Origin of the sequence: Iamia sp. (assembly GCF_035575815.1) — a bacterium.
In the GTDB taxonomy this organism is placed as follows: Bacteria; Actinomycetota; Acidimicrobiia; order Acidimicrobiales; family Iamiaceae; genus Iamia.
On record NZ_DATLXO010000054.1, the window covers coordinates 1 to 42,953 of the forward strand.

Annotated in this window: 46 protein-coding genes and 1 pseudogene; 10 read left to right on the top strand and 37 right to left on the bottom strand. The window is 72.3% G+C overall.

The annotated features are described in order from the left end of the window. The 12 genes and pseudogenes from VNL12_RS05190 to VNL12_RS05245 all read right to left on the bottom strand — a co-directional run. Window positions 1-424, bottom strand: a 424-nt coding sequence (locus tag VNL12_RS05190) for a flavodoxin-dependent (E)-4-hydroxy-3-methylbut-2-enyl-diphosphate synthase (RefSeq protein WP_325592170.1), incomplete at its 3' end; no start/stop codon positions are given. A gap of 3 nt (window positions 425-427) precedes the next feature. After that, window positions 428-1,801 (bottom strand): site-2 protease family protein, encoded by a 1,374-nt coding sequence (locus VNL12_RS05195; RefSeq protein WP_325592172.1) that lies wholly within the window; start codon window positions 1,799-1,801, stop codon window positions 428-430. 28 nt (window positions 1,802-1,829) lie between these two features. Beyond that, complete coding sequence (gene dxr, locus VNL12_RS05200) at window positions 1,830-2,996, bottom strand: 1-deoxy-D-xylulose-5-phosphate reductoisomerase (protein ID WP_325592174.1); 1,167 nt, start codon at window positions 2,994-2,996, stop codon at window positions 1,830-1,832. Window positions 2,997-3,039: 43 nt separating this feature from the next. Next, entirely contained in the window at window positions 3,040-6,186 is a 3,147-nt protein-coding gene (locus VNL12_RS05205; protein ID WP_325592176.1) for a phosphatidate cytidylyltransferase, read from the bottom strand. A 64-nt stretch (window positions 6,187-6,250) separates the two neighbouring features. After that, window positions 6,251-6,820, bottom strand: coding sequence for a ribosome recycling factor (frr, locus tag VNL12_RS05210; protein WP_325592177.1), 570 nt, complete (start codon window positions 6,818-6,820; stop codon window positions 6,251-6,253). A gap of 13 nt (window positions 6,821-6,833) precedes the next feature. Further along, the gene (gene pyrH, locus VNL12_RS05215; protein WP_325592180.1) at window positions 6,834-7,562 is read right to left on the bottom strand and encodes a UMP kinase; all 729 of its coding nucleotides are present in this window, start codon (window positions 7,560-7,562) and stop codon (window positions 6,834-6,836) included. A 5-nt stretch (window positions 7,563-7,567) separates the two neighbouring features. Further along, window positions 7,568-8,362: a translation elongation factor Ts gene (gene tsf, locus VNL12_RS05220; protein ID WP_325592182.1), complete on the bottom strand. Its 795-nt coding sequence runs from the start codon at window positions 8,360-8,362 to the stop codon at window positions 7,568-7,570. Between the two features lie 275 nt (window positions 8,363-8,637). Further along, window positions 8,638-9,516 (bottom strand): annotated as a pseudogene (gene rpsB / locus VNL12_RS05225) (30S ribosomal protein S2); the annotation flags it as partial. A 260-nt stretch (window positions 9,517-9,776) separates the two neighbouring features. Beyond that, complete coding sequence (locus VNL12_RS05230) at window positions 9,777-10,376, bottom strand: M23 family metallopeptidase (protein ID WP_325592186.1); 600 nt, start codon at window positions 10,374-10,376, stop codon at window positions 9,777-9,779. A 350-nt stretch (window positions 10,377-10,726) separates the two neighbouring features. Beyond that, window positions 10,727-11,602: a tyrosine recombinase XerC gene (locus VNL12_RS05235; protein ID WP_325592189.1), complete on the bottom strand. Its 876-nt coding sequence runs from the start codon at window positions 11,600-11,602 to the stop codon at window positions 10,727-10,729. Window positions 11,603-11,713: 111 nt separating this feature from the next. Further along, window positions 11,714-13,027, bottom strand: a complete 1,314-nt coding sequence (locus tag VNL12_RS05240; RefSeq protein WP_325592191.1) for a DNA-processing protein DprA — start codon at window positions 13,025-13,027, stop codon at window positions 11,714-11,716. Next, the gene (locus VNL12_RS05245; RefSeq protein ID WP_325592194.1) at window positions 13,024-14,544 is read right to left on the bottom strand and encodes a YifB family Mg chelatase-like AAA ATPase; all 1,521 of its coding nucleotides are present in this window, start codon (window positions 14,542-14,544) and stop codon (window positions 13,024-13,026) included. Before VNL12_RS05245 ends, VNL12_RS05240 begins: the two co-directional genes overlap by 4 nt. 364 nt (window positions 14,545-14,908) lie before the next feature. Between VNL12_RS05245 and VNL12_RS05250 the strand changes: the two genes are divergently transcribed. Continuing rightward, window positions 14,909-15,184, top strand: a complete 276-nt coding sequence (locus VNL12_RS05250) for a type II toxin-antitoxin system Phd/YefM family antitoxin (RefSeq protein ID WP_325592196.1) — start codon at window positions 14,909-14,911, stop codon at window positions 15,182-15,184. 14 nt (window positions 15,185-15,198) lie between these two features. Continuing rightward, complete coding sequence (locus tag VNL12_RS05255) at window positions 15,199-15,450, top strand: type II toxin-antitoxin system RelE/ParE family toxin (RefSeq protein ID WP_325592198.1); 252 nt, start codon at window positions 15,199-15,201, stop codon at window positions 15,448-15,450. A gap of 272 nt (window positions 15,451-15,722) precedes the next feature. On the opposite strand, the gene VNL12_RS05260 is transcribed toward VNL12_RS05255, so the two are convergent. Further along, on the bottom strand, window positions 15,723-15,968 hold the full coding sequence (locus VNL12_RS05260) for a hypothetical protein (RefSeq protein ID WP_325592200.1): 246 nt from the start codon (window positions 15,966-15,968) through the stop codon (window positions 15,723-15,725). A gap of 28 nt (window positions 15,969-15,996) precedes the next feature. Then, complete coding sequence (locus tag VNL12_RS05265; RefSeq protein WP_325592202.1) at window positions 15,997-16,380, bottom strand: hypothetical protein; 384 nt, start codon at window positions 16,378-16,380, stop codon at window positions 15,997-15,999. Window positions 16,381-16,442: 62 nt separating this feature from the next. Between VNL12_RS05265 and VNL12_RS05270 the strand changes: the two genes are divergently transcribed. Then, window positions 16,443-17,012: an AAA family ATPase gene (locus tag VNL12_RS05270; protein WP_325592204.1), complete on the top strand. Its 570-nt coding sequence runs from the start codon at window positions 16,443-16,445 to the stop codon at window positions 17,010-17,012. A 59-nt stretch (window positions 17,013-17,071) separates the two neighbouring features. Here VNL12_RS05270 and VNL12_RS05275 read toward each other — a convergent pair whose 3' ends face one another. Next, window positions 17,072-17,674: a DUF4214 domain-containing protein gene (locus tag VNL12_RS05275; protein ID WP_325592268.1), complete on the bottom strand. Its 603-nt coding sequence runs from the start codon at window positions 17,672-17,674 to the stop codon at window positions 17,072-17,074. Further along, entirely contained in the window at window positions 17,671-18,459 is a 789-nt protein-coding gene (locus VNL12_RS05280; protein ID WP_325592206.1) for an enoyl-CoA hydratase, read from the bottom strand. The genes VNL12_RS05275 and VNL12_RS05280 overlap by 4 nt, the downstream gene beginning before the upstream one ends. Here VNL12_RS05280 and VNL12_RS05285 point away from each other — a divergent pair. From VNL12_RS05285 to VNL12_RS05295, 3 genes are all read left to right on the top strand, one after another. Beyond that, on the top strand, window positions 18,458-18,592 hold the full coding sequence (locus tag VNL12_RS05285; protein ID WP_325592208.1) for a hypothetical protein: 135 nt from the start codon (window positions 18,458-18,460) through the stop codon (window positions 18,590-18,592). The genes VNL12_RS05280 and VNL12_RS05285 overlap by 2 nt on opposite strands. A gap of 7 nt (window positions 18,593-18,599) precedes the next feature. Continuing rightward, complete coding sequence (locus VNL12_RS05290; protein WP_325592210.1) at window positions 18,600-18,890, top strand: hypothetical protein; 291 nt, start codon at window positions 18,600-18,602, stop codon at window positions 18,888-18,890. Between the two features lie 391 nt (window positions 18,891-19,281). Further along, the gene (locus VNL12_RS05295; protein WP_325592212.1) at window positions 19,282-19,764 is read left to right on the top strand and encodes a hypothetical protein; all 483 of its coding nucleotides are present in this window, start codon (window positions 19,282-19,284) and stop codon (window positions 19,762-19,764) included. 137 nt (window positions 19,765-19,901) lie between these two features. Here the strand turns inward: VNL12_RS05295 and VNL12_RS05300 are convergent, their stop codons facing one another. After that, on the bottom strand, window positions 19,902-20,945 hold the full coding sequence (locus VNL12_RS05300; RefSeq protein ID WP_325592214.1) for a glutathione S-transferase family protein: 1,044 nt from the start codon (window positions 20,943-20,945) through the stop codon (window positions 19,902-19,904). Between the two features lie 50 nt (window positions 20,946-20,995). After that, complete coding sequence (locus tag VNL12_RS05305) at window positions 20,996-21,865, bottom strand: hypothetical protein (RefSeq protein WP_325592216.1); 870 nt, start codon at window positions 21,863-21,865, stop codon at window positions 20,996-20,998. A gap of 53 nt (window positions 21,866-21,918) precedes the next feature. Between VNL12_RS05305 and VNL12_RS05310 the strand changes: the two genes are divergently transcribed. Further along, entirely contained in the window at window positions 21,919-22,617 is a 699-nt protein-coding gene (locus VNL12_RS05310; protein ID WP_325592219.1) for a CPBP family intramembrane glutamic endopeptidase, read from the top strand. Next, window positions 22,614-23,117 carry an SRPBCC family protein gene (locus VNL12_RS05315; RefSeq protein WP_325592221.1) on the top strand — a complete coding sequence of 168 codons (504 nt, stop codon included), beginning with the start codon at window positions 22,614-22,616 and terminating at the stop codon, window positions 23,115-23,117. The genes VNL12_RS05310 and VNL12_RS05315 overlap by 4 nt, the downstream gene beginning before the upstream one ends. A 30-nt stretch (window positions 23,118-23,147) precedes the next feature. On the opposite strand, the gene VNL12_RS05320 is transcribed toward VNL12_RS05315, so the two are convergent. From VNL12_RS05320 to VNL12_RS05395, 16 genes are all read right to left on the bottom strand, one after another. After that, complete coding sequence (locus tag VNL12_RS05320; RefSeq protein WP_325592222.1) at window positions 23,148-23,501, bottom strand: YraN family protein; 354 nt, start codon at window positions 23,499-23,501, stop codon at window positions 23,148-23,150. A 42-nt stretch (window positions 23,502-23,543) separates the two neighbouring features. Then, a complete protein-coding gene (gene rplS / locus VNL12_RS05325) occupies window positions 23,544-23,912 on the bottom strand; it encodes a 50S ribosomal protein L19 (RefSeq protein WP_325592223.1) in 369 nt (122 codons plus the stop codon). Window positions 23,913-23,995: 83 nt separating this feature from the next. Further along, a complete protein-coding gene (trmD, locus tag VNL12_RS05330) occupies window positions 23,996-24,784 on the bottom strand; it encodes a tRNA (guanosine(37)-N1)-methyltransferase TrmD (RefSeq protein ID WP_325592226.1) in 789 nt (262 codons plus the stop codon). A gap of 10 nt (window positions 24,785-24,794) precedes the next feature. Further along, a complete protein-coding gene (gene rimM / locus VNL12_RS05335) occupies window positions 24,795-25,292 on the bottom strand; it encodes a ribosome maturation factor RimM (protein ID WP_325592228.1) in 498 nt (165 codons plus the stop codon). Between the two features lie 4 nt (window positions 25,293-25,296). Next, window positions 25,297-25,623: a KH domain-containing protein gene (locus VNL12_RS05340; protein WP_325592230.1), complete on the bottom strand. Its 327-nt coding sequence runs from the start codon at window positions 25,621-25,623 to the stop codon at window positions 25,297-25,299. Between the two features lie 177 nt (window positions 25,624-25,800). Then, entirely contained in the window at window positions 25,801-26,127 is a 327-nt protein-coding gene (gene rpsP, locus VNL12_RS05345; protein ID WP_325592232.1) for a 30S ribosomal protein S16, read from the bottom strand. 445 nt (window positions 26,128-26,572) lie between these two features. After that, window positions 26,573-27,394 (bottom strand): Eco57I restriction-modification methylase domain-containing protein, encoded by an 822-nt coding sequence (locus VNL12_RS05350; protein ID WP_325592234.1) that lies wholly within the window; start codon window positions 27,392-27,394, stop codon window positions 26,573-26,575. A gap of 309 nt (window positions 27,395-27,703) precedes the next feature. After that, window positions 27,704-29,470: an aryl-sulfate sulfotransferase gene (locus VNL12_RS05355; RefSeq protein WP_325592236.1), complete on the bottom strand. Its 1,767-nt coding sequence runs from the start codon at window positions 29,468-29,470 to the stop codon at window positions 27,704-27,706. Between the two features lie 14 nt (window positions 29,471-29,484). After that, window positions 29,485-30,933, bottom strand: a complete 1,449-nt coding sequence (gene ffh / locus VNL12_RS05360) for a signal recognition particle protein (RefSeq protein WP_325592238.1) — start codon at window positions 30,931-30,933, stop codon at window positions 29,485-29,487. 31 nt (window positions 30,934-30,964) lie between these two features. Then, the gene (locus VNL12_RS05365) at window positions 30,965-31,201 is read right to left on the bottom strand and encodes a hypothetical protein (protein ID WP_325592241.1); all 237 of its coding nucleotides are present in this window, start codon (window positions 31,199-31,201) and stop codon (window positions 30,965-30,967) included. 82 nt (window positions 31,202-31,283) lie between these two features. After that, window positions 31,284-32,417 carry a signal recognition particle-docking protein FtsY gene (ftsY, locus tag VNL12_RS05370; protein WP_325592243.1) on the bottom strand — a complete coding sequence of 378 codons (1,134 nt, stop codon included), beginning with the start codon at window positions 32,415-32,417 and terminating at the stop codon, window positions 31,284-31,286. A gap of 227 nt (window positions 32,418-32,644) precedes the next feature. Next, the gene (locus VNL12_RS05375; protein WP_325592245.1) at window positions 32,645-33,568 is read right to left on the bottom strand and encodes a S1C family serine protease; all 924 of its coding nucleotides are present in this window, start codon (window positions 33,566-33,568) and stop codon (window positions 32,645-32,647) included. A 798-nt stretch (window positions 33,569-34,366) separates the two neighbouring features. Continuing rightward, window positions 34,367-35,731: a phosphatidylinositol-specific phospholipase C1-like protein gene (locus VNL12_RS05380; protein WP_325592248.1), complete on the bottom strand. Its 1,365-nt coding sequence runs from the start codon at window positions 35,729-35,731 to the stop codon at window positions 34,367-34,369. A 159-nt stretch (window positions 35,732-35,890) separates the two neighbouring features. Beyond that, window positions 35,891-36,709 carry a PIG-L family deacetylase gene (locus VNL12_RS05385; RefSeq protein WP_325592250.1) on the bottom strand — a complete coding sequence of 273 codons (819 nt, stop codon included), beginning with the start codon at window positions 36,707-36,709 and terminating at the stop codon, window positions 35,891-35,893. A gap of 163 nt (window positions 36,710-36,872) precedes the next feature. Further along, on the bottom strand, window positions 36,873-38,027 hold the full coding sequence (locus VNL12_RS05390) for a CaiB/BaiF CoA-transferase family protein (RefSeq protein WP_325592252.1): 1,155 nt from the start codon (window positions 38,025-38,027) through the stop codon (window positions 36,873-36,875). A 44-nt stretch (window positions 38,028-38,071) separates the two neighbouring features. After that, window positions 38,072-38,971: an alpha/beta fold hydrolase gene (locus VNL12_RS05395; RefSeq protein WP_325592255.1), complete on the bottom strand. Its 900-nt coding sequence runs from the start codon at window positions 38,969-38,971 to the stop codon at window positions 38,072-38,074. Between the two features lie 83 nt (window positions 38,972-39,054). On the opposite strand from VNL12_RS05395, the gene galK reads away from it, so the two are divergent. Together galK and VNL12_RS05405 are read left to right on the top strand one after the other, a co-directional pair. Next, entirely contained in the window at window positions 39,055-40,155 is a 1,101-nt protein-coding gene (gene galK / locus VNL12_RS05400; protein ID WP_325592257.1) for a galactokinase, read from the top strand. Window positions 40,156-40,201: 46 nt separating this feature from the next. Next, window positions 40,202-40,420, top strand: a complete 219-nt coding sequence (locus VNL12_RS05405) for a DUF6458 family protein (protein WP_325592259.1) — start codon at window positions 40,202-40,204, stop codon at window positions 40,418-40,420. Here the strand turns inward: VNL12_RS05405 and VNL12_RS05410 are convergent. The 3 genes from VNL12_RS05410 to VNL12_RS05420 all read right to left on the bottom strand — a co-directional run bounded on the left by VNL12_RS05410 (window position 40,390) and on the right by VNL12_RS05420 (window position 42,844). Continuing rightward, entirely contained in the window at window positions 40,390-41,136 is a 747-nt protein-coding gene (locus tag VNL12_RS05410) for a helical backbone metal receptor (protein ID WP_325592261.1), read from the bottom strand. The two genes, VNL12_RS05405 and VNL12_RS05410, sit on opposite strands and share 31 nt — an antisense overlap. A gap of 21 nt (window positions 41,137-41,157) precedes the next feature. Beyond that, the gene (locus tag VNL12_RS05415) at window positions 41,158-41,775 is read right to left on the bottom strand and encodes a PH domain-containing protein (protein WP_325592263.1); all 618 of its coding nucleotides are present in this window, start codon (window positions 41,773-41,775) and stop codon (window positions 41,158-41,160) included. 124 nt (window positions 41,776-41,899) lie between these two features. Beyond that, window positions 41,900-42,844 (bottom strand): hypothetical protein, encoded by a 945-nt coding sequence (locus tag VNL12_RS05420; RefSeq protein WP_325592266.1) that lies wholly within the window; start codon window positions 42,842-42,844, stop codon window positions 41,900-41,902. Between the last annotated feature and the right edge of the window lie 109 nt (window positions 42,845-42,953).

The window sequence follows — 42,953 nt, forward strand, 5'->3', positions numbered from 1 at the left end:
CGTTGACCCCGATGCGGATCGGGACGTTGCGGGCCTTGGCCTCCTCGGCCACCAGCTTGATCTGGGCCGGCTTGCGGATGTTGCCTGGGTTGAGGCGCAGACAGGCCACGCCGGCGTCGAGGGCGGCCAGGGCCAGCTTGTACTGGAAGTGGATGTCGGCCACGATCGGCACCGGCGAGCGGGGCACGATGCGGGCCAGGCCGGCGGCGGCATCGGCGTCGTTGCAGGTGCAGCGCACGATGTCGGCCCCCGCGGCGGCGAGGGAGTAGATCTGCTGCAGCGTGCCGTCGACATCGGCGGTCTTGGTCGTCGTCATCGACTGGATCGACACCGGCGCGCCGCCGCCGACGGTGACCGGGCTGGTGGAGTGGGCCAGGGTGACGGCGCGAGTGGCGCGGCGATCGGCGGTGGTGCGGACCTGCATGGGTCAGTTGATCTCCAGCTCGTTGAAGATGTCGAGGTACAGGGTCGAGACGAAGATCAGACCCAGGACGATCACCACCACGTAGGTGAGCGGTAGCAGCTTGGCCACATCGGCGAAGTACCGGCGGCTGAGGCCCTGGCGCTTCTCCTGGAACTTCTCGTACACCGCGATGGCGACGTGGCCGCCGTCGAAGGGCAGCAGCGGCACCAGGTTGAACAGGCCGATGAACACGTTGATGAGGGCGAAGAGCAGGATCAGGGCGGCGGGCCCTCCGCCCTCGCCGGCATCGACGCCGATGCGGAACACGCCCAGCAACGACAGCAGCCGGTTCTCACCCTCCTGCTCGGAGCTGGCCGAGGACGACGCCGAGGATCCGCTCCCGGACGAGCCCGGTTCGGTGTCGGGGCTCTCGGCCGGTTCGTCGCGGGCGTTCGCGACCTGGCCGCCGAAGTCTGCGATGCCGCTCGGGGTGAAGAGGCGCCCGAGGGCACCCACCGACTGGCGGGTGACGGTGCCGAACTCGCCGAACGCAGCGGGCACGCCCTCGATCGGGGACAGCTTCTCGACCGGGACCGCGCCGCCGACACCGAGGAAGCCGGCCCGGCTGTCCGTCGGGTTCGCGCCCAGGGTCACGTCGACCTCGCGGCGCTCGCCGCCCCGCTCGACGGTGAGGGTGACATCCTCGTTGGGCCGATCGGCGACCTGGGCGCGCAGGTCCTCGAAGGTCGCGGTGGACCGACCGTCGACGGCGACCAGGTCGTCGCCGTCCCGCAGCCCGGCCTCGGCCGCCGCGCTGTCGGCCGTGACCGACGACACGCGCCACTTACTCTCGTCGGGGGAGATGGCGCCACCGGGCAGGCCGAAGCCGACGAGCAGCACGTAGAGCAAGACGATGGCCAGGATGAAGTGCATCGTCGAGCCGGCCACGGCCACGCCGAAGCGCTGCCAGAACGGTTTCTGACGGTAGGTCTGGGCCTCGTCGGCGGGATCGACGTCTTCGATCTCGTGCATCCCGACGATCTTCACGTAGGCCCCGGCGGGGATGAGCTTGAAGCCGTACTCGGTCTCCCCCCGCTGGAACGACCAGATGCGGGGGCCGAAGCCGAGGAAGAACTCGGTGACCTTCATGCCCGCCCGCTTGGCCATCACGAAGTGGCCCAGCTCGTGCAGGAAGATCATCACCACCAGGCCGAGGACCATGGCCAGGCCGTAGATGCCGGTCGCGGTGGTGAGCCAGACGAGCAGGGCGAGCACCCCGGCGAGGCGGACCCACTGGCCCGCGGTCATGGCGCCGTCGGGCGGGGTCGGGGCGCCGGCGACCTCGTCGGCGATCTCGGCGGCCCGTTGGGGCGCAGCGGGCGGGTTGTCGGTGCTCAACGGACGCTCCTGGGGGGCGCGACGACGCTCAGGCCCGCTCGGAGATGATGCGGTGGGCGACCTCGCGGCCCCGCCGATCGATCTCGATCACGGCTTCGGCACTGTCGGGATGGGCTCCATCATGCCGTGAAAGGGCCTCGTCGAGGACGTCGGGGATGGTGATCCACCGGATCCGCCCGTCGAGGAAGGCGGCGACGGCCACCTCGTTGGCTGCGTTGAGCCACGCCGGGGCGCCCCCTCCGGCCCGGCCCGCGGCGTAGGCCAGGCCAAGGCAGGGAAACGCCTCGTGGTCGGGGGCCTCGAAGTCGAGCCGGGACAACGTCGCCCAGTCGATCGGTCCTGTGGCCACGGTGGAGCGGTCAGGGTAGGCCAGCGCGTAGGCGATCGGGAGTCGCATGTCGGGCATCGAGAGCTGGGCGAGGGTGGCGCCGTCGGTGAACTCGACCATGGAGTGCACGATCGACTGCGGGTGGACGACCACCTCGATGCGGTCATAGGGCACGGCGAAGAGCTCGTGGGCCTCGATGACCTCGAGCCCCTTGTTCATCAGCGTCGAGGAATCGACGGTGATCTTGGGGCCCATGGCCCACGTCGGGTGGGCCAAGGCATCGGTGACGGTGACCGCGGCCAGCTCGTCGCGGCGCCGGCCCCGGAACGGTCCGCCGCTGGCGGTGAGCACGACCCGCCCCACCCGGTCCGGCCCGTCGGGATCCGCGCTGCGGAGGCACATGTGCACCGCGCAGTGCTCGCTGTCGACCGGCACCAGCTCGGCCCCGGGTGTGGCGCGCACCTGGCGCACCACCGGTCCCCCGGCGATGAGCGACTCCTTGTTGGCCAGGGCCAGGCGCCGGCCGGCGGCGAGGGTGGCGAGGGTGACGTGGAGCCCGGCGAAGCCGACGACCCCGTTCACGCAGACATCGGCCTCGGCGCCCAGGCTGGCCAGGCCGTCGGTGCCGGCACGCACCTCGACCCCCGGCAGCTGGGCGCCGAGGGCGGAGGCCTGGGCCTCGTCGGCCACCGCCACCACCGGCGCGCCGGTGGCCCGCGCCTGGGCGACGAGGAGGTCGAGGTTGCCCCCGCCGGCGCCGAGGGCCACGACGCGGTAGCGGTCGGGCTCGGCCGCGACCACGTCGAGGGTCTGGGTGCCGATCGAGCCGGTGGAGCCGGCCAGGGCCACGGTGACCGGTGCGGTCATCGGCGCACCACCACGTCGTGGAGTGCCGTGATCGCAACGGCCGTCAGGAGAACGGGCCGAGGGAGAGGAGCACGGCGCCGTAGTACACCGCCGGCAGCACGAACAGCAGGGCGTCGAAGCGGTCGAGGATGCCGCCGTGCTCAGGCAGGATCGAACCCATGTCCTTGACCCCGAGGTCGCGCTTGATCAGCGATTCGCACAGATCGCCCAGCGGCGCCGCGAGGGCGGCCACGAGACCGATCTGCAGCGCTGCGGACAGACCGCTGAACGGCGCCACCTCGAGCAGACCGAAGACGACCATGGCGAACAGCGCGACCACGACCCCGCCCACCAGGCCCTCGATGGTCTTGTTGGGGCTGGCGTCGGAGAGCGTCCGGGTTCCGATCGTCCGCCCCACTGCATAGCCACCGATGTCGTAGCCGACGGCGGCGATCACCGCGGCCAGCAAGATGCCCACCCCGTCGGGCCGGCTCAACATCAGGGCGGCGACGGAGCCCAGGCCGGCGACCCAGCCGATGCCCAGCAGCGTCACCCCGGCGCTCTCGACCACCCGGGCGTCGCCGTCGGCCCCGACCAGGTGCCACGCGAGGATCGTGGCCACGGTCATCACCGCGAGCAGCGGGTAGGCCTCGATGCCCTTCCAGTAGACCGCCAACGGGTAGCAGACGGCCGCTGCGAGACCGATCAGGGTCGCGGGGCGGTAGCCGGCGCGACGGGCTGCGTTCTGGAACTCCACCACGCCCAGGAACAGGATCACCATGACCAGCACCAGGGCCGCGGCGGGACCGAGCCAGAAGGCCCCGAGGGCGATCGCCGCCGCGCCCACGCCGACGCCGACGGCCTTGCCGACGTTGCGCCCGGCACCCCTTCCCGCGGCCGGAGCCGCGTCGGGTGCGGGCCGGGCCGGGGCGATCCGCCGGCCGACCCGGGGTGGCGGGGCAGCGATGGGACCTTCCTCGACCGGTTCGGGGTCGATGTCGTAGGCGTAGACGTCGTCGTGGTGGGGCCGGTCGTCGTCGAGCGCCCCGACCCTTTCCTCGTCGTCGTCGATGAGGTCGTCGAAGCCCTCGTTGCCCCAACGGCCGTCGTGGCCCTGCCAGTGCACAGCGGGCGTCGAGCCCGAGGTGGCCGGCGCCGGGTCGTCCACGTCCTCGCCGACGAGCACGCGAGGCAGCTCACCGGTGGGTGGGTCGGTCCAGTGCGGCAGAGCCACCCGGCCCGACGGCTCGTCAGCGAAGTCGAACACCTTGCCGGGCGTGTCAGCCCATCCCCCGTCGTCGTCGAAGAGCGCGGCGCGCGCCGCAATCTCCTCCGCAGGCTCGACCGACTCGGGGTCGGGATCGTCGTTGATCACGACGACGGAGTCCTCCTCGTCGGGCGGGACCCAGGCGGCGGCGACAGGGAAGGTCTCGGCCACGGTGAGATCACCGGCGCCGGACTCGACGGGGTCGGCCTCGGGCTCGGCGGAGGGCGCATCGAGCCACTCGGGGACATCCTCGGGTTCGTCCACGGTCACGTCCGACCACTCAGGATCAAACCGGGGCCGATCGGGAGCCGCCCCCGACCACTCGCGAACGTCGTCAGGCTCATCCACGGTCACCTCCGACCCCTCAGGCACGTCTTCCGGTCCATCAACGGCAGCCCCGATCCACTCAGGGACATCCTCAGACTCGTCGATGGTTTCCTCGAGCCACCCAGGAACGTCCTCATCGCCATCGACGGCCACATCCCACCACTCGTGGAGGTCCTCGAGCCGGTCGGGAGCCACCCCAGACCACGCCGGAAGGTGCTCAGGCCCGTCGGCGGTCGCCCCCGACCGCTCAGGCACGTCCTCGTGCACATCCCCAGGCTCGTCGCCGATCGTCCCGAGCCACTCGGGAACGTACTCAGGCCCATCGGCGGTCAGCGCCGACCCGGCGACGCCGTCCGACCCGTCGAGGGGCTCCTCCGACCACCCGGGGGCGTCCTCAGGCTCGTCGCCGATCGTCTCGAGCCATTCGGAAACCTTCTCCTCAGGCCCATCAGCGGTCGCGTCTGGCGGTTCGGGGACATCCTCAGGCTCGTGTCGGGTCGCGGCGAGCCATCTGGGGAAGTCCTCGGGCCCGTTGGTCGCCTCTGTGGACTCGGGGGCGTCCTCGGGCCCGTCGAAGGTCACCTCCGACCACGCAGAAACGCCCTCCGCCTCATCAACGGTCACCTCCGACCGCTCAGGAGACGCCTCCGACCGGTCGAGGATCGCCTCGGACCACGCAGGGTCGGCCCCGGACCAGTCGGGGGTCGTCTGCGACCACTCCGGCGTCGCCTCGCGCCACTCGGAGGCCGCCTCGCCGACCCTCTCGATGCCCGCGTGCTCCCGATGGGCATCCTCGACGGGTGCATCCCCGACGGGTGCATCCTCGACGGGTGCATCCTCGACGGGGGCGTCCTCGGAGGGACCATCGTCGCGCCAGGGGAACAGGCGTCGGCCCAGCCAGCGGCGGGCGGGGGCTGGGACCTCCTGCGCGTCGGCGTCGCCGTCAGCCCGGTCGCCGGATCCGTCGGTCACGTCGATCACGGTCTCAGGCGTGACCACGTCGAGGGCTTCCACGGGTCCGGTCTGAACGGCCGCGCCGTCGAAGAGGATCGGGGCCTCGGGCTCCGGGGCGACGTCGGGCGCGGCAAGGTCGTCGTCAGCCCCCCGCATGGCGGCGGTGGGCTCGTCCCAGCTGCCGTCCCAGAGATCACCCTCGTCCTCACCGACGAAGCCGTCGGCCCAGGACAGCTCGGCCGGGGCGTCGACAGCGGGGGTGGCCCCCGTCGTCCACGCGACCACGTCGTCGTGGGGCGCGTCCCACCCCGCCGCGGCCTCGCCCCAGGTGCTCTCGGCCGGCCAGGGGTCATCGGCGGCGTCTTCGATGGCGGGCTCATCCCATGCCGGTGGTGGCCGGGGGTCGAAGCGGGTGCCCTTGGCCGGACGGACCGGTGGTGCGTCGGACGGATCCGCGCCGGCGTCGAGCGGGAACCGCAGGGCGGGCTTGGGCCCCATCGGGGGGCGCGCCGGTCGGTCGCCGTAGCGAGGAAGGTGCTCACCGCGGCGCTGAGCGACGTCGCCCCGCTCGATCGCCTCGGCGGCCTCCTCCGCACCGATGATGCGCACCCCTTCGGCCGGATCCCCTGGGAGGCGTACGTCACGCCTGCGGTCGTCGCCCATCGATCTCCTTCGGTCGTGCCCCGCAGGACAGGGTCGGTGCGGCGCCCAGAGGCGGCGCGCCGGCTCAGTCCTCGAGCAGCTCGGTCTCTTTCTGGCTCAGCGCATCGTCGATCTGCGCCTCGGTGCTGTGGGTCAGCGCGTCGATCTCCTTCTCGGCCCGGACGAGGTCGTCCTTGGACAGGTCCCCGTCCTTCTCGAGGGACTCCAGCTCGGAGCGTGCCGTGCGACGCGCGTTGCGCACCGAAACCCGGTTGTCCTCGGCCATCTTCTTCACGATACGCACCAGGTCCCGACGGCGGTCGCCGGTCAGGGGCGGGAAGCTCAGGCGGATCAGGTTGCCGTCGTTGCTGGGGTTGAGCCCCAGCTCAGAGCTGCGGATCGCCTTCTCGACCGCCGGCACGGATCCCTTGTCGTAGGGGGAGATCACCAGCTGGCGGGCCTCAGGCACCGAGATGTTGGCCATCTGCTGCAGCGGCACCTCGGACCCGTAGTACTCGACCATCAGCTTCTCGACGAGCGCCGGGGAGGCGCGGCCGGTGCGGATCGACGCGAACTCGTGGCGGGCATGGGACACCGCCTTGGTCATCTTGTCGCGGGTGTCCTCCAAGACCATCGTCACCAGCTCGTCGCTCATCGGCCCGCTTCGATCACTTGACCAGCGTACCGATCGCATGGTCGCCGTCGAGGACACGCCGGAGGTTGCCGGTCTGGGTCACGTCGAACACGACGATGGGCAGGGAGTTGTCCATGCAGAACGTGATCGACGTCGGGTCCATCACGTTCAGACCCCGGTTGAGCACGTCCATGTAGCTGACCTGGTCGAGCTTGGTGGCGGTGGGGTCGACCTTGGGATCTGCGGTGTACACGCCGTCGACGCCCGAGTGGGTGCCCTTCAGCACCGCTTGGGCCTCGATCTCGGCGGCCCGGAGGGCGGCCGGGGTGTCGGTGGTGAAGAACGGGCTACCGAGCCCGCCGGCCAGGATGACGACCCTCCCCTTCTCGAGGTGGCGGATGGCCCGGCGCCGGATGTAGGGCTCCGCGATCTGGGCCATGTGCACCGCGGACTGGACCCGCGTGGGCTGACCCAGCTGCTCGAGCACGTCTTGGAGGCCGAGGGCGTTGATCACCGTGGCCAGCATGCCCATCTGGTCGGCCTGGGCCCGGTCCATGCCCTCACCGGCGCCGATCTGGCCGCGCCAGATGTTGCCCCCGCCGACGACGACGGCGACATCGACCTGGTGGCTCTGGCGGACCTCGACGATCTCGTTGGCGAGCATCCGGAGGGTGCCTCCGTCGATGCCGTAGCCGATGTCGCCGGCGAAGGCCTCGCCCGAGAGCTTCAGCACGATGCGGGACCAGCGAGGTCGGTCTCCCATGGGGCTCAGGACCCGACGACGACCTGGGCGAAGCGCACCACGTCGGCGTCGCCGAGCAGCTGCTTGACGCTGGTCTTGTCGTCCTTGACGAAACCTTGCTCGAGCAGGACCCGCTCCTTGAACCAGGCGGTGAGGCGGCCCTCGACGATCTTGTCGAGGGAGGACTCGGGCTTGCCCTCGGCCCGGGTGATGGAGGTGAGCGTGGCCCGCTCCTCGGCCACCTCGGCCGCAGCGATGTCCTCGCACCGGGTTGCTTGGGGCCGGGTGAAGGCGATGTGCACGGCGACGTCGTGGGCGACCTCGGCGGGACCGCTGTCGAGCTCGACGATGACGCCGTTCACGCCCCGGCCGTCCTGACGGTGCACGTAGGAGTCCAGCACGTGTCCGGCGCCGGCCTCGATGCGCACGATCTGGCCCAGCTCGATGTTCTCCTTGAGCACCAGCTTGAGGTCGTCGATGGCCTCGACCTTCTGGACGGCGGCGTCCTCCCCGTCGGCTACGACCAGCGCGGCGATCTCCTGGACCAGGCCGGTGAACTGGTCGGACTTGGCCACGAAGTCGGTCTCGCACTTGAGCTCGACGATGGCGGCCACCGCGCCGGACTGGGACACCGCGACGGTGCCCTGGCTGTTGTCCCGGTCGGAGCGGGTTGCGGCCTTGGCCAGGCCCTTCTCGCGCAGCCACTTGGCGGCCGCCTCAGCGTCGCCACCGTTCTCCGAGAGGGCCTTCTTGGCGTCCATCATCCCGGCGCCGGTGGCCTGGCGCAGGGCCTGGACGTCCTTGGCGGTGAAGTCGGCCATGACTAGGGCTGCTCGGTGGCGGACGCGGCGGCGACGGCGGCCGCCTCGGTGGAGGTGGGGTCGGGGGTGCCGGCAGGGACGTCGTCGGATGCGGTCTCGCCCGGGATCGAGTCGGGGGCGGTGCCCTCCTCGGCGGCGGCCGTCGCCGCGGCCTCGGTGGCAGTGGCGTCGGGCGGCGTGGCGGGGGCGTCGACGGCAGCGGTGCTGGCCGCCTCGGGGGCCTCGTCGTCGGGCGCGGCTTCAGGGGCCGCATCTGTCGTCGGGGAGCCGTCGACGGCAGCGGTGCTGGCCGCCTCGGGCGCCTCATCGTCGGGCGCCGCGGCCTCAGGGTCTGCGTCTGTCGTCGGGGGCCCGGCGGCGAGGCGGGCCTCGCGTGCGGCCGCGGCGGCCGCGGCCTGGTTGCGGGCCTCGGCCTGCTCGGACGCGATGCGCTGCTCATCCTCGGCCGAGCGGACGACCTCCGCCGCGGCACCGCTGCGCTTGGAGGCGATCAGGCGGCCCTCCTCGACGGCGTCGGCGATGATCCGGCACATCAGGGTGCCGGAGCGGATCGCGTCGTCGTTGCCGGGGATGACGTACTGGATGACGTCGGGGTCGCAGTTGGTGTCGACCACGGCCACCAGCGGGATGCCCAGCTTGTTGGCCTCGGTGACGGCGATGTGCTCCTTCTTGGTGTCGAGCACGAACACCGCGTCGGGGGCCCGCTCCATCTGGTGGATGCCGCCCAAGTTGCGATCGAGCTTCTCGAGCTCGCGGCTGAGGAGGAGGGCTTCCTTCTTGGGCATGGCCTCGAACTCGCCGGAGTCCCGCATCCGGCGGTACTCCTTCATCTTGGCGACGCGCTTGGAGATGGTCTCGAAGTTGGTCAGCATGCCGCCGAGCCAACGCTGGTTGACGTACGGCATGCCACACTTCTCGGCGTAGCTCTGGACCGGGTCCTGGGCCTGCTTCTTGGTCCCCACGAAAAGCACGGTTCCACCCTCCGCGGTCATGTCCCGGATGAAGGAGTAGGCCGCCTCGAGCCGGGTCAGGGTCTGCTTGAGGTCGATGATGTAGATGCCGCCGCGGTCACCGTGGATGAACCGCTGCATCTTCGGGTTCCAGCGTCGCGTCTGGTGCCCGAAGTGGACACCTGCGTCGATGAGCTGCTTCATGGTCACGACGGGCTGATCCACGTCGACTCCTCTCCCAACGGTTTCGCAACACCTGGCCCTGACGTCGCGGGGCGACGACCGTGGGGGGACCGGGCTGATCTCTCGGTGGTGGCTCGACCGAGGTGGCCGAGCCGAAGGCCGAGTGTAGGCGCCCCTCCCCTGCCGGCCACCAGCCAGCGGTCAGCTGGCGGCACGGCGGTGGTGTCCCGTCGGTGGTGACCCTGGACCACGCCACGCCGCAGGCGGATCAGGCGCCGGGGTCACCACGGTGACAGGGCCGGGAACCGGAAGCCCCCCGGATCGTATCGAGGGCGGCGGGTGCCCGCGTCGGCCTCGGGGCGGCGGGTGCCCCGGTCGGATCGGGGGCGGCGGGCGCCGGGCGCGAGGATCCCGGCGCTGACCGGACCGCCGTCGAGCGGCACCAGGCGCACCCACGGTGGCCCGCGTGGGCCCCACAGCGACGCGGGGTCGATGTAGGCCTCTCCCCGCCGGGCGCCGACGTGCAGGCGCGATCCGGTGGAGCCGATGATCTCACCCCTCTCGACGGCCTGGCCCGTCGTGACGCCGATCGAGGCCAGGTAGGAGTACGAGGTGCGGATGCCATCGGGGTGGGTGATGGTGACGTGGAGGCTGCCGGCCACCGGCCCGGAGAAGCTGATCGCGCCTCGTCCGGCGGCCCCCACGGGGGTCCCCGGCGCAGTTGCGTACTCGATGCCCCGGTTGCCCGGCAGCCAGGGCTGCGGTGGCGGGCGGAACGGATCGGTCACCGGCGCGTCGACCGGCGGCGAGTAGGTCACGCCGCCTTCCTGGGCGCCCACCACCGACGCGTCGGTCAGGGCCAGGCCGGCCACGACGACCACGACGGCCAGGGCCAGCCGCGCGCCTCGTCGCGAGGCGCGGGCGGCGGGCGGTGCTTCCCCACGGCGGGCGGGCGCGGGGGCCGAGCTGCAAGTGCAACCTTGGGTCGCGCCGCAGGCGGGAGCGCCGCTGCGGGCAGGCGCCTGTTCGACGCCGTCGGCGTGGGGTCCGGCGCGGGCGGTAGACGGTGGTTCCCCGCCGTCGACGCCGTCGGCGTGGGGTCCGGCGCGGGCGGTGGACGGTGGTTCCCCGCCGCGGGCGGGGGGCCCAGGGCGGGCGGAGGGCGGCGGCTCCACGCCGTCGACACCGGGTCCGGCGCCGCGACGGTGCGCTGACGCACCGCCGGGCGGGATCAGGCGCGAGGGTGTGTTTCGGTGTGCACCCGCCGGAGCCGTTCGCGGCTGACATGGGTGTAGATCTGCGTGGTGGCCAGGTCGGCGTGGCCGAGCAGCTCCTGCACCACGCGGAGGTCGGCGCCACCATCGAGCAGGTGGGTGGCGAAGCTGTGGCGCAAGGCGTGGGGGTGGGTCATCGTGGGCGAGCGGCGGTCGAGCACCCGGCGCACGTCGCGAGGCGTGAGGGGCTTCAACCGCCGGTTGACGAACACCACGCCGGGGTCGGCCCCGCCGACCATCTCCGAGCGCACGGGCAACCACGCCCGCAACGCGGCCACGGCGGGATCGCTCATGGGCACCATGCGCTCCTTGGCCCCCTTGCCCAGCACGATCACCAGGCCTCGGTCGAGGTCGAGCGCCGCCACGTCGATGCCACAGAGCTCCGACACGCGCAGGCCACTGCCGTAGAGCAGCTCCAGCACGGCGTCGTCGCGCCGGCGGAATGCCGCCTCGCCCGGGTCGTCGGGATCGGGCCCAGCCGCCATGAGCTCGCCGATCTGGTCGTGGCGCAGCACCTCGGGCAGGCGCGCCTCGCCGCGGGGGGCGGAGAGGTCGACCGACGGGTCGGTGGCGATGCGCCCGGTGCGGGTGGCCCAGCCGAAGTAGCGCCGCAGCGAGCTGGCGTGGCGAGCCATGGTGCGCGACGCCAGCCCGCAGGACGACAGGTAGGCCAGGTAGCGCCGGAGCGTGCGGTGGTCGACTCCCTCGGGGCCGTTCAGGCGGAGCCGCCCCGCCCAGGTCGTGAACCGGGCCAGGTCGCTGCGGTACGCGGTGACGGTGGCCGGGCCCACGCTGGTGAGCGAGAGCAAGAAGGTGTCGGTCTCCCATGCCACCGCGCTCACGGTACCGGCGCCCCCGGGCCCGGGAGCCGATCCTCCCCGGGCACCCCGTGAGCAGCAGCACCAGGACCGCCGGGACAAGGAGCAGCCAGGCCAGGGTGGCGGTCATGGCCGGGACCTCCTCTCGACCCGCCCGGTGTCACGGTCGACCCACCGGTCGGACTCGAGGCCGTCGAGCGCCACGGCCAGGGCCCCGAGCCCGAGCCCGGTGCGGCCGGCCAGCGTGTCGAGCGACGCGGGCTCCCACCCCAGGGCCCGGAGCACGCGACGGCCGTCGCCGGTGGGCCGCGGACGGGGGTCGAGCAGGGTGCCCTCGTCGGCCGCCGCCCCGGTGACACCGGCGGCGGTGAGGACGTCGTCGGGTGAGCAGGCCACCTCTGCGCCCTGGGAGAGCAGCCAGTTGGTGCCGGCCGATGCCGCCGACCGCACCGAGCCCGGGACAGCGAGAACCTTGCGGTCGCGCCGCAGGGCCTCGTCGACGGTGTACATCGAGCCGCCCGAGCGTGGGGACTCGACCACCACCACCACGTCGGCCAGCGCCGCGACCAGCCGGTTGCGCGCCGGGAACCGCCACCGCGCCGGCTCGGTGCCGAGCGGGTACTCGCTCAGCACGACCCCCCGATCGGCGACCTCGGCCCACAGGGCGCGGCTGCGGGCGGGGTAGACGACGTCGAGCCCGCTGCCGACCACGGCGACGGGTGGGGCACCCCCGGGCCCGGCCGCGAGGGCCCCTCGGTGGCCGGCGGTGTCGATGCCCACGGCCAACCCGGACACCACCCGAACTCCGGCCCCGGCGCAGGCGACGCCGAGCTCGTGGGCGAACTCGGCGCCCGCCCGGGTGCAGCGACGGGTGCCGACCACCGCCACGGTGGGCCCCGCCACCGCCCCCAGATCGCCGGCGGCGAACAGGACGACCGGGGGTTCGACGTCGTCGACCAGTCGCCCCGGGTGCAGGGCGTCGCCGAGCACGGTGACGACGACCCCGGCGTGGGCCTCCCAGCGCTCAGCCACGTCGTGGCTGCGCGCGGCACGGGCCCAACGCTCGGAGACCTCTGCGCCGGTACGGCCCAGCACCGCTGCCACCTCGGGCACGAGGTGACCGCGACCGGCGGCGACGGTGCGCCAGGCCTCGCGCCCCGACGACGTGTCCCACAGGGCGCGCAGGCGGGCCGGCCCCATGCCGGGGAGACCGGCGAGCGCCACCCACCAGGCCGCGGCCGGTAGGTCCTCAGAGGACCCGGAGCGCAGCGTGGTCGGCTCCGACCGGGGCTCGGGCCCGATACCGGCGTCGCGGCGCTGGTCGGCCGCCGGCAGGCCATCAGAGGGCCCCGAGTGCGGCGTGGTCGGCGGCGGCGGCGGCGGCGGCGGCGGCGGCGTTCCGAGCATCGCGCCGGCCTCGGGAGGCTGTACGGCGCTCATGCCGCGGATTCCAGGTAGCCGCTGGCCTCGCTGCGCAGGGTCATGGCCAGCGCGACCGGCTCGGCCCCGAGCGGGGCATCACCATCCTGGCCGTCGAGGTCCGCGATGGTGCGGGCCACCCGCCGGACCCGCGCCAGGCCGCGGGCGGTGAGGCGGCCTTGGCGGAGGGCGGACTCCAACATGCGCCGGGCGCCCGGGGTGAGGGGCGCGACCGCGTCGAGCCGCTCGCCCGGGACGGCGGCGTTGGTCGCCACCCCGCGGTGGGCGGCGACGGCACGGGCCCGGGCCACCCGCTCGGCCACCGCGGGGGTCGCCTCGCCGGGCTCGGTCGACAGCAGCGCCGTCGGGTCCGGGCGGTGGACCTCGACCCGGAGGTCGAAGCGGTCGAGCACCGGCCCGCTCAACCGGCGCCGGTACCGGGCCCGGGCCGCATCGGAGCACCGGCAGGCGCCGGGCTCGGTGGCCTCGCCGCACGGGCACGGGTTGGTGGCCGCCACGAGCAGGAAGCGGGCCGGCAGGGTGACCGATGCCCGGGCCCGGGCCACCCTCACGACGCCCTCCTCGAGCGGCTGGCGAAGGGCGTCGACGACCGAGGGCGGGAACTCGCCCAGCTCATCGAGGAAGAGGCATCCACCGGTGGCCAGCGACATCTCCCCGGGCCGCAGTGCGGCGGTGCCGCCCCCCACCAGCGCCACCATGGTCGAGGAGTGGTGCGGGGCCCGGAACGGCGGGCGGGTGATGAGCCCACCGCCAGGAACCGCCACCCCCGCGGCGGAGAAGACCCGGGTGGCGGCCAGCGCCTCGAGCTGCGCCAGCGGCGGCAGCAGGCCGGGCAGCCGACGGGCGAGCATGGTCTTGCCCGCGCCGGGCGGCCCGACGAAGAGGACGTGGTGCCCACCGGCGGCGGCGATCTCGAGGGCCTGGCGGGCGACGGGCTGGCCCCGCACGTCGGACAGGTCGGGCGGGGGCGGCTCGGGCGGCGCCTGCGGCGGCTCGGGAGGTTCGGGCCACGGCGCCTCGGCCCTGAGGGCGAGCACGGCGTCGCCGAGGCGCTCGATCGGTCGCACCTGGTGCCGGCCGACGAGGCGGGCCTCGGCCGCCGACGACGCAGCCACCACCACCACCGATGACGACAGGGCGTCGACGAGTGACACGGTGCCCGCCACCGGCCGCACCGTGCCGTCGAGCCCCAGCTCACCGAGGCACCCGAGGTCGCGCACCGCGGAGCTCGGCACCTGCTCGGTGGCGGCCAGCACGGCCAGGGCGATGGCGAGGTCGAGACCGCTGCCGACCTTGCGCTCCGAGGACGGGGCCAGGTTCACCGTGACCCGGCGGTTGGGCCACTCGAGCTGCGAACAGAGGATCGCCGCCCGTACCCGGTCGCGCGCCTCACGACACGACGCGTCGGGCAGGCCGACCACGGTGAAGCCGGGCAGACCTGGGCCGACGTGGACCTCGACGGTTACGGGTCGACCCTCGACGCCGAGGATCGTGGCGGACGAGACGGTGGCGAGCACGGGGCCCTCCGATGCGGTCAGCGCGGACGAGAGCCGCGCAGCGTGCGAGCGGAGGGCCGTTGACACCGGCCGACGAGCGTGGGCCGCACCCTACCCAGGGGGTGCGACAACCAGTCCTGGGCGTTGCCGAGTGCTCGATCCGACCGCGGAACCTCAGAGGTCATCCGAGAGCCGCTCCGGCATCATCTCGATGTGAGCTGACGACTGTCCCCTGCCGCCGGGACCGAGCGGCACCTCGGGGACGAGTCCGGGGCCAGGTCGAGGAATACCGTGGCGATCGTCGTGGACGCCATCCGGTCCCGACCCCTCGTCGAGACGATCTGGCCGTCAGTGTCGCGGCCCCGATGTGACTATGATCATGGTCATGTCGGATCTGACGCTTCCGCTGGCCGAGATCAAGAAGCGATTGTCTCAGATCGTCGATGGCGTCGAGCAACACCACGATCGCATCGTGCTGACCCGGCACGGTCGGCCGGCTGCCGTGATCATGAGCCCCCACGACCTGGAGTCGCTCGAGGAGACCTTGGACATCCTCTCCAACCCAGCCACGATGCGGGAGATCCGCAGGTCCGAGCGGGCCATCGAGCAGGGTGACTCGGTCACCGTGGACGAACTGCGGGCCAAGTACCTGAGATCGTGAGCCGATGGACGCTCGTGGTCGCCGGCCCAGCCGAGCGATCGCTCCATCGGTTGCCCGACCGGGTGGCAACGGCCGTGGTCGAGTTCATGGTCGGCCCGCTGCTGGACGGGCCTCGCCTCGTCGGCAAGCCGCTGCAGCGTGAGCTGACGGGATACCACTCGGCACGGCGGGGCGCCTACAGGATCATCTATCGGATCGACGATGACGCCGTGTCAGTCAACGTCGTGCGCATGGAACATCGGTCTCAGTCCTACCGTCCGAGATGATGGCCCCGAACGCCGGGCTGAGGCTGACCCGGCTCAGGGCTCAGGCGCGGACGCCGCTCGGCGCGAGGAGAGGCCTCGCATGGGGCTGTGGCTCGACACCTCCGACCACGACCCTGGCCAGACCGCCGACGACGAGGCCACGACCACCACCGACGACGACAGGTCATCGACGAGCGACACTGTGCCCGCCACCGATCGCACCGTGCCGTCGAGGCCGAGCTCACCGAGTGCGTTCCAATGCCGACCCTCACCGTAGAAGGCCCGGCAGCCGATCAGGCGAGCGCCAGCAGGTCTCGGTGGGCCTCGACCGACCCGGGCAGGACCTCCAAGTCGATGATCCCGCGCTCGTCGATGGACATGATGCGAGCGACCTTCGGGGCGGCGCCCTCATCACCCACGACGGCGTACGATCCGACAACGGGCACATATCCGGCGCGAGCATCCACAACCCGCGTGATGAGGTGTCGGTCGTTGGTCATGTCCATGAAGTCGACGGCCAGGTCAGGCGTGACAGCCATTGCGGTCCTCCTCCGATGACCCGCAAGGCTACCCCGGCGGTGGCCCAGCAGGATTGACGATCGGGTCATCGAAGCAGTCGTCGAGGCGGGCAAGGGTCACCTCGCTGAGGTCCGGGAGAACCACGGTGAAGTGCGGAGCGCCGAAGGTGGCGAGCAGCGCAAACCCTGCCCTTCGGAGCCGCCCGAAGGTCGACAGCCGGATCTGGCGGTAGGCAGCGACTCGCTCACCCCGACACGCGTCGAGGACGGTCTGGCCGATAACACCCTCCAGCGAGACCCGGTAGACCGCATACGCGTCGAAGGTTCGCTCGGCCGCTCGGCGCACCACCTCCGCGGCCATCACCCCTGCACGCAGGACGACCGTTGCATCGTCCGGCGGGTGCTCTGGCCGGAGGGGGAGAGTTCGGCTCACGGCGTGATCCTAGGAATCAACTCAGTCGTCTCGGCCGTGACGGATCGCTGATCATGGCGGGCATGCCGTCGCGCGCTGACATGTCCCTGCTCGCGGCACAGCCGGTGGTGCTCATCACCGGGATCTCGGCGGCCGGCAAGTCAACGGTGGCCGAGCGGCTCGCATCGCGGTTCGAGAGCGGCGTGCACGTGAAGGGCGATGTGTTCCGGCGCATGGTCGTCGCCGGACGGCAGGAGATGACATCCTCGCCGTCCGCGGAAGCCTGGCGTCAGCTACGACTCCGCTATCGGCTGGGAGCGGCGACGGCGGACACGTTCCACGCGGCGGGCTTCGCGGTGGTCGTCCAGGACGTCGTCATCGGTGCGGTGCTGACCGAGTACGTGGAGGCCATCCGGTCCCGACCTCTCGTCGTCGTCGTCCTCGCGCCGGATCCGGCGGTCGTCGCCGCCCGCGAAGCCTCCCGAGAGAAGGTCGCGTATCGGCATGGGCCCGACGGCATCGCCGACCTCGACGCTGCCCTGCGCGCCGAGACGCCTCGCATCGGACTGTGGCTCGACACCTCCGACCACGAACCTGACCGAACCGTCGACGAGATCATCCGTTGCGGCCTCACCGAAGGCCGGGTGAGCTGAGCGCCCTCGGGCCGGCTCGGCGAGGCGACGAGCTGTCGTGGTCGACCAGTGGGTCAGAGTCAGACGCGGCTGACGTACTCGGCGCTGGCGGCCATCCTCGTCCACATGTCGATGCGGCTGAGCCCGGCCCGGAACTGACCGGCCCAGTAGGCCAGGCCGCCGTCGTCCGCGGGCCGGTCCAAGTAGCGCTCGTACGCCAGGCGGACCTGGCGCCGGAGCCCCTCGTCGCTGCCGATCAGGGCTCGCACCAGCCCGTCGACCGACAGCCCGGCGTCGAGCTCGGCGTTCCAGTGGTCGCGACCGGCGGGGTCGGACGGGCGGTCGAGGATGTCGCGGTACAGCGCGTCGACCAGGGTGTCGCCGGCCTGTTGCTGGTACTCGTCGGAACGGAGCATGGCTCGTTCCACGGCCTCGATGCCTGCCTCCGCGGCCACGCCGCTGAAGTGGGCGCGACCGTCGGCGTCAGCGGGACGATCGAGCAAGCGTTGGTAGGCGTCGTCGACCATCGCCCGGTAGGACTCGCCGGACCGCACGATGCCGGAGGCGACAGTCGAGCGTGGAGTGCCGGCACCGAGCCGGCCGGCCCAGTAGTCGCTCCCGCCCGGATCGGCGGGGCGACCGAGGAAGTGGGTCCGTGGGAGCCCGGGGCCCCGAAGGGTCAGTGGCCGCCGAACTCCGGGGTGCGCTTCTCGAAGAAGGCGCGCATGGCCTCGGCGGTGTCGCGAGTGGAGAAGTTGTAGGCCTGGGCGGTGGACTCGGCCTCGAGCTGCGCCTCCCACGACGTCTCGAAGGACCGGTTCAACATGCGCTTGGTCTGGGTGAGGGCGATCGGCGGCCCGGCGGCCAGGCGCGCCGCCCACTCGTCGACCACGGCATCGAGCTCGCCGGGCGGCACCACCCGGTTCACCAATCCGAGGCGCTCGGCCTCGGCCGCGGGGACGACCTCGCCGAAGAGGGCGAGCTCCTTGGCCCGGTGGAGGCCGATGAGGCGGGGTAGCAGCCAGGCGCCACCGAAGTCGGTGGACAGCCCCCGACGGGCGAAGATCTGCGAGAAGCGGGCCTCGGTGGAGGCCACGGTGAGGTCGCAGCCCAGGGCCAGGTTGAGCCCCGCACCCGCGGCGACGCCGTTGATGCGGGCGATCGTCGGTTGCGGGACCTCGTGCAGCAACGAGGCGAGGCGGTGGATCTGGCGCATGTGGGCCAGCCCGTTGGCGGCGTCCTCACCGGTGAGGCCGGTGAGGTCAGCGCCGGAGCAGAACGCGTCGCCGGCGCCGGTGACCACCATGACGCGTGCGTCGGAGTCGTCGGTCACCGCCGTCAGCACCTCGGTCAGCTCCTCGACCATGCCGTGGCTGAGGGCGTTCTTGCGCTCAGGCCGGTCGAGGGTGATGGTCACCACCCCGCCGGTGCGGGCAACGCGGATGGCCTCGAAGTGCGGGTCGGGCATGGCCGGCACGATACTGACGTCCATGGGCTTCAACCCGCACCGCCAGACGCGCAAGGGGCCCGCCGACTACGTCCTGGTCGCCGGCGCCCTGCTGGTGTGCCTGGCCCTGGTCGCCTGGGCCCTGCTCGGGTGACGTGCCGGTGAAGAAGGCCCGTTCGAACCCCGGCTCCCGACGCCGGCCCCGTCCCCGCCTGCCGGAGTGGACATCGGGCCCGACGACGACCACCACCGACGACCTCGACGGGGTGCCCGTCGAGGTGCGCACCATCCAGCCCTACCAGGCCGTCAAGGCCTACACCTGCCCGGGGTGCCACAGCATCATCGGCGAGGGCACCGGCCACCTCGTGGTGGTGCCGCTGCTCGACCCCGACGACCGCCGCCACTGGCACCGCTCCTGCTGGTCACGCCGTCACCGCCGCCGCCCCCGTTGAGGTCCGTCGGGGCCCGGGGCGACCGGTCCTGACCCAATAGGGTCGCCGCCCGATGCCACTGCCGACGAGACGCCCCTCGCCCCGCGCCCTCGTCGACGGGCTCGGCGGGCCCGCGGGCGCCGGTGCTCGGGCTGTTGGTGCGGGCCGCCACGGCCACTCGCCGCCTTCCGGCCCGTCAGCGGGTGGCGGTGGCGGTGTCGCCCGTCGCCGCCGTGCTCCACCTCGTCTACCTGGTGCGGGCCGGGGGGCGACACGCCCACGCCCGGCTCCTGCTGCCGCCGCTGTTCGCCCTGCCGGAGCCCTTGGTGAGGAGCAGCCCGTCACCGCCCGCGATCAGCGCTGGGGCAGGGGCAGCCGGGCGGAGCAGGCGATCACCGCCGGGCCCGTCGTGGTGGGCATCACGGTCCTCGACGTTGCGGCCCCGCCCCGGCTGCCCACCCCCGCCACCGCCCAGTTCGGTGTCGGGGTCACGGGGTACTCGTTCGGCCCCGACGTCCACGTCATCGACCGCCTCGGCCTGGACGATCCCCTCACCGCCCGCTTCCGGATCGACCGGCCCGGGTTCATCGGCCACGAGAAGCCGATCCCCAAGGCGTGGCTGGCGGCGCGTGTCGCGACCGGGCCGGTCGACCCCGAGGTGTTCGGCGGCGACGGGCTCGCCACCCCGCTCCACGAGTCGCGGGGCGACCGCTTCGACGAGGACGTGGCCATCGCTCGCGAGGTGCTGGACTGCGAGCCCCTGCGCGAGCTGCGCAACGCCACCACCGAGCCGTTCACGCCCGGGCGGGCGCTGTCGAACCTCTGGCGCGCACCGGGGCTGACCCGGCTGGTGGTGCCGCCCGCCCCGGCCGACGCTCGCGACGAGCTCTGCTGATCTCAGCGGGCAGTGGTGGCGAGCGCTCTTCCCTCGCCAACGGCCAGTGTTCGGTCGTGTCGTGCTCGGGCGCCGGATGCGACGCCCTGCCGCGACAGGACCGCACCGGCGGCGCCGGCGGCGGATCCGAGTCGACCTCAGCCCGCGCGGTGCGCCGGTGGGACCTCTTCACCCTCCGCGACCGGGCCGGGAGGGGTGCCGTCGCCGAAGGGACGGCCACCGAGCTCCTCGCGGCCGTGGGGCGTGAGCCAGCCGCCCAGGTCGGGCCCCGCGGGGACGATGCCGGTGGGGTTGATGTCGGTGTGCACGCAGTAGTAGTGGCGCTTGATGTGGTCGAAGTCGGTGGTGTCGCCGAAGCCGGGGGTCTGGAACAGGTCGCGGGCATAGGCCCACAGGACCGGCATCTCCACGAGCTTCTGGCGGTTGCACTTGAAGTGGCCGTGGTAGACGGCATCGAAGCGGGCGAGGGTGGTGAACAGGCGTACGTCGGCCTCGGTGATCATGTCGCCCACCAGGTAGCGCTGGGTGGCGAGGCGCCCGGTGAGCTGGTCGAGGCGACCGAAGAGGCGGTCGTAAGCCTCCTGGTACGCCTCCTGGGAGCCGGCGAAGCCGCACTGGTACACGCCGTTGTTCACGTCGCGGAAGATGTCCTCGATCACCTGGTCGATCTCGCCGCCAAGGGCCTTCGGGTAGAGGTCGGGCGCACCGTCGCGGTGGAAGCGCGTCCACTCGGTCGACAGGTCGAGGGTGATCTGCTCGAAGTCGTTGGTGACCACCGCGCCGCTCGGGACGTCGACGATGGCGGGGACGGTGATGCCTCGTGGGTAGCCGGGCACGGCTCGCTCGTAGGCGTCCTTGAGGCGGGGGATGCCGAGCACGGGGTCGACGCCGCCCGGGTCGAGGTCGAAGGTCCAGCTGTCGGCGTCGTGGGTCGGGCCGCACACCCCCATGGAGAGCACGTCCTCGAGGCCGAGCAGGCGACGCACGATGATCGCCCGGTTCGCCCAGGGGCAGGCCCGGGCCACGACGAGCCGATAGCGCCCGCCCTCGACCGGCCACTCGGCGCTGTCGGGGGTGATGCGGGCGTCGAGGTAGCGCTGGTCGCGCTCGAAGGAGCCGCCGTCGATCACATACACCCCCGGTTCCTGCTCGGCCTCGGAAGCACTTGCATCGTCAACCATGTCGCGACGGTATCGAGCCGCCCGCCCCCTCGACACCTGCAACCGGAGGCTCACGACGCCGCGAGGGCGGCGGCCAGGGCGGTGTCGAGGTCGGTGCCCGTGCCGTCGGCACCGGGAGGCCGGCGGGCGTCGTCGACCACCGTCTCGGTGGCCATGCTTGCGAACAGCGCCGTGGTGGCCCACGGGTCGACGCCGGCGACCAGCGACGCCAGCGGGCCGAACCAGTCGGCGCCGATCGGGACGGCGGGCCAGGCCCGGACGGTGCGGCCCTGGGCCCGGGCGGTGCGTTCCATGAGGGCCCCGAAGCTCAGCACCTCTGGTCCTCCGATGTCGTAGGACCCCGGGGCGACGTCGAGGGCCGAGACCAGCGCTGCGGTCAGCTCGAGCTGGGCGATGGGCTGGGTGAGGACCCGGGCGGCGTCGGGCACGAGCAGCGGCAGCGGCGACAGGCCGGCCACGCACGACAGCGTCCGCAGCAGCTGGAAGCTGAGGCTGCGGGGCCCGATCACGATCGAGGCTCGCAGCTCGACAGCCCGACACCGGGCCCGGAGGATGTCACCCACCTCGTGACGCGACCGCAGGTGCGGCGAGGGCGAGTCGCGGGGGCCGAGCCCACCGAGGTAGACGACCGGTCGGTCGGCCCCCCACGCCGCCGCGAAGCGCTCGGCCCGTGCCCGGTCGACGGCGACGACGTCGCGGCGGTCGAGGGCGTGGACCAGGTAGTACGCGGCGTCGGCTCCGGCCAGAGCGCCCTCGGGAACCATCTCGACATCGTCGAGGTCAAAGGTCACAGCTCGCCCCGGGCCGACGTGGTCGTGCGGGCATCGGGTGGCGGCCACGACCTCATGACCTGCGAGTTCGAGGGCGGCGGCGAGCTCACGGCCGACCGCGCCGCTCGATCCGGTGAGCAAGATCTGCATCACGAGCCCCTACCCCGATGTTGTGAAGCCACGCACATGGGTAGGGCCGTTCAGTGCTGCTCGCTGTCGGACTGCTGATCGCCGTGGCGGTGTGGGCCTTCCTCTTCGCCCTGCCCCGCCACGGCCTCTGGACGCGGACCTGGATCGGCGCCGCCGTGCTCTCGGCCTTCTCGGTCGCGGCCCTGGTCGCCACCGACCGCCTGGACCACGTGGTCGGGCCCCTCACCCCGCTCGAGGTCGGGACGGGGTTGGGCGTCGGCGGCGCCTGGCTGGTGGCCACCCACATCGGGCACGCGGTGCTGTGCCGCCTGTTCCCGTCGTTCCTCGCCCAGATCAACGACCTCTACGCCATCCGCGACCGCAGGCACGTGGCCTCCATGGTCGGGGCCATCACGGCCATGGGCATCGCCGAGGAGCTGTTCTTCCGAGGCTACGTGCAGGACCGGGTAGGGCTGCTCGTCGCCATCGTCGCCTACACCGCGGTGCAGCTGGTCGAGCGCAAGTGGGCCCTGATGCTCGCCGCCCTCCTCGGCGGCACGATCTGGGGAGTGCTGTTCTGGTGGCGTGAGGGACTCGTCGCCCCCACCGTCGCCCACGTCCTGTGGACCGCCGTGCTCACCTTCGTCTGGCCGTTGAAGGGCTGCGACGGCCCGGACCACGACGAGGAGACCGTCGCCGAGGCCCGCCACCCGCTCCCCACGCCCACCCCAACCACCACCGTCCAGGCTCCCCTGGGCGAGGAGGTCCCGTGACCCGCTTCGAGAGCCGCAACCTGTCCGAGGCCGACGTGCCCGCCAGCCGCGCCGCCATCTGGTCGGTGCTCTCGGACCCGGATCTGCTCGCCCGGTTCACCCCGCTGATCAAGGCGATCCGGGCGAACGGTGACCTCTGGTGCTGGCAGCTCTCGGGCATCTCCGCCCTGGGCGCCAAGGTCGCCCCCTCCTTCTCCGAGCGCATGACCTTCGTCGACCTCGAACGCATCGACTTCGAGCACGACCCGCCGAGCGGAGCGACGGAGAAGGCGGGGGCCAACGGCGTCTACACGCTCGAGGACCTCGGTGACGGGCTCACCCGCCTCTTCATCGACATCACCATCTGGGTCGACCTGCCGCTGCCGAGCCTGTCGCGCCGTGCTGTCGAGAAGGTCATGGCCGAGAGCATGGAGCGCACCGGGCACCGCTTCGCGAAGAACCTCTACCAGCACCTGGAGATCGACCCGTCCACGGTCACCGAGCGCACCCCCAGCCCGTAGCGCCGGCGCCGGTCCGACTGCCACCGATGGTCAGAACGCGGCCTCGATGACCTCGATCTCCCCGCCCAGGATCGCCACCACGTCGAAACGGACCTCACGGGCGCGGACCCCGTTCTCCGCCAGCCACGCCGCCGCCAGACGCCGGATGCGGGCCTGCTTGGCCGGGGTCACCGCCTCGGCGGGCACCCCGAAGGCCGCGGTCCGACGGGTCTTGACCTCACAGACCACGACCACGCCGCGACGCTCCACGATAAGGTCGATCTCGCCCTGGCGGCCGGCGCGCCAGTTGCGGGCCAACACCGTCCAGCCCTGGGCGACGTACCACTCCGCGGCCTGGTCCTCGCCCCGGGTTCCGAGGATCCGTCGGGGATCAGGTCTCGGCACGCGGTCGTCGGAGCGCCGTCGGTCCACCACCGCGCCAACCCCTCAGCGGAAGCGCTTCTCCTTGACCTTGGCCGCCTTGCCGACCCGGTCACGGAGGTAGAAGAGCTTGGCCCGCCGCACGTCGCCGCGCGTGACGACCTCGATCCGGGCCACGTTCGGGGTGTAGAGCGGGAAGGTGCGCTCGACGCCCACCCCGTAGCTGACCTTGCGCACGGTGAAGGTCTCGTGCACGCCGGCGCCCTGCCGGCGGATCACGACGCCCTGGAAGACCTGGACCCGCTCCTTGTTGCCCTCGACGACGCGCACGTGGACCTTGAGGGTGTCGCCGGCCTGGAAGTCGGGCACCTCGTCGGTGCGAGCCCCCTTGCTGGTCTGAATGGTTGCGGTGTCGACGACGTCGAGGCGGTTCATGGCGCGCGCACTCCTTGGGAGGGTCGGGGCGGCGAGAGGTCTCACCAGAGCCAGAGGACCCGGCTCAGGGGCGACCGATGACGTTAGCCGTCCACCTCCTGAGGGAGAAAGCCGACCCGGAGGTCGGGGCTGTCGGGGCCGGCGACGCCCTCGGCGGCGGGGAACTCGGCGAGGGCCTCGGCCTCCGCGGCGCTCAGCCCGCCTCGTGCGGCGATGAGGTCGGGCCGCAGCGCCACCGTGCGGTGCAGGGCCTGGGCGTGGCGCCAGCGGGCGATGCGGGCGTGGTCACCCGAGCGGAGCACCTCGGGCACGGCCCGACCCCTCCACTCCGCCGGCCGGGTGTACTGCGGGTACTCGAGCAGGCCGGCGGCGAAGGACTCCTCGTCGGCCGAGGCCTCGTTGCCCATCACCCCGGGCACGAGGCGCCCGACGGCCTCGAGGGTCACCATGGCCGCCACCTCGCCCCCGGCGAGCACGTAGTCGCCCACCGACAGCTCGCCGTCGATGAGGTGGGCGCGGACCCGGTGATCGACGTCCTCGTAACGGCCGCAGAGCAGGGAGAAGCCTCCGCCGGCGGCCAGCTCCCGGGCTCGGTCCTGGTCGAGGCGGCGACCGCCGGGGCCCAGCAACAGCAGCGGGCGCGGCGCATCCACCGCCTCGACCACCCGGGCGATCGGCTCAGCCCGCAGCACCATGCCCGCACCACCGCCGAAGGGCGCGTCGTCGACCGAGCGGTGCGGGTCGTCGGTGCCGGCGCGCAGGTCATGCACCCGCACCTCGAGCACACCACGCTCGCGGGCCCGGCCCAGCAGGCTGAGCCCGGCGAAGCCCTCGACCATGGCCGGGAAGATGGTGAAGACGTCGATCCGCACCGGTCCGCCCCTACCGGCCGAGGAGGTCGGCGTCGAGCAGCCCGTCAGGCGGGTCGATCACGACCTGGTCGGGCAGGCCCGAGGCGTCGCTCACGAACACGACGGGCACCAGGGCCCCGGTGTCCAGCACCAGCAGCTCGTGGGCGGGGTTGTCCTGCACGGCGCTGACCGTCCCGACCTCGGTGCCGTCGGGGAGCACAACCGCAGCATCGACGAGCTCGTGCACCCAGAGGGCGCCGTCGGACGCGTCGAGGGGCTCGGCGTGCAGGGCCGAGCCGCGTCGCGCGTCCGCGTCCTCGCGGCTGTTGAGCCCGACGAAGTCGACGATCCAGCGGTGCTGGTGGCGGGTCGAGGCCACGACCTCGAGCTCATCGTCGCCCACCCACAGTCGCGAGCCCGGATCGAGGCGCTCGGTGCGGTCGGTGGTGAGCGTGACGATCACATCGCCGCGCAGGCCGTGGGCCTTGTCGATCCGCCCGACCTCGAGCAGCTCCGCGGGGGGAGCCATCGACCTAGTCGACGAACTCGATGGCGACGCCGGACTGGCCGTCGCGCGCCGCCGCCGCCCGGCCCACCGAGCGGACGGCGTTGGCCACCCGGCCCCGCTTACCGATCACCCGGCCCATGTCACCGTCGGCGACGTAGACGTTGAGGGTGAGCCCGTCGCGGTCGTCGACCTCGACGCGGACCTCGTCGGGGCTCGCGACCAGGGCGCGGGCCAGGTACTCGAGCACGGCAACCGCGGTCGCCGAGGGAAGGGCGCGATCGCTGTCGTCGGTCGCCAGGGCGTCGCCGGAGACGGCGTCGTCCTCAGCGGTCTCGTTCTCGACGTCGCTCATCGCTGCACCATGTCGCCCTGGGTCAGGTCCAGCCGGGTCCCCATCGCCGGGCACCGATGAGCGCTGCCGGCTCCGCACGCTCCACCGGCGATGAGCCCATACCGTCTGGTTCGCTCGCGGCGCTCGCTCATCGGTGCACCATGTCGCCCTGGATCAGGTCCAGCCCGGTTCGCTCGCTCACGATGCCTCAGCGGGAACGGCGACGGGCCGGTCGTCGGGGCCGGCGGGAGCCAGGGGCTCAGGCTCGGTGCCGTCCTCGAAGTGCTTCCAGGCGCCCGAGGCGACGAGCAGCTTCTGGACCCGCTCGGTGGGCTGGGCGCCCTTGCGGAGCCACTCGACGGCCTTGACGTTGTCGATCCGCACAGTCGACGGCTCGCGACGGGGCTGGTACGTGCCCACGATCTCGATGAACCGACCGTTGCGCGGCGAGCGGCTGTCGGCCGCCACCAGGCGGTACGTCGGCTGCTTCTTCTTGCCCATCCGCATGAGACGGAGCTTCACCACGATTCGGTTCTCTCTCTGTTGAAGACGTCGGCCGGTCATCTCAGGACGCACGAACGGTGCGCCCGCCCACGACGCCCGGTCGTCCGAGGCGCCCGCAGGGGGCCGACCAGCAATGGTGCCCGCTGGGACGGGCCCGGTTCAAGTAGGCCGGGCGAACCGGGCCCCCGCCCGGAGGTTTCATCGCCTCATCGAACCCCCCCCACCACGACATGTCGCGTCTCCCGGAGATCGACACATCCACCTGCGACCAGCGACGCTGCGCAGATCCACCGAGGGGGACGGCCAAGTACCGCTGAGGACGACCATCAAGTTCCCGTCTCACGCCGTGCCCGCGCGCGACGGTCCCGCACTGTCGGGTACACCGCAACGGGCATGCCGTCGAGTGCGGTGGAGATGAGGATCTCGAAGAAGCGGTCCGCGCCCAGGTCCGCGGGGACCTGGTCCCTCAGGACCGATACGACGGCTGGCTCTGTCGCGACATCCTCCACAACGACGGCCTCGCGGTCGTCATGGCCGGATAGGCCGACACCTCGTGCTCGAAGGCGTCGACGTCGTGCATGGCGATGACCGTGTCGACGGCGTAGCGGCTGGTGATCACCTCACGGAGGTCAGCGCCGTACCGATTGCGCATCCACCGGTCGGCACAGATGAACGACAGCGCCCCACCCGGCTTGAGGAGCTCCAGGCCCCGCTCGATGAACCCGACGTAGACGTCGGCCCGGCCTCGCATGGTCGGGCAGATGCGCCGATAGGAGTCCATGATCGGCCGAGGCACGTTCTCCAGGCGAATGTACCGGGGGTTCCCGACCACGTAGTCGGCGCCTGCCTGGTCGTGGCGGTGGAGCAGGAAGTCCCCGGTCGTGACCCACTCGGCGGCGACGGTGTCAGCCTCGTCCTCGGTCAGCCGTTCGACGATCAGCTGGTGGGCCGTTGCCTTGCGGGCCAGCTCGGCGTTGGCGTCGAGCAGGTCGAACGCCCGGATGGCCGGTCCCAGAACGCGCAGGTCTCTGCCGTGCGCGGCGGCCGACTGGATGAGCCGCTCGACGACGGGGACGAGGAAGGCCCCGGTCCCGCAGGAGGGTTCGATGAGGACCTCAGACCCGAGATCCCGGTCAGGCGTGTAGCCCACGAGGTCGAGGATGAGATCGACGATCCAGCGCCGGGTGAAGACCTCACCGCAGTCCGCGCCGGGATCAGGGGCGATCTCAAGTCCTCGAGGAGGGTGAGCTGTCGGGCCCAGGTCATGGCGGCCGCCTGTCACGAACACAGGTTCGAGAGTAGAGCATCTCACGGTCGAAGCTCCACTGTCCTCACGGCCCGGACCGTATCGGTGCAGGGTGCGCCGACGGGCGATGCCGCAGGTCAGGGCGAGAGGCCGTTGAGCTGCTGGTGGGTGCCGGGGCGGCTGATCAGTCGACTGCGGCCCGAGAATCGGGTCACGCGGGGACCATGACCGCCACCTCGCACTGAGCAGGTGGAACCGACAGCCGCGAGAGTAGCCGGGGCGTGCGACAGCCGGACCTCCGAGCACGGCACCCTGGTGCTCGCGACGACCCCGGCCCCCGGACGGGTGGCGTCAGGGCTCGGGGACGAGAGAGGCGAAGCGTTCGGACCGGTAGACGGTCCAGCCTTCGGTACCGTCGCCGACGCGCAGGTCGAACACGACCTCGTCGTCGGTGTCACCGTCGCGTGTCACCTCCACGATCCGAGCGCTGAGCACGCCCCGGTCATCGGCGATGGCGCCGTGGGTGACGAGCACGTTGCCGTTGTCGAGCTCGTCGACATCACCGAGGAACGCGGTGAAGACCGGTAGGCCCTCCTCGTTGTCGAGCCTGTGCTCCCACACCTGCCGGGCGGACCACTCGCCCTCATCGTCGCTGGCGTCGTCGACCTCGTAGATGACCGCTCGGCTGTAGGGCGGGTCACCTTCGCCGCCGACCGCCGCGCCCGGGCGGCTGTTGCCGTTGTCGTAGACGAGGATCTCGCCGCCGTCGAGCACCTCGGCCGCGTGCTGGTAGTAGCTGGGCTCGCCCTCGAGGGGCAGGGTGCCGTCAGGACCGATCTCCCAGATCAGCTCGCCCGCCGGCCCGTCGTCGTCGTCCTGGTAGCGGATGGCGAGCACGGCGTTGAGGTGCCGCAGCGACACGATGAGGGCGTTGCGCTCCTCGTCGAGGACGACGGAGTTGCCGTGGGTCCAATCGCGCGCCTCCTCGACGGGGTAGAAGTAGTTCGGCGGCGCAAACGGCGCCCCGATGATGCACAGCTGCTCACCGGGCCGCTCGAAGGGGTCGTAGATGTCGGCCAGCGACCACTCTCCGACGATCTCGCCGGTGTCGGGCGCGACCTCGGCGACCACATCGGAGATGATCGGGTAGGTGACCTCGGCGGTGTCCTCGTCGCACTGCGGCGGCCCCGTCAGCTCGCGCAGCTCGGTGGAGAGGAGCAGCAGGTTTCCGTTGGGGATGGGTCCGGCGTCGTGGTGGGCGCTGTCGGTGTCCATCGGCGTGGCCTCTGCGGTGGCGCGCTGCCGACCGAGGAAGTCGGCCGGGGCGATGTCGGTGGCGACGCGACCGGCCAGCTCGTTGGTGAGTCGGCCGAGCAGGTCGACCTCGTGCACCACCGTGTCGTCGTAGGTGTACATGAAGCCGCCGTCGACCTGGCGGGCATCGAGCACGCCGAGCTCGGTGGCGTGGTACCACACGACGAAGCCCTCACCGTCGACCACCGCCAGGTACCCGCTCGGACGATCCTCGGACTGCTCGGGCACCGGTTGGCCGTTGGTCGGTGCGCCCCAGGGCTTGAGGCTGAGCAGGGTCAGGCCCTCGGCCATGCGGGAGGGGTCGGCCTCGAGCTCGATCGGGGGGAAGTCCCCGGGAAGCGGGCCGGAGCTGAAGGCGATCGGGTCGCCGGCATCCAGCGGATCACCAGCCTCGTCGACGGCCTCGACGCTCACCTCGTAGTCGGTCTCGGGCCGCAGGCCCACCAGTGCCAGCTCGTGCTCCTCGCTCGGTGACTCACCGGCGGCGATCGCGACCTCGTGGTCGTCGGCCACCGCGGTGAGGCCGGCCCGGCTCGGCGTGTCGGACTCGACCCGGACCACGGCGCTCAGCACGCTGTTGGGGTTCTCCTCGACGGCCACGGTGGCCTCACCCGCCGGCTCGCCGCTCGCCGTCGCGTCGTCCGTCGTCGCGTCATCCGTCGTCGCGTCATCCGTCGTGGCGTCGTCGCGTGGGGCGGCGTCGTCGTCGTCGGTCGATCCCGAGCACGCGGCCATCAGGACGATGACGGCCACGGCGGGTGCCGCCCAGCGCAACGAGCGCGGCCGACGAGAGCGATCTGACATCTTGATCTCCATCCTCAGAGGCCCGGCAGCCGGAACTCTGGAGCGTTGGGGTCACCCAGGCCGGGCACGGTGCCCACCGGGCGCCCACCCTTCGGGTGGCCACCTTTGGGGGTCACGCGCCCACCCTTCTTGCCCTTCTTGGCGGTCTTCTTCTTCTTCGGGCCCATCCCGAAGCCCTTCATCATCTTCTGCATCTGCCGGAACTGGTCGAGCAGGGCGTTGACCTCGGTCACGTTGGCCCCGCTGCCGTTGGCGATGCGCTGGCGGCGCGACCCGTCGATGATGTCGGGCCGCACGCGCTCCTCGCGGGTCATCGAGGTGATCATGGCCTCGACGCGACCGAGCTCGTTGTCGTCGATCTCGGTGTTGCGGAGCTCCTTGGGCACACCGGGGAGCATCCCGATGAGGCCCGAGATCGGCCCCATCTTCTTCACTTGCTGCATCTGGGAGAGGAAGTCCTCGAAGGTGAACTGCCCCTCCATGAGGCGCGAGGCGGCCTCCTCGGCCTGGTCCTCGTCGAAGTGCTCCTTGGCCCGGTCGATGAGGGTGAGCACGTCGCCCATGCCCAGGATGCGACCGGCCAGCCGATCAGGGTGGAACAGGTCGAAGTCGGCCAGCTTCTCCCCGTTGGAGGCAAAGGCGATCGGGCGACCCACGACCTCCTTCACCGACAGGGCGGCGCCACCGCGGGCGTCACCGTCGAGCTTGGTGAGGATCACGCCGTCGAGCTCGAGGGTGGAGTGGAAGTTCTCCGCCGTGGTGACGGCGTCCTGTCCGGTCATGGCGTCGACGACGAGGAACGTGTAGTGCGGCTGGGTCACGTCCGCGATCCGCCGGACCTGATCCATGAGCTCGGCGTCGATCGACAGGCGACCAGCGGTGTCGACGATGACCACGTCGCGCCCCAGCCGTCGAGCCTCGGCGATGGCGTGCTGGGCCACCGGAACGGGATCACCGCCCTCGCCGCCCACGGCGCCGTCCTTCGACACCACCGGCACGTCGACCTGGGCGCCGAGGGTGCGCAGCTGCTCGACGGCGGCCGGGCGTTGCAGGTCGGCGCCGACAAGCATCGGGTTGCGGCCCTGGGCCTTGAACCAACGAGCCAGCTTGGCCGACGTTGTGGTCTTGCCCGAGCCCTGGAGGCCGGCCATCAAGATCACCGTCGGCGGCTTGCCCGCATAGGTGATGCGCAGCGTCTCGCCGCCCAGGGTGGCGATGAGCTCCTGGTGGACGATGTCGATGACCTGCTGGGCCGGGTTCAGGGCCCCGTGCAGCTCGAGGCCCAGACAGGCCTCGCGCACCCGGGCGACGAAGCCCCGGACCACGGTGAAGCTGACGTCGGCCTCGAGGAGGGCCAGTCGGATCTCCCGGAGAACCTCGTCGACCTCGGCCTCCCCGAGGCGGCCCTTGCCGCGCAGGCGGGTGAAGATCCCCTCGAAGCGGTCTGTCAGTCCGTCGAACATGCGACCGGTGACGCTACTGGACGCGCGCCGGTCACCCCGACGCGCCGGGTGCCACCAGGTCGGCGGGGGCGAGGGGCTCCGAGGACCCGTCCATGCGGGCTTCGATCTGGGCGCGCAGCCGGGCCCGCATCTCGGCGCCGGTCGTGGGCGCCACCAGCAGGCCGACGCCGACGCCGAGCAGGAACACCACGAAGCGGTTGTAGCCCATGATCCGTGCCACGAGCAGCACGACCTTCACCGGCGAGAAGAGCAGACGGAAGAGCAACATGGTCGCGACCGTACCCACCTCGTCCGAACCGTGTGCGAGAGATGGCGTGGGGCCGTGGGGCAAAGCCCGGTGCGGAGGGTCCTCAAGGGGCGGAGAAGAGGGCGTCGACGAACTCGTCGGGGTCGAAGGCGATGAGGTCGTCCACCGTCTCGCCCAGGCCGACGAGCTTCACGGGGATGCCCAGCTCGGCCTGGATGGCGAGCACGATGCCGCCCTTGGCCGAGCCATCGAGCTTGGTCAGCACCACGCCGGTGACCTCGACCGCCTCGGTGAAGACCCGGGCCTGAGCCAGGCCGTTCTGGCCGGTGGTGGCGTCGAGCACCAGCAGGGTCTCGGTGACGTGGCCGGGCTCCTTGCCCGCGACCCGGCGAACCTTGCGCAGCTCGTCCATGAGGTTGGTCTTGTTGTGGAGGCGACCGGCGGTGTCGGCCAGCACCAGGTCCGCACCCATGGCGGCCGCCTTGGTGATGCCGTCGAAGATGATCGAGCTCGGATCGGCCCCCTCAGCGCCGCGCACCAGGGTGGCGCCGGCACGCTCGGCCCAGGTGCCGAGCTGCTCGGCGGCGGCGGCGCGGAAGGTGTCGCCGGCGGCCATCACGACGGTGCGTCCGACCTCGGCCTCGAGCTTGGCGAGCTTGCCGATGGTGGTCGTCTTGCCCACCCCGTTGACCCCGACGAAGAGCCAGACGTTCGTCTTGCCCTCATCGGCGTGGAGCGAGCGATCGGCGACGTGGAGGCGGCGCTTCATCTCGTCCTTGACCGCCTCGAGCAGCGCTGCGGGGGTGTCGACCCCCTCCGCCTTCACCTGCGTCCGCACCGCGTCGAGCATGTCGGTGGTGGGTCCCACACCGACATCGGCTCGGATCAGGGCCTCCTCGAGCTCGTCCCACGTCTCGGCATCGATCGCGGAGCGAGAGAGGATCGAGCCGAGGTACCCCGAGACGGTGCCTCGCGCCTTGCCAATCCGCTCGCGAAAGGAGGGCTTGAGCGGGGCCAAGACCTCCGGTGGGGTCGGAGCGACCGGAGGTTCGCCGAGCTCGACGTCGACCTCGTCCTCGACATCGGGCCGATCGACGGTCGCGGGACCGCGACCGACGGGGCGGGTCGCGGGCGGCTCCAGCTCGGGGCCCCGGCCCCTCAAGCGGGGGGCGACGAGGGCAAGGGTGACGCCGGCCAGGACACCGACGACGAGGAGGATGATGAGGGCGGGCTCCATGAGGGTCCGATGCTACGCGGGAGCCTCGGCCGCGCCCCCAGGCGGCGCCGTCGTGGTCGACCCCCGCCCCCACCTCGGGCACGGTGCCCCCCACCTCGGCCACGGTGCCCGGCGCCTGGGGCCGGGCCGGGTCGACTGGGCGCGGGCATCCTCCCCCGGCGCGCCGCACCCTGCCGCCCTCAGGGAACGGCAGGGTGTGACAGGACATGTCCCTCGGATGCGTCGGCTCAGCGCGTCGGGGTCGCTCCGAGGGTGACGGTCGCCTCGACGGGTTCACCACGGCGATCCAGGCCGATGACGACCTCGGCGCCGGGCTCCCGGCTCCGCACCGCGGCCACCAGGTCGGCCGAGGAGGCGATTGCCGACCCGTCGAGCGAGGTGACCACGTCGCCGGGCTCGATGCCGGCCTCGGCACCGGGGCTGCCCGCCTCGACCTCGACGACCTGGGCCCCGTCCGCGGCTCGGGCCTCGACGTCGGCGGCGCCGACGCCCAGGTAGCTGTTGGTGATGGGCTGGCCCGCCACCAAGCGGTCAGCGACGGCCTTGGCCGTCTCGATCGGCACTGCGAACCCGACGCCGACGTTGCCGCCCGACTCGCTGGTGATGGAGTCGTTGACCCCGATGACCCGTCCGTCGCGCCCGGCCAGGGCTCCACCGGAGCTGCCCGGGTTGATCGGGGCGTCGGTCTGGATCATGGGCACCGCGCCGCCGGGGGTCGCGACGGTGCGGCCCACGGCGCTGACCACGCCGGAGGTGACGGTCTGGTCGAGCCCGAAGGGGCTGCCGATGGCGATGGCGAGCTGGCCGACCTCGACCGGGTCGTCGAGGGCGAGGGTCGCTTCTATCAGCCCGTCGGCCTCGACCCGCACCACGGCGATGTCGGACCCGCCATCCGCGCCGACCACGGTGCCGTCGACAGTGCGGCCGTCGGCGAGGCGCACGGCCACGTCGGTCGACCGGCTCACGACGTGGGCCGCGGTCATGATCAGCCCCGCCTCCGCGTCGTACACGAAGCCCGAGCCCAGGCCCGAGCCGGTCTCGATCTGCACGACCGCGGGCCCGAGGCTGGCGGCCACCGCCGCCACCGGCTCGGCGGCACCGTCGACCTCGGGGACCGTGGCGGTGACGGCTGCCGCGCGGCCGGCGGCCACGGGTGCGGTCGAGGCGCCGTCGTCGGACGCGGCCCCGAACGCGAAGCCGGTGCCACCGACAGCCAGCAGACCGGCGACGGCGAGCGCCGAGGCCCGGCCCCACCCCGGGGACCGGGCGGGAGGGGTTGGTCCCGGGGGCGAGGTGGGAGGTCCGGCCGGGGGGGCTCCGGGGTCGGGGCGCCCCCAGCCGGGATCGGGCGCTCCCCACGGCGCCGTGGTCCGCGGCGGTGGCGGTGGCGGTGCCGAGCCCGGTATCGCGGTGGGCCCGGTGGATGCGCCTGGGGACGGGGGCGATGGGCGCGGGGCCCAGGACGATGTGTCCATGTCGGTGTCACCTCGGGGTCGGTCGATCAGGCGACCGTACGGACGAGGCGCGAAAGGCTCGGGAAGCCCCGGCGCAAGGCGGCCTAAGGCCTGCGGGGCCGGCACATCGACACAGCTCCGAGCCGCGCCCTCCGGCGGTCAGTCGATGACGCCCCACCCCGTGACGCGGCTCAGCCGGTCGCCGCGGGCCCGACCGGTGACGCAGCTCAGCCGATGGTGCGGGCCCGACCGGTGACGCACCTCAGCCGTTGGTGCGGGCCCGACCGCGCTGAGCATCGTCTTGCGGCCACTCGTCGCCATGGACGCAGGCTGGCCGGCCCGAGTGGTGTGATTGTCGCCGTCCTGCGTCCGCCCGTTGACCACCCCGAACTGGGGCATGGATCGGCTCCCTGCTCGACCACACCGCGCCCCAATACGGCGGGGAGAGCAGTCCACCCCGAACTGGAGCATGGATCGGCTCCCACACGCGGCCTCTCAGCCGGTGAAGCGGGCCGGACCGGTGATGGGGGCCGCAGGCGGGGCCGATGGCGGCAAGCCAGGGGCTGTCGTCGTCGGGGCCGACGGCGGCGAGTCAGGGTCGGCGCCCGGCGGCGGACCGTCGGGCTCCTCCGGCTCCACGGCCGGCGGCGGTCCGACGGGGTCCCCCGGGTCACCGCCAGGCGGCGAACCGGGGTCACCACCCGGCGGCGGTCCGACGGGGCCGTCCGGGTCGGGCTCGGCCGCCGTGTGGATCGTGTCGATGTCGGCCGCCACGCAGTCGGCGGGGGCGTTGATCGGGTTGCAGCGAGCCACGGTGCCGCCGGGGATCTCGACCACGTACCCGGTGCCGAAGGGCTCGGCGTACTCGGGGACCGGGTAGTCGGTCGACACCCACTGGGCCCCGCTCTCGAAGGCGGCGTCGCGAGCCGACGTGTCACCCTCGCGGGCCTCGATGGTGTCGCTGTCTGAACGGGTGCGCACGACGTAGCCGTCAGCCACGAGCTGCTGGATGCGCTCGACGTTGCCCCGCGAGTCGTTGACCTTCACGAAGCCGGCGTCGGGCTGGCCGGGCTCGGCGTTGGTGAACAGCACCCGGTCTTCGAGCGTGGGGTGACCGGCGAGGTAGTCGGTGCGGTAGTCACCACCGTTGTCCATGAGGAACATGACCTTGCCGCGGCTCTCACCGAGTGACGGCCAGCCGTCGGTCGTGACCGCCTCGGAGAGGGTCGGGGCACCGCCCCGCACGTCGTCGGGGGTGATGATCTCGTCCCGGGGGACGACGCTCAGGATCTCCTGGTCGAGGTCGTCCATCGCGGCGGTGGTCCACGGGTCGGGCACCACGAAGGGCAGGTCCTCGACCTCGAGCAGGGTGTCCTTCAGCTCGAGGATGATGGCGATCGGCATGTGCGACGGGTTGGCGTCGGACCAGCCCTCGACGGCCCCGAGGCACGATACGAGCGACAGGCAGGTGGTGCGGTAGTCGACGTCTTGGATGTGGAGCACCTTGGTGCCGGGCAGGTCCATCGCCGGGTCGTACGGTCCCTCGCCCGCGAACTCCCGCAGGAGCGGGTCGGAGTACTTGCCGCCGGCGTCGTCGCGAAAGATGTCGAGCTCGATCTGACGGATCTTCTGGCTCTGGAACTGCACCGGGAGCGGGGCGTGGCTGTACTGGATCTTGTCGTCCTCGGCCCCGATGACGGCCCGGCGCACCGCGGTCTCCTTCTCGGAGGCCGCCAGGTGGTAGCTGTTGTGGCTGCCGACCACCTGGATCTGGTTGATCCCCAGGTCGTCGACCGTGGCCGCGTCGGCCGGCCCCCCGCCGATGACGCCGAGGCTCGCGGCCAGCGCGACCGCCGCCATGACCCGTCGTGCGCGTGCTCCGTGAGTCACCCTCTGGGCCCCCTTGTCGACTGCCAGGTGGCGCGACGGTAGCGCTCAGGTGGCCGGCGGGTGAACCGAGGCGGGCGGATGTGGCTCGCGGCGGCCGCCGAGAGACCGCTGCCGCGGCTCGGCGGACCGTCAGGCGGCGGTGAACGGGGCGACGATGCCCCGGAGCGGACTGCCGTCGTCGTCGACGGGGCCGTGGCCGATGAACCACTCGGTGCCCATGACCGCGGCGAACACCGCCTCGGGCATGGCGAGGAAGAAGTGATCGTCGGCGACCTGACTGCGGTGGGCCAGGAGCGAGGCGCGCTTGGCACCCACTGCGGCGGAGACGTCGGCGACGTGGGTGAGGAGCTCCTCGGGAACGCCGAGATCCATCTCCTCGGGGTCGGGCGGCTGAACGCCCTCGGGCAGCTCGAAGCCGCCCGCGCCCGACCGTTGGAGCTCGATCATGCGGGTGATGGCGGTGCGGTTGATGGTGCCCTCGAGCACGCGTGGCACGCCGGCCAGCTCAGCGGCGCGCATGCCGACGCGGTGGACCTGGATGTGGTCGGGGTGCCCGTAGCCGCCGTGGTCGTCGTAGACGGTGAGGGCGTCGGCCCCCTCCTCGGTGAGGATCACCGCCAGGCGGTGGGCGGCGGACCCCACGTCGGCCCGCCAGAAGGTCCAGGGCTCGTCGTTGGTCGCCTCACCCATCATCCCGGAGTCGACGTAGCCGAGGAACTCGACCCGGGCCACGCCGAGCGCCTCGGCGGAGCGGTGCACCTCGGCCGTGCGGCGCAGCGCGAGCTGCTCACCCTCGTCGAGCACGCCGGGCTGGATCTCGCCCCGCTCCCCACGAGTGGCGCACACGAGCACGACGCGGTGGCCGGCCCCTGCGGCGAGGGCCATGATGCCGCCGGTGCCGATGGCCTCGTCGTCGGGGTGGGCGTGGAAGCAGACCAGCGTCGCCATGGACCGCGGAGGTTACCGCCGTCGATCCGCGGCCCGGGGCCCAACTCGGACCCACGCCCCCGTCGTGGGGACATGGGTCTGAGGTGGGGCGAGGGCCCGGTGCGACCCATCGAGGTTGGACCCACACCCCCGTCGTGGCGGACATCGGCCCCGAGCTGCGGGGTCAGGCGATCGCGCCGGCGTCGCGGAGGGCAGCGATCGTCGCCTCGTCGTAGCCGATCTCGGCGAGGACCTCGTCGCTGTGCTGGCCGGCGTGGGGCGGCGGGCGGCGGATGGCCCCGGGCGTGCGGCTGAAGCGCGGCGCGGGAGCGGGTTGGGTGATGCCGGCGACCTCGGTGAAGGTGCCGCGCGCCACGTTGTGGGGGTGCCTGGGTGCCTCGCTCATCGTGAGCACCGGTGCGAAGCACACGTCGGTGCCCTCCATGACCTCGCACCACTCGTCACGGGTCTTGGCCTTGAAGATCACCTCGAGGCGCGCCGAGAGCTCGGGCCAGCGGGTCCTGTCCTGCTGCCAGGGCAGCTCTCCGTCGTCATCGTCGTCCTCGAGGCCCGTGAGACGGAGGAGCTCGGCGTAGAACTGCGGCTCGATCGACCCGATCGACACGTAGCGGCCATCCGCGCACTCATAGGTGTCGTAGTAGTGGGCGCCGGTGTCGAGCATGTTGGTGCCCCGCTCGTCGCTCCAGATGCCCATGGCCTGGAACGAGTGCATCATCGTCATCAGCAGGGCCGAGCCGTCGACCATGGCGGCGTCGACGACCTGGCCCTGCCCCGAGCGCCCGGCCTCGACGAGGGCGGCGCAGATGCCGAGGGCGAGCAGCATGCCGCCGCCGCCGAAGTCACCGACCAGGTTGATCGGCGGTGTCGGCTTCTCCCCGGCCCGCCCGAGGTGGGCCAGGGAGCCGGCCAGGGCGACGTAGTTGATGTCGTGGCCGGCCATCGACGCGTAGGGCCCGTCCTGGCCCCACCCGGTCATCCGGCCGTAGACCAGCGCCGGGTTGCGTCCGAGGGTCACGTCGGGGCCGAGCCCGAGGCGCTCCATGACCCCGGGGCGGAAGCCCTCGATCAGAGCGTCGGCCGAGGCGATCAGGTCGAGGACCGTGGCCACGCCGGTCGGGTCCTTCAGGTTGACCGCCACCGAGCGCCGACCGCGGTTCAGCAGGTCGGCCGGCGGGGTATCGGGGTCGCCGCCGAGGTTGGGCCCGGTGCGATCGACGCGGATGACCTCGGCGCCGAGGTCGGCCAGGGCCATGGCGCAGAACGGGCCGGGGCCGATGCCCGCGATCTCGACGATGCGCGTGCCGGAGAGGGGTCCCATGGGTGTCGTGCTCCTGGAGGTGGTCGGGGTCGGCGACGGCGAGGTCAGCCGGCGGCGGGGGCGCCGGCGCGGGCGGCGAGGGCACTGATGTCGTCGACGAGCGACGCCCAGTGGGGGCGGGGCACGTCGTGGCCCATGCCCGCGATGATGCGCAGCTCGGCGCCGGGGACCGCCTCGGCGGTGGCCCGGCCTCCGCTCACGGTGACGAGCGGGTCGGCGTCGCCGTGGACGACAAGGGTGGGCACCGTGACCCGCCCGAGGCCCTCGGTGCGCGGCGGCGACGCGGTGATGGCCAGGAGCTGGTGCCCGGTGCCCTGCGGGTACGCGCAACGATCCCACGCCCGGCCCGCCTTCTCCCGGGCCAGATCCTCGTCGACGAGGCCGGGGCTGCCGATGGCACGGGCCACCTCGACGCCGCGCGCGACGGCCTCCTCCCGCGACGTCGGGGGCGGCCCGAGCAGGATCGGCAGCACGGCGGCGTCGGGCTGCCCGACGGTGGGGTCGCCGGTGGTCGACATGATCGAGGTGAGCGACCGCACGCGGTCCGGGTGCTCGATGGCCATCGCCTGGACGATCATCCCGCCCATGGAGGCGCCCACCACGTGCGCCGAGCCCAGACCGAGGTGGTCGAGCACGGCGACGGCGTCGGCGGCCATGTCCGAGAGCAGGTACGGCGCCTCGACCGGGGTGCCGCTCAGGGCGGCGATGATCAGCTCGAGGGCCTTGATGTCACCCACGTCGGGCTTGGTGGAGAGCCCGACGTCGCGGTTGTCGGGGCGGATCACGAAGAACCCACTCGCGACGAACAGGGCGACGAGGTCGTCGTCCCACCCGAGGTGCTGGGTCCCGAGGCCCATGACCATCAGGAGCGGTTCGGCCGACGGATCTCCGTCGGTGGTGAACCAGATCTCGATGCCGGCGGCGGAGGAGGGGGTGAGGGGCACGGCGTCATGGTGGCTCCCCCTTGACCGCCCGGTCAACCACCGACGGCCGCGGGGCCCGAGAGCGGCACCTAGGGTCCGCGGCCATGTCCGATCGCGCCGTGCCGGGGGACGATCGAGCCGACGACCGCAGGGCCCGCGAGGCGGTGGCGGCGACGGGCCCGACCGTGCGGGCGATGGCCCCGGGGAGGGTCAACCTCATCGGTGACCACACCGATCACACCGGCGGCCTCGTGTTGCCCATGGCGATCGACCTGGCGACCACGGTCACCGGGGTCCGCACCGGGAACCGGGTGGTGCTGCGCTCAGCCGACGAGCCCGAGCCCGCCGTGGTCCCTCTCGACGTCGGAGACCCCACCCGGGTCTCGCCGCCGTGGGCCCGCTACGTGGCGGGGGTGGTGGCCGAGCTGCGACCGACGGAGGGCTTCGAGGGCACCGTGTCGACCACCGTGCCGATCGGGGCCGGCCTGTCGTCGAGCGCCGCGCTCGAGGTGGCCGTGGCCCTGGTCCTGGGCGCGGACGGCGCCGACGTGCTCGCGCTGGCCCAGCTGGGGCGGCGGGCCGAGCAGCGGGCGTCGGGCGTGCCGTGCGGGATCATGGACCAGCTGGCGTCAGTGGCCGGGCGCGACGGCCACGCCCTGCTCATCGACTGCCACGCCCTCACCGTTGCGCCCGTGGCCCTGCCCGACGACGTCGAGGTGGTGGTCGTCGACTCGGGTGAGGCCCGGGCCCTCTCCGGGTCCGCCTACGCGGAGCGCGTCGCGCAGTGCGCGCTCGCCGAGGCGGTCATCGGTCCTTTGCGCCTCGCTGCGCCCGGCGCCGAGGTCGCGATCGACGACACGGTGGTCCGGGCCCGGGCCCGCCACGTGCTGACCGAGAACGCCCGGGTGCGCCTCGCGGCCGAGGCCCTCGCAGCTCGCGACCCCGCCATGGTGGGCGCAGCCATGGCCCAGAGCCACGCCTCGTTGCGCGACGACTTCGCGGTGTCCACGGCGGTCCTCGACACCCTGGTGGGACGGCTCGGCGCGGCTCCCGGCGTGTACGGCGCCCGCCTGACCGGAGCCGGCTTCGGGGGCTGCGCCGTGGCCCTGTGCACCCCAGGTGCGCTGGACCGCTGGGGGCCAGAGCGGTCCTGGCGCGTGCGGCCGTCGCCCGGCGCCCGGGTTGAGGGACCGGCACGAGGGTAGGGCGGAGGGAAGTGCCTGTCGTCGGACCCGAAAGAGGCCACCCCGCATGACCATCGGAGCCGGCATCCTCCTGATCGCCGCCGGCGCCATCCTGCGCTTCGCGGTATCCGACTCGATCGACGGCGTCGACCTGAGCGTCATCGGACTGATCCTCATGGCCTGCGGCGTCCTGGGCCTGATCATCGGCCTGTTCCAGACCGCCAGCACCCGGCGCGGGCGAGCCGTATCGACGACCTACACCGCCGAGGTCCCGCCCCGGCGCTGAGGTCGCCCGGGGTCGAGCGACGGGCGGGCCCCGGCGAGCCCCCGGCGCAGGCGGTCGACCGCCCGCGCGGTCCGGACGCCCCACCAGAAGAGGTCCTGGCCGTCGACCAACATCGCCGGCACACCGAAGCGCTCCGAGAGGTCATCGAGGTCGTCACCGGTGAAGGCCCACGGCTCGGTGGGGGCGAGGACGATGTCGGGACGGCGCGCCCGCACGTCGGAGACGGTGACCTCGGGGTAGCGCACGTCGTCGTCGGCCCAGGCGCTGGCCCACCCCGCGGCGGCGAGCACCGAGGCGCCGTAGGTCTCGGAGTTGATGGTCATCCACGGCCGCACCCAGATGGGGACGAACGCGGTGCCGATCGGCGCGGCCGGGACCTCCGGCGGGGCCCACGGCTCGGGCGTCGGCGCCGCGACCGCGGCCGCCAGCTCCGCCAGCACGGCGGGCACGTCGGCCACGGCGCGGGGCGAGGCCACGTGGAGGCGGAGCCCGGCTGCGGTCAGGGCGTCGGCATCGGCGCGCCGGTTCTCCTCGTCGTTCATGATCACCAGGTCCGGCGCCAGCGCAACGATGCGGTCGATGCGGGGTCGCTTGGTGCCGCCGACGGCTTCGATGTCGGGCTGCTCGCAGAAGCGGGTGCAGGCGACGGGAGCCCGATCCCAGGCCACGAGCGTCTCGGTGACCGACGGGACCAGGCTGACGACGCGAGGCGGCATCGCTCCAGTGTGCCGGGGCGATCAGGCCCCGAAGATGCGGGCCTTCTCGGCCTCGAACTGCGCCGGGGTGATGGCCCCCTTGGTCACCAGGTCGTGCAGCTTCTCGAGCTGCTCGGCCGACGACAGGCCGCGACCGCCGGCGGGGCCCATGCGGTCGAACTTGCGGTTCTCGTTGGCCTCGATCTGCACGTAGATCTCGCGCTGGACGAGGGCCGGCTTGCGGATGTTCGAGAAGGACTGGTTGCCCCGTTCGCCGGCGGACTCGAGGGCGAGGTCGCCCGCGCCCACCATCCGCTCGAAGAGCGACTGGTTGAAGAACACCGTGTTGATGCGCTCGAGGGGGATCTCGATGCCGGACTTCGAGAGCACTCCTTGGCGGCTGATGAGCCGGTCGGTGGTGAGCACGAAGTTGGTGGTGCTCCAACCGAGCACCTTGATCCCGAAGTAGATCAGTGCCACCACGATGAGGACGAGGGCGCCGAGACTCAGGGCGTCGATGTCGGCGAGCAGCGTCACCAGGGCCCCGGCGACGACCGAGACCACCAGCACGAGGGTCGGCACCGCCACCGCCAGCCAGTGGGGCCGGAGGTCGAGGACGAGCTCCTCGCCCTGGTTGAGGAGCTTGCGGGGGTACGCCACGACGGCAATCTAGGTCCCTGCTCCGGCGCCGTCAGCGGATGAGCGACGTCAAGGGCGGTACTCGGCTCACCGGAGCCCGCCTGTCAGCACGGCGCGTTGGGCTCACCGGCCGATCACCCTCGGCTCACGCCTCTTCCGTCGTCTCCTCTGCGAGAGCGTCGGAACTCGTCGTCTCCGCGGTGACCAGTTGCTGGCGCAGCTCGTCGAGCTTGGCGCCATCGAGGCGTGGGACCCGCCACCCGTGCCACCCGTCGTAGGAAGCCAGGTCGGCTACCTTCATGGCGGCCTGCGATGGCGAGGTGCAGACGCTCCCGTCGGGCAGGACGATGGTGCCGTTCGCTTCGAGTCGTGCGTGGTACTTCTCTCCCAGCCGGGGACGAGGGAAGACCAGATCGTCTCCCGCCTGCACGAACCCTGCGTCGAGCAGGTCGACCATGGTGACGCGACGGCCCTTGAACGTGATCTGAGCGGGGGTCTTGCTCCGAGATGACGCGCCGGCTGTGGGGCCCAGCACTGGGTCGTGCTCAGCCTCGATGTCGAGGAACCTGCGACCGGCCTCGTCCTCGTAGATCGCCACGGGGATGACCGACACGGGCACGCCGTTCTCGGCCAGGAACTCCAACGCCGAGCGGGTGCGCCCCTGGAAGTCGCGAGCGACGAGCACGATGCGAGGCTGGTGGTTGATGACCACTGGAGTAGAGGAGTCGGTGAACTCTTGCCAGTTCGCGAAGAACGACGACGGCCCCCGATGGTACAGGCTCGCGATCTCGTCGAGGTTCGTGGTCCGCGCCCATCCTGCGTACTCAAGGCACTGGGCGAGTTGGCTGCGATCCACGTCCCGCTTCACCTCGACCACGACCACGCGCCCGGACTCATCAAGGGCCACGACATCGGGACGGCCTCCACCTCCGATCAAGGGCTGCCGGGCGATCGGAAACAGCGACTCCCCGGTGAAGGCCTCGAGGTCACCCCATACCAGATCCTCGATCTCCTTCTCGTACAGGTCCGCTCCCGGTTTGACCGACCGAAACGGCACCAACGACTCGTCCGAAACCTCGAACAGTGGCATGTGAGAGTCCTCCTCCGATCGGAGACGGTAGCGGTCTCCCGTGATCTGGACGCCTGGGCACGCAACATCTTCGGCGCCCGATGCAAGATGTGTGGCCCGGTGGCGAGAG

Excerpts from the sequence above, each read along its gene's own strand:
- dxr (WP_325592174.1), bottom strand. The coding sequence starts at position 2,996 with ATGACCGCACCGGTCACCGTGGCCCTGGCCGGCTCCACCGGCTCGATC.
- VNL12_RS05205 (WP_325592176.1), bottom strand. The coding sequence starts at position 6,186 with ATGGGCGACGACCGCAGGCGTGACGTACGCCTCCCAGGGGATCCGGCC.
- frr (WP_325592177.1), bottom strand. The coding sequence starts at position 6,820 with ATGAGCGACGAGCTGGTGACGATGGTCTTGGAGGACACCCGCGACAAG.
- pyrH (WP_325592180.1), bottom strand. The coding sequence starts at position 7,562 with ATGGGAGACCGACCTCGCTGGTCCCGCATCGTGCTGAAGCTCTCGGGC.
- tsf (WP_325592182.1), bottom strand. The coding sequence starts at position 8,362 with ATGGCCGACTTCACCGCCAAGGACGTCCAGGCCCTGCGCCAGGCCACC.
- VNL12_RS05240 (WP_325592191.1), bottom strand. The coding sequence starts at position 13,027 with ATGAGCGCCGTACAGCCTCCCGAGGCCGGCGCGATGCTCGGAACGCCG.
- VNL12_RS05250 (WP_325592196.1), top strand. The coding sequence starts at position 14,909 with ATGTCGGATCTGACGCTTCCGCTGGCCGAGATCAAGAAGCGATTGTCT.
- VNL12_RS05260 (WP_325592200.1), bottom strand. The coding sequence starts at position 15,968 with ATGGCTGTCACGCCTGACCTGGCCGTCGACTTCATGGACATGACCAAC.
- VNL12_RS05270 (WP_325592204.1), top strand. The coding sequence starts at position 16,443 with ATGCCGTCGCGCGCTGACATGTCCCTGCTCGCGGCACAGCCGGTGGTG.
- VNL12_RS05285 (WP_325592208.1), top strand. The coding sequence starts at position 18,458 with ATGGCCGGCACGATACTGACGTCCATGGGCTTCAACCCGCACCGCCAG.
- VNL12_RS05280 (WP_325592206.1), bottom strand. The coding sequence starts at position 18,459 with ATGCCCGACCCGCACTTCGAGGCCATCCGCGTTGCCCGCACCGGCGGG.
- VNL12_RS05300 (WP_325592214.1), bottom strand. The coding sequence starts at position 20,945 with ATGGTTGACGATGCAAGTGCTTCCGAGGCCGAGCAGGAACCGGGGGTG.
- VNL12_RS05305 (WP_325592216.1), bottom strand. The coding sequence starts at position 21,865 with ATGCAGATCTTGCTCACCGGATCGAGCGGCGCGGTCGGCCGTGAGCTC.
- rplS (WP_325592223.1), bottom strand. The coding sequence starts at position 23,912 with ATGAACCGCCTCGACGTCGTCGACACCGCAACCATTCAGACCAGCAAG.
- rimM (WP_325592228.1), bottom strand. The coding sequence starts at position 25,292 with ATGGCTCCCCCCGCGGAGCTGCTCGAGGTCGGGCGGATCGACAAGGCC.
- VNL12_RS05340 (WP_325592230.1), bottom strand. The coding sequence starts at position 25,623 with ATGAGCGACGTCGAGAACGAGACCGCTGAGGACGACGCCGTCTCCGGC.
- VNL12_RS05355 (WP_325592236.1), bottom strand. The coding sequence starts at position 29,470 with ATGTCAGATCGCTCTCGTCGGCCGCGCTCGTTGCGCTGGGCGGCACCC.
- ffh (WP_325592238.1), bottom strand. The coding sequence starts at position 30,933 with ATGTTCGACGGACTGACAGACCGCTTCGAGGGGATCTTCACCCGCCTG.
- VNL12_RS05365 (WP_325592241.1), bottom strand. The coding sequence starts at position 31,201 with ATGTTGCTCTTCCGTCTGCTCTTCTCGCCGGTGAAGGTCGTGCTGCTC.
- ftsY (WP_325592243.1), bottom strand. The coding sequence starts at position 32,417 with ATGGAGCCCGCCCTCATCATCCTCCTCGTCGTCGGTGTCCTGGCCGGC.
- VNL12_RS05380 (WP_325592248.1), bottom strand. The coding sequence starts at position 35,731 with ATGGCGGCGGTCGCGCTGGCCGCGAGCCTCGGCGTCATCGGCGGGGGG.
- VNL12_RS05385 (WP_325592250.1), bottom strand. The coding sequence starts at position 36,709 with ATGGCGACGCTGGTCTGCTTCCACGCCCACCCCGACGACGAGGCCATC.
- VNL12_RS05390 (WP_325592252.1), bottom strand. The coding sequence starts at position 38,027 with ATGGGACCCCTCTCCGGCACGCGCATCGTCGAGATCGCGGGCATCGGC.
- galK (WP_325592257.1), top strand. The coding sequence starts at position 39,055 with ATGTCCGATCGCGCCGTGCCGGGGGACGATCGAGCCGACGACCGCAGG.
- VNL12_RS05405 (WP_325592259.1), top strand. The coding sequence starts at position 40,202 with ATGACCATCGGAGCCGGCATCCTCCTGATCGCCGCCGGCGCCATCCTG.
- VNL12_RS05410 (WP_325592261.1), bottom strand. The coding sequence starts at position 41,136 with ATGCCGCCTCGCGTCGTCAGCCTGGTCCCGTCGGTCACCGAGACGCTC.
- VNL12_RS05420 (WP_325592266.1), bottom strand. The coding sequence starts at position 42,844 with ATGCCACTGTTCGAGGTTTCGGACGAGTCGTTGGTGCCGTTTCGGTCG.